The 56,034-nt window shown below is 44.2% G+C and carries 59 protein-coding genes (2 of these 59 only partly in view); 23 read left to right on the forward strand and 36 right to left on the reverse strand.

The window, feature by feature from the left end:
• Both AC23N5_RS08675 and AC23N5_RS08680 read left to right on the forward strand, forming a co-directional pair.
• Nucleotides 1-866: the 3' portion of a sensor histidine kinase gene (locus AC23N5_RS08675; protein ID WP_183973454.1), read on the forward strand. Its footprint begins 508 nt before the window's first position; only the last 866 of its 1,374 coding nucleotides appear in the window; its start codon lies beyond the left edge, outside the window; it ends in the stop codon at nucleotides 864-866.
• Nucleotides 867-959: 93 nt separating this feature from the next.
• Nucleotides 960-1,457: a universal stress protein gene (locus tag AC23N5_RS08680; RefSeq protein ID WP_487755247.1), complete on the forward strand. Its 498-nt coding sequence runs from the start codon at nucleotides 960-962 to the stop codon at nucleotides 1,455-1,457.
• 47 nt (nucleotides 1,458-1,504) lie between these two features.
• On the opposite strand, the gene AC23N5_RS08685 is transcribed toward AC23N5_RS08680, so the two are convergent.
• Nucleotides 1,505-2,521, reverse strand: coding sequence for a GNAT family N-acetyltransferase (locus AC23N5_RS08685; RefSeq protein WP_487755248.1), 1,017 nt, complete (start codon nucleotides 2,519-2,521; stop codon nucleotides 1,505-1,507).
• Nucleotides 2,522-2,570: 49 nt separating this feature from the next.
• Between AC23N5_RS08685 and AC23N5_RS08690 the strand changes: the two genes are divergently transcribed.
• Nucleotides 2,571-4,484: an ABC-F family ATP-binding cassette domain-containing protein gene (locus tag AC23N5_RS08690; RefSeq protein ID WP_487755249.1), complete on the forward strand. Its 1,914-nt coding sequence runs from the start codon at nucleotides 2,571-2,573 to the stop codon at nucleotides 4,482-4,484.
• Between the two features lie 162 nt (nucleotides 4,485-4,646).
• On the opposite strand, the gene AC23N5_RS08695 is transcribed toward AC23N5_RS08690, so the two are convergent.
• The 9 genes from AC23N5_RS08695 to ccoS form a co-directional block, all read right to left on the reverse strand.
• Nucleotides 4,647-5,705, reverse strand: a complete 1,059-nt coding sequence (locus AC23N5_RS08695; RefSeq protein WP_028525340.1) for a response regulator — start codon at nucleotides 5,703-5,705, stop codon at nucleotides 4,647-4,649.
• Between the two features lie 4 nt (nucleotides 5,706-5,709).
• A complete protein-coding gene (locus tag AC23N5_RS08700; protein ID WP_183973464.1) occupies nucleotides 5,710-6,951 on the reverse strand; it encodes a PAS domain-containing sensor histidine kinase in 1,242 nt (413 codons plus the stop codon).
• Between the two features lie 39 nt (nucleotides 6,952-6,990).
• On the reverse strand, nucleotides 6,991-8,352 hold the full coding sequence (hemN, locus tag AC23N5_RS08705) for an oxygen-independent coproporphyrinogen III oxidase (RefSeq protein ID WP_487755250.1): 1,362 nt from the start codon (nucleotides 8,350-8,352) through the stop codon (nucleotides 6,991-6,993).
• A 192-nt stretch (nucleotides 8,353-8,544) separates the two neighbouring features.
• On the reverse strand, nucleotides 8,545-9,243 hold the full coding sequence (locus AC23N5_RS08710; protein WP_487755251.1) for a sulfite exporter TauE/SafE family protein: 699 nt from the start codon (nucleotides 9,241-9,243) through the stop codon (nucleotides 8,545-8,547).
• A 95-nt stretch (nucleotides 9,244-9,338) separates the two neighbouring features.
• Nucleotides 9,339-9,773 carry a FixH family protein gene (locus AC23N5_RS08715; protein WP_487755252.1) on the reverse strand — a complete coding sequence of 145 codons (435 nt, stop codon included), beginning with the start codon at nucleotides 9,771-9,773 and terminating at the stop codon, nucleotides 9,339-9,341.
• Nucleotides 9,774-9,784: 11 nt separating this feature from the next.
• The gene (gene ccoG / locus AC23N5_RS08720) at nucleotides 9,785-11,197 is read right to left on the reverse strand and encodes a cytochrome c oxidase accessory protein CcoG (RefSeq protein WP_487755253.1); all 1,413 of its coding nucleotides are present in this window, start codon (nucleotides 11,195-11,197) and stop codon (nucleotides 9,785-9,787) included.
• Between the two features lie 87 nt (nucleotides 11,198-11,284).
• The gene (locus AC23N5_RS08725) at nucleotides 11,285-12,346 is read right to left on the reverse strand and encodes a cbb3-type cytochrome c oxidase N-terminal domain-containing protein (protein ID WP_487755254.1); all 1,062 of its coding nucleotides are present in this window, start codon (nucleotides 12,344-12,346) and stop codon (nucleotides 11,285-11,287) included.
• Between the two features lie 5 nt (nucleotides 12,347-12,351).
• Nucleotides 12,352-14,496: a cytochrome-c oxidase, cbb3-type subunit I gene (gene ccoN / locus AC23N5_RS08730; RefSeq protein WP_487755255.1), complete on the reverse strand. Its 2,145-nt coding sequence runs from the start codon at nucleotides 14,494-14,496 to the stop codon at nucleotides 12,352-12,354.
• Between the two features lie 36 nt (nucleotides 14,497-14,532).
• Entirely contained in the window at nucleotides 14,533-14,679 is a 147-nt protein-coding gene (gene ccoS / locus AC23N5_RS08735) for a cbb3-type cytochrome oxidase assembly protein CcoS (protein ID WP_084332276.1), read from the reverse strand.
• 171 nt (nucleotides 14,680-14,850) lie between these two features.
• Between ccoS and AC23N5_RS08740 the strand changes: the two genes are divergently transcribed.
• Entirely contained in the window at nucleotides 14,851-15,615 is a 765-nt protein-coding gene (locus AC23N5_RS08740) for a hypothetical protein (protein WP_487755256.1), read from the forward strand.
• Between the two features lie 20 nt (nucleotides 15,616-15,635).
• Here the strand turns inward: AC23N5_RS08740 and AC23N5_RS08745 are convergent, their stop codons facing one another.
• From AC23N5_RS08745 to AC23N5_RS08755, 3 genes are all read right to left on the reverse strand, one after another.
• A complete protein-coding gene (locus tag AC23N5_RS08745; RefSeq protein WP_487755257.1) occupies nucleotides 15,636-16,037 on the reverse strand; it encodes a PIN domain-containing protein in 402 nt (133 codons plus the stop codon).
• Complete coding sequence (locus AC23N5_RS08750) at nucleotides 16,034-16,273, reverse strand: hypothetical protein (protein WP_487755258.1); 240 nt, start codon at nucleotides 16,271-16,273, stop codon at nucleotides 16,034-16,036. The genes AC23N5_RS08745 and AC23N5_RS08750 overlap by 4 nt, the downstream gene beginning before the upstream one ends.
• Before the next feature lie 139 nt (nucleotides 16,274-16,412).
• On the reverse strand, nucleotides 16,413-18,986 hold the full coding sequence (locus AC23N5_RS08755; protein WP_487755259.1) for a heavy metal translocating P-type ATPase: 2,574 nt from the start codon (nucleotides 18,984-18,986) through the stop codon (nucleotides 16,413-16,415).
• 196 nt (nucleotides 18,987-19,182) lie between these two features.
• Between AC23N5_RS08755 and AC23N5_RS08760 the strand changes: the two genes are divergently transcribed.
• Genes AC23N5_RS08760 through AC23N5_RS08770 form a run of 3 tightly spaced genes read left to right on the forward strand, consistent with a single transcriptional unit; the run spans nucleotide 19,183 to nucleotide 21,799 of the window.
• Complete coding sequence (locus AC23N5_RS08760; protein ID WP_487755260.1) at nucleotides 19,183-20,334, forward strand: acyltransferase family protein; 1,152 nt, start codon at nucleotides 19,183-19,185, stop codon at nucleotides 20,332-20,334.
• 42 nt (nucleotides 20,335-20,376) lie between these two features.
• Nucleotides 20,377-21,105 carry a hypothetical protein gene (locus AC23N5_RS08765; protein WP_487755261.1) on the forward strand — a complete coding sequence of 243 codons (729 nt, stop codon included), beginning with the start codon at nucleotides 20,377-20,379 and terminating at the stop codon, nucleotides 21,103-21,105.
• Nucleotides 21,086-21,799, forward strand: a complete 714-nt coding sequence (locus AC23N5_RS08770; RefSeq protein WP_183973490.1) for a glucosamine-6-phosphate deaminase — start codon at nucleotides 21,086-21,088, stop codon at nucleotides 21,797-21,799. The genes AC23N5_RS08765 and AC23N5_RS08770 overlap by 20 nt, the downstream gene beginning before the upstream one ends.
• A 57-nt stretch (nucleotides 21,800-21,856) precedes the next feature.
• Here AC23N5_RS08770 and AC23N5_RS08775 read toward each other — a convergent pair whose 3' ends face one another.
• The 8 genes from AC23N5_RS08775 to AC23N5_RS08810 are packed head-to-tail and all read right to left on the reverse strand — an operon-like array spanning nucleotide 21,857 to nucleotide 27,454.
• Entirely contained in the window at nucleotides 21,857-22,135 is a 279-nt protein-coding gene (locus AC23N5_RS08775) for a GNAT family N-acetyltransferase (protein ID WP_183973492.1), read from the reverse strand.
• 14 nt (nucleotides 22,136-22,149) lie between these two features.
• Nucleotides 22,150-23,028, reverse strand: coding sequence for a pirin family protein (locus AC23N5_RS08780; protein ID WP_487755262.1), 879 nt, complete (start codon nucleotides 23,026-23,028; stop codon nucleotides 22,150-22,152).
• A gap of 36 nt (nucleotides 23,029-23,064) precedes the next feature.
• Nucleotides 23,065-24,222, reverse strand: a complete 1,158-nt coding sequence (locus AC23N5_RS08785; protein ID WP_487755263.1) for a lycopene cyclase family protein — start codon at nucleotides 24,220-24,222, stop codon at nucleotides 23,065-23,067.
• A 2-nt stretch (nucleotides 24,223-24,224) separates the two neighbouring features.
• Nucleotides 24,225-24,485, reverse strand: coding sequence for a Txe/YoeB family addiction module toxin (locus AC23N5_RS08790; RefSeq protein ID WP_487755264.1), 261 nt, complete (start codon nucleotides 24,483-24,485; stop codon nucleotides 24,225-24,227).
• On the reverse strand, nucleotides 24,472-24,744 hold the full coding sequence (locus tag AC23N5_RS08795; RefSeq protein WP_487755265.1) for a hypothetical protein: 273 nt from the start codon (nucleotides 24,742-24,744) through the stop codon (nucleotides 24,472-24,474). The genes AC23N5_RS08790 and AC23N5_RS08795 overlap by 14 nt, the downstream gene beginning before the upstream one ends.
• 30 nt (nucleotides 24,745-24,774) lie before the next feature.
• Nucleotides 24,775-25,653, reverse strand: coding sequence for a lipoyl synthase (gene lipA / locus AC23N5_RS08800; RefSeq protein ID WP_183973498.1), 879 nt, complete (start codon nucleotides 25,651-25,653; stop codon nucleotides 24,775-24,777).
• Nucleotides 25,650-26,696 (reverse strand): SGNH/GDSL hydrolase family protein, encoded by a 1,047-nt coding sequence (locus AC23N5_RS08805; protein WP_487755266.1) that lies wholly within the window; start codon nucleotides 26,694-26,696, stop codon nucleotides 25,650-25,652. Before AC23N5_RS08805 ends, lipA begins: the two co-directional genes overlap by 4 nt.
• Nucleotides 26,693-27,454 (reverse strand): hypothetical protein, encoded by a 762-nt coding sequence (locus AC23N5_RS08810; RefSeq protein ID WP_028525320.1) that lies wholly within the window; start codon nucleotides 27,452-27,454, stop codon nucleotides 26,693-26,695. Before AC23N5_RS08810 ends, AC23N5_RS08805 begins: the two co-directional genes overlap by 4 nt.
• A 187-nt stretch (nucleotides 27,455-27,641) precedes the next feature.
• On the opposite strand from AC23N5_RS08810, the gene AC23N5_RS08815 reads away from it, so the two are divergent.
• The 3 genes from AC23N5_RS08815 to AC23N5_RS08825 all read left to right on the forward strand — a co-directional run bounded on the left by AC23N5_RS08815 (nucleotide 27,642) and on the right by AC23N5_RS08825 (nucleotide 29,814).
• On the forward strand, nucleotides 27,642-28,061 hold the full coding sequence (locus AC23N5_RS08815) for an OsmC family protein (RefSeq protein ID WP_487755267.1): 420 nt from the start codon (nucleotides 27,642-27,644) through the stop codon (nucleotides 28,059-28,061).
• A gap of 218 nt (nucleotides 28,062-28,279) precedes the next feature.
• Nucleotides 28,280-29,074 carry an N-acetylmuramoyl-L-alanine amidase-like domain-containing protein gene (locus tag AC23N5_RS08820; protein ID WP_487755268.1) on the forward strand — a complete coding sequence of 265 codons (795 nt, stop codon included), beginning with the start codon at nucleotides 28,280-28,282 and terminating at the stop codon, nucleotides 29,072-29,074.
• Between the two features lie 11 nt (nucleotides 29,075-29,085).
• On the forward strand, nucleotides 29,086-29,814 hold the full coding sequence (locus tag AC23N5_RS08825) for a carbon-nitrogen hydrolase family protein (RefSeq protein ID WP_487755269.1): 729 nt from the start codon (nucleotides 29,086-29,088) through the stop codon (nucleotides 29,812-29,814).
• On the opposite strand, the gene AC23N5_RS08830 is transcribed toward AC23N5_RS08825, so the two are convergent.
• Nucleotides 29,804-30,877: a DNA/RNA non-specific endonuclease gene (locus AC23N5_RS08830; protein WP_487755270.1), complete on the reverse strand. Its 1,074-nt coding sequence runs from the start codon at nucleotides 30,875-30,877 to the stop codon at nucleotides 29,804-29,806. The genes AC23N5_RS08825 and AC23N5_RS08830 overlap by 11 nt on opposite strands.
• A 130-nt stretch (nucleotides 30,878-31,007) precedes the next feature.
• Here AC23N5_RS08830 and AC23N5_RS08835 point away from each other — a divergent pair, with 130 nt between their 5' ends.
• From AC23N5_RS08835 to AC23N5_RS08885, 11 genes are all read left to right on the forward strand, one after another.
• On the forward strand, nucleotides 31,008-32,234 hold the full coding sequence (locus AC23N5_RS08835; RefSeq protein WP_487755271.1) for a BaiN/RdsA family NAD(P)/FAD-dependent oxidoreductase: 1,227 nt from the start codon (nucleotides 31,008-31,010) through the stop codon (nucleotides 32,232-32,234).
• 68 nt (nucleotides 32,235-32,302) lie between these two features.
• On the forward strand, nucleotides 32,303-33,010 hold the full coding sequence (locus AC23N5_RS08840; RefSeq protein ID WP_487755272.1) for an FHA domain-containing protein: 708 nt from the start codon (nucleotides 32,303-32,305) through the stop codon (nucleotides 33,008-33,010).
• A 62-nt stretch (nucleotides 33,011-33,072) separates the two neighbouring features.
• A complete protein-coding gene (locus AC23N5_RS08845; RefSeq protein ID WP_487755273.1) occupies nucleotides 33,073-34,020 on the forward strand; it encodes a hypothetical protein in 948 nt (315 codons plus the stop codon).
• Nucleotides 34,020-34,619 (forward strand): FHA domain-containing protein, encoded by a 600-nt coding sequence (locus AC23N5_RS08850; protein WP_487755274.1) that lies wholly within the window; start codon nucleotides 34,020-34,022, stop codon nucleotides 34,617-34,619. Before AC23N5_RS08845 ends, AC23N5_RS08850 begins: the two co-directional genes overlap by 1 nt.
• Nucleotides 34,620-34,622: 3 nt before the next feature.
• Nucleotides 34,623-36,200 carry a caspase family protein gene (locus AC23N5_RS08855; RefSeq protein WP_487755275.1) on the forward strand — a complete coding sequence of 526 codons (1,578 nt, stop codon included), beginning with the start codon at nucleotides 34,623-34,625 and terminating at the stop codon, nucleotides 36,198-36,200.
• A gap of 234 nt (nucleotides 36,201-36,434) precedes the next feature.
• Nucleotides 36,435-38,300, forward strand: coding sequence for an SBBP repeat-containing protein (locus AC23N5_RS08860; protein ID WP_487755276.1), 1,866 nt, complete (start codon nucleotides 36,435-36,437; stop codon nucleotides 38,298-38,300).
• Nucleotides 38,301-38,341: 41 nt separating this feature from the next.
• Nucleotides 38,342-38,584, forward strand: coding sequence for a type II toxin-antitoxin system MqsA family antitoxin (locus tag AC23N5_RS08865; RefSeq protein WP_487755277.1), 243 nt, complete (start codon nucleotides 38,342-38,344; stop codon nucleotides 38,582-38,584).
• 21 nt (nucleotides 38,585-38,605) lie between these two features.
• Entirely contained in the window at nucleotides 38,606-40,276 is a 1,671-nt protein-coding gene (locus tag AC23N5_RS08870; RefSeq protein ID WP_487755278.1) for a serine/threonine-protein kinase, read from the forward strand.
• A 2-nt stretch (nucleotides 40,277-40,278) separates the two neighbouring features.
• Complete coding sequence (locus tag AC23N5_RS08875) at nucleotides 40,279-41,379, forward strand: tetratricopeptide repeat protein (RefSeq protein WP_487755279.1); 1,101 nt, start codon at nucleotides 40,279-40,281, stop codon at nucleotides 41,377-41,379.
• A complete protein-coding gene (locus AC23N5_RS08880; protein WP_487755280.1) occupies nucleotides 41,379-43,253 on the forward strand; it encodes a hypothetical protein in 1,875 nt (624 codons plus the stop codon). The genes AC23N5_RS08875 and AC23N5_RS08880 overlap by 1 nt, the downstream gene beginning before the upstream one ends.
• Before the next feature lie 27 nt (nucleotides 43,254-43,280).
• Nucleotides 43,281-45,149: a hypothetical protein gene (locus AC23N5_RS08885; protein WP_487755281.1), complete on the forward strand. Its 1,869-nt coding sequence runs from the start codon at nucleotides 43,281-43,283 to the stop codon at nucleotides 45,147-45,149.
• Nucleotides 45,150-45,153: 4 nt separating this feature from the next.
• Here AC23N5_RS08885 and AC23N5_RS08890 read toward each other — a convergent pair whose 3' ends face one another.
• The 12 genes from AC23N5_RS08890 to AC23N5_RS08945 form a co-directional block, all read right to left on the reverse strand.
• Nucleotides 45,154-45,738, reverse strand: a complete 585-nt coding sequence (locus AC23N5_RS08890; RefSeq protein WP_487755282.1) for a hypothetical protein — start codon at nucleotides 45,736-45,738, stop codon at nucleotides 45,154-45,156.
• Complete coding sequence (locus AC23N5_RS08895) at nucleotides 45,735-46,316, reverse strand: RNA polymerase sigma factor (RefSeq protein ID WP_487755283.1); 582 nt, start codon at nucleotides 46,314-46,316, stop codon at nucleotides 45,735-45,737. The genes AC23N5_RS08890 and AC23N5_RS08895 overlap by 4 nt, the downstream gene beginning before the upstream one ends.
• A gap of 47 nt (nucleotides 46,317-46,363) precedes the next feature.
• Entirely contained in the window at nucleotides 46,364-46,798 is a 435-nt protein-coding gene (locus AC23N5_RS08900; RefSeq protein ID WP_487755284.1) for a hypothetical protein, read from the reverse strand.
• A gap of 83 nt (nucleotides 46,799-46,881) precedes the next feature.
• The gene (locus tag AC23N5_RS08905; protein ID WP_183973522.1) at nucleotides 46,882-47,430 is read right to left on the reverse strand and encodes a C40 family peptidase; all 549 of its coding nucleotides are present in this window, start codon (nucleotides 47,428-47,430) and stop codon (nucleotides 46,882-46,884) included.
• A gap of 295 nt (nucleotides 47,431-47,725) precedes the next feature.
• Entirely contained in the window at nucleotides 47,726-48,103 is a 378-nt protein-coding gene (locus tag AC23N5_RS08910) for a nuclear transport factor 2 family protein (RefSeq protein ID WP_487755285.1), read from the reverse strand.
• Between the two features lie 28 nt (nucleotides 48,104-48,131).
• A complete protein-coding gene (locus tag AC23N5_RS08915) occupies nucleotides 48,132-48,695 on the reverse strand; it encodes a DUF1572 family protein (protein WP_183973526.1) in 564 nt (187 codons plus the stop codon).
• Nucleotides 48,696-48,738: 43 nt separating this feature from the next.
• On the reverse strand, nucleotides 48,739-49,674 hold the full coding sequence (locus tag AC23N5_RS08920; RefSeq protein ID WP_487755286.1) for an alpha/beta fold hydrolase: 936 nt from the start codon (nucleotides 49,672-49,674) through the stop codon (nucleotides 48,739-48,741).
• 65 nt (nucleotides 49,675-49,739) lie between these two features.
• Entirely contained in the window at nucleotides 49,740-51,326 is a 1,587-nt protein-coding gene (abc-f, locus tag AC23N5_RS08925; protein ID WP_487755287.1) for a ribosomal protection-like ABC-F family protein, read from the reverse strand.
• A 171-nt stretch (nucleotides 51,327-51,497) separates the two neighbouring features.
• The gene (locus tag AC23N5_RS08930; protein WP_487755288.1) at nucleotides 51,498-52,058 is read right to left on the reverse strand and encodes a hypothetical protein; all 561 of its coding nucleotides are present in this window, start codon (nucleotides 52,056-52,058) and stop codon (nucleotides 51,498-51,500) included.
• A 193-nt stretch (nucleotides 52,059-52,251) separates the two neighbouring features.
• Complete coding sequence (locus AC23N5_RS08935) at nucleotides 52,252-52,767, reverse strand: DUF4269 domain-containing protein (RefSeq protein WP_183973534.1); 516 nt, start codon at nucleotides 52,765-52,767, stop codon at nucleotides 52,252-52,254.
• Nucleotides 52,757-53,584: a pirin family protein gene (locus tag AC23N5_RS08940; RefSeq protein ID WP_487755289.1), complete on the reverse strand. Its 828-nt coding sequence runs from the start codon at nucleotides 53,582-53,584 to the stop codon at nucleotides 52,757-52,759. Before AC23N5_RS08940 ends, AC23N5_RS08935 begins: the two co-directional genes overlap by 11 nt.
• Nucleotides 53,585-53,605: 21 nt before the next feature.
• A complete protein-coding gene (locus AC23N5_RS08945) occupies nucleotides 53,606-53,989 on the reverse strand; it encodes a DoxX family protein (protein ID WP_487755290.1) in 384 nt (127 codons plus the stop codon).
• An 86-nt stretch (nucleotides 53,990-54,075) separates the two neighbouring features.
• Here AC23N5_RS08945 and AC23N5_RS08950 point away from each other — a divergent pair, with 86 nt between their 5' ends.
• Nucleotides 54,076-54,417: a winged helix-turn-helix transcriptional regulator gene (locus AC23N5_RS08950; RefSeq protein WP_183973540.1), complete on the forward strand. Its 342-nt coding sequence runs from the start codon at nucleotides 54,076-54,078 to the stop codon at nucleotides 54,415-54,417.
• Nucleotides 54,418-54,435: 18 nt separating this feature from the next.
• Here the strand turns inward: AC23N5_RS08950 and AC23N5_RS08955 are convergent, their stop codons facing one another.
• Together AC23N5_RS08955 and AC23N5_RS08960 are read right to left on the reverse strand one after the other, a co-directional pair.
• Nucleotides 54,436-54,639 carry a putative signal transducing protein gene (locus AC23N5_RS08955; RefSeq protein WP_122931786.1) on the reverse strand — a complete coding sequence of 68 codons (204 nt, stop codon included), beginning with the start codon at nucleotides 54,637-54,639 and terminating at the stop codon, nucleotides 54,436-54,438.
• Nucleotides 54,640-54,706: 67 nt separating this feature from the next.
• Nucleotides 54,707-55,126, reverse strand: coding sequence for a VOC family protein (locus AC23N5_RS08960; protein WP_487755291.1), 420 nt, complete (start codon nucleotides 55,124-55,126; stop codon nucleotides 54,707-54,709).
• A 56-nt stretch (nucleotides 55,127-55,182) separates the two neighbouring features.
• Between AC23N5_RS08960 and AC23N5_RS08965 the strand changes: the two genes are divergently transcribed.
• Nucleotides 55,183-56,034, forward strand: the 5' portion of a protein-coding gene (locus AC23N5_RS08965; protein WP_487755292.1) for an MFS transporter. Its footprint extends 330 nt past the window's final position; the window shows 852 of its 1,182 coding nt (coding positions 1-852); the start codon lies at nucleotides 55,183-55,185; its stop codon lies off the right edge, out of view.

Below are 56,034 nucleotides of genomic sequence, written 5' to 3' on the forward strand. Positions count from 1 at the left end.
ATTTGTCTTTTTTCTTCTCAAGGCGAATTTTCGATCCAATTAAGCACATCACCGATCGGGTGAAACAAATAAGCAAGGATAATATTCATTTGCGCATTGAAGAGAAAAAAAATGATGCCGAAATTAGCCAATTGATTTCTACGTTCAATGACCTACTGAATCGGCTTGAGACTTCGTTTGAAACCCAAAACAATTTTGTTAGCAATGCCTCGCACGAATTTGGTACGCCACTCACGTCTATCATGGGAGAAGCCGAAGTGATGCTCATGAAACAGCGTTCACCCGAGGAATACCAGCAGTCGCTGATGAGTATTTTGGGGCAAGCCGAGCGCCTGAACCAAATCACGCAAACGCTGTTGTATTTGGCCCAAACGGGTTATACCAACAAGCGGGTTAATTTTGAAATTTTACGAACCGACGACCTGATTTGGCAAGTCAAGGAGATGATTGATAAGCTCAATCCTAAGAATAATATCCAAGTTGACTTTAGCCTGTTGCCTGAGAATCCCAAAAAATTGAAAGTGATGGGCAACCGCCAGCTGCTTTCTCTGGCTTTTACCAATATATTAACAAACGCTTGTAAGTACTCCAACAATAAGCCCGTTGTGGTCACGATTGCCTCCAGCGATGACCAAGTTTTTTTGGCATTTACGGACCACGGGATTGGGATTCCCGAGTCAGAACTTCCGTTTATTTATGACCCGTTTTTTAGGGCTTCCAACACCCGAAACTTTGAAGGCTATGGGATCGGATTGCCTTTGACCCGTAATATTATTAAAATTCATAACGGCCAATTGCAGCTTTCTTCGGTCGTAAATGAAGGGACGACGGTTCAAATTAGGATTCCTTTGGCAAAAATTCCGTAAAAAAATCATTTCTTATCGAATTCTAATCTGCTTCTTAAATCATTCTTAGTCGGGGGTAGCACCTTTGCATTGGTTTTAAAAACGACTAAGCGCATGGAAAGAACAATATTAGTGCCGATAGATTTTAAAGTTGAGTCGCTAAATGCCCTCAGATTGGCATTGAATACCATCAATGCGGGAAAAGTAAACGTGGTGTTGATGTATGCCAAAATTCCTACAGATTCTATCTCGGATTTTTTGTTTTATTCGCCAGACGAAATGGTGGATAGCCTGATGACGACCGAATTTGAAGAAGCAATTGCCATTCTTAAAAATAGATACGAGTCTCTTTTGGGAAGTATTAGTGTCGAACTTTTTCATGGATACAGTGCCAATGCCTTGAGCAATTTCCTAGAGGCACGCAACATTGATAAAATCTATTTTTCCAAAAACTATAAATTAAAACCTGGCAAAAAAGGTTTTGACCCTACTCCATTATTGAAAAAATCAAGGGTGTCTTACCAAGAGGTAGGCGGGGAAAGCGTTGTGGCTGAACGAAAAACCTTGAGCACCCTTTTTAACTATTTCGGACTTGAAATAGCTAATCATTGATTCAGACTTACATATAGATTGACCCACGCGTGATTCGATCGGCATTTTTACACTTTGGTAGAAATGCCGATTTTTCTTTCAAATTGCCATTTTTCGCATTCTTGGGCGCCAAGGTTACGTTTGAAACGCGCCAAACTGGTTTTGGGTTGGCCAGCGGCGTCAACTGAGATGCCCAAATCTAAAATAGTTACACCTTCTTGCTGGGAAAATTCGTACAAACCTTTGGTTAATAACACCGAAGGGCTGTACTGTCGATAGGCCAGGTTGTCGGCGGGGCAGAAGTGATAGAGTACATTTTTTCCAACGCGGACGGTTAGCCCTAATGAGGCAATTTCTTCGCCATTTTTGACACAAAATACCCGAAAAATTTCAGGAAAAACGGTCAACCAAAGCCGCAATTGCTCTTCACGAAAAGAAAGCGAATAGCCGAGTCGTTGGCGGTTATGGGCAATAAATTGATACACTTGTTCGGCACTGGGAGATACCCATTCTTCAAACCGAAAATCTGCTTGCAGGCACTTGCGTAATCGCCGCCGTTCGGAGGCGTGAAGGGCTGTCTCAAACGGCTGCGAGGTTACCGAAATGTAGTGATTGATAGAGGACTGGCTTAGCTGAAAACCGTGCCGTACCAACCCGCGTTTGATAAATGAACTACGGGCAGGATGATAACAGCTGGGATAATGACGAATCGACAACGACTTGATGCCTTGCGATACGGCAAACGATTCAATGGAGTTTAACCAAACACTAAAATCGGCATGACTGACAACTTCGGCTACTTCAAACGACCCAAACGATGCCCGTAGTGGGCTGACTCCTTGCTGATTTTGAACAAAAAGATGAAAAAAACCGTAGAGTTCTTGCTGCGTTTCGGCATCGGTGAGCACAAAAGTATAAACTTGCTCGGCTTGCTGGTGAACCACGTGCAAGGGCGTATTGAAGAGCCAAGGCGACCAACGACCCCGAAAACGGGTAAGTGCAGCGGGGTCATTGTCGAACACCAACGAAGAAAAAGCCCGCTGAATAGCGGCCTGAACCTTATTTTTTGGAAGAAGGTGTGTCATTCGTTCGTGTGTTGTCGGGCAAAGATACAAAAACCGCTAACTTTGTAGCATGATTTCGATTACCAACCTCTCGTATTATCTCGGCGACCGTGCTTTGTACGAAAACGCCTCGCTTCATATCAAGCCCAAAGATAAAATTGGCCTTATTGGTCTGAACGGAACAGGGAAGTCCACCCTGCTGCATTTGATTGTGGGTAACTACCAGCCCGATGCAGGAAATATCTCAAAAGCAGGTGGTTGTACCATTGGGTTTTTGAACCAAGATTTGCTCTCTTACCAAAGTGATGAGCCTATTTTGACGGTAGCTTTGCAAGCGTTTGAGCGTCAATTGGTGCTTCAACGCCAAATTGATGAAGTACTTCATCAGATGGAAACCAACTACGAAGATAAGCTGGTGGACCGACTTGCGCGTTTGCAAGAAGAGTTTGAGGCATTGGACGGCTATACCATTCAGTCGAAAGCCGAAGAAATTTTGGAAGGACTTGGTTTTTCGACAAGTGACCTACAAAAACCGCTACGGCAGTTTTCGGGAGGTTGGCGAATGCGCGTGATGTTGGCCAAGTTGCTGTTACAAAAACCTTCTTTGCTCATGCTCGATGAGCCTACCAACCACTTGGACTTGCCTTCGATTCAGTGGGTGGAAAAGTACGTTCAGAGCTACGAAAATGCGGTGATTGTGGTCTCGCACGACCGTGAGTTTTTGGACAATGTCTGCGATACAATGGTGGAAGTAAGCAACCAAAAGTTAAACTATTACGGCGGGAACTATTCGTTTTATCTCGAAGAAAAAGCCCTTCGTAACGAGATTCAAAAAGGGGCTTACGAAAACCAACAGGCTAAAATCCGCCAAACGGAGCGCTTTATTGAGCGTTTTAAGGCCAAAGCAACCAAAGCAAAGCAAGCACAAAGCCGCGCTAAAATGCTGGATCGAATGGATCGGGTAGAGGCTGTAGTGGATGAAAATGCCAAAGTGCATTTCCGTTTTCAATTTACGACCCAGCCAGGCCGCCATGTGCTTCAGCTGGAGGATGTATCGAAGGCGTACGGTGAAAAGGAAATTCTGAAACATACCAATATTACGATGGAGCGCGGCGACAAAATTGCGCTTATCGGAGCCAATGGTAAGGGAAAATCCACGTTATTGAGGGTCATTGCAGGCACCGAGCCTGTCGAAGGCGAGCGACGATTGGGGCATAATGTGCTCTTTACCTTTTATGCCCAGCACCAGTTGGAGTCGCTTAACATAGAACATACGATTTTAGAAGAATTAAAATACGCGAACCCAACCAAAACTGAAACCGAATGTCGGACGATTTTGGGGTGCTTCTTGTTTACGGGCGACGATGTTTTTAAGAAAATTAAGGTGTTATCGGGAGGAGAAAAGTCGCGGGTTGCGTTGGCAAAAGTGTTGGTGTCTCAAGCCAATTTCTTGTTGCTCGATGAGCCTACCAACCACTTGGACATGCAGTCGGTGAATATCCTCATTCAGGCGCTTCGTCAGTACGAGGGGTCGTTTGTGGTGGTTTCTCACGACCGTTTCTTTGTAGAAGCCATTGCGGAGAAAATTTGGTACATCGAAGAAAAAGAAGTGAAAGAATACCCTGGTACGTACCAAGAGTACGAGTGGTGGCAAGAAGAACGCCAAGAGGAAGCGGTAGCAGCCCCTGCGGAGACGGTGGTAGCGCCGACACGCTCGGCGCCTGCTCCAGCGAAGAATACGTCTTCGGGTTCGTCGCACCAGCAAAAGACGCTTCAGAAAAAAATCACTCAACTCGAACAAGAAATCGACGAGTTGGAAAAACGCAAAAAAGAAGCGGAAGCGCAATTGGCTGACACTGCCATTTACAGTGATGCGACGAAATTGGCCGAAGCGAATAAAAAATACACCGAAGTCCAGCAAAAAATTGCGGCTACCACCGACGCCTGGGAAAATGCCATGATGGAAATGGAGGAATTGGGGTAGTTAAAACAAAGCCCCTCCAAGTTTCCAAAACTTGGAGGGGCTCATCTCAGCATATACTCGTCGTTTCGTCGGGTTTTGAGAAACCCTCATCACTTCGTGAGCAACCCTTTTCACTTTTTCGGGTTTTGAGAAACCCTCACCACAACCCTCAGCACGGCACGATTAATTCTTCATTCGAGATAGTTTCTCATAATCGAGTACCGTAATCAGACTTCCCTTCATTTCGAGGAGATGTTCGTCCTTAAAATCGGAGAGCGTACGGATGACCGTTTCGGTGGCGGTACCCACGATACTCGCTAAATCTTCGCGGGTGATGGCAATGGCAAAAGGCTTTGTTTTATCTTCTTGGTAGCGATTGGCCAGCATTATCAGCGCTTCGGCTACGCGTTTTCGTACGGAGTTGTAGGCAAGTTTCAGCAATCGTTCTTCTCGTTCGCGCACTTCATTGGAAAGCATTTTGATGAACTTCGTGGCTACGTCGCGGTTGTTGTAGAGAAGGCTATTAAACTCATCTTTGGGAATGATAACCACCTCGCTGTCTTGCAGCGACACGGCCGATTCTTGGTAGGGGGTGTTTTCCAATAAATCTAAATATCCAAAAAAATCGCCAGGCTTGTGAAGCTCTACAATGTATTCTTTCCCAAACTCATTGGTCTTTGAGTTTTTGATTTTTCCGCTTTTTAAGAAATAAACGGCATTGGGATAACTTCCTTCCGAATACACCGTTTCGCGCTTTTTATAGAGCTTCGTTTTTTTGTTTTCTGACAGTTTTTTGAGCGATTCAAACGATTTTACTTCGTTCAAAAATTGCGTTAGCCCTTCCTCCGTTCGTGAATACTCTGTTTTGAGCAAATCGTTTTTGCGTAAGCGCGTTTCGACCGCACTCAACAACTCTACGTCGTCGTAAGGTTTGGTCAAATAATCGTCTGCCCCAAGGGTCATTCCTTTGCGGTAATCGGCTTTTTCAGCTTTGGCCGTTAAGAAAATAAAAGGAATACTCGCCGTTTCAGCTTCTTTACTGAGCAAATGCAACACCCCGTAGCCGTCGAGTTCGGGCATCATGATGTCACAAATAATCAGGTCGGGCTGCTGTTCTTGAGCGATTTTGATGCCTTTCTTACCGTTTTCAGCCGTCAGTACATTGTAGTGTGCTAACTCCAAAATTTCGGTCGTGTTTTCCCGCATATCGGGATTGTCTTCTATCAGTAGAATGGTCTTCATGTGGCTAACAATTCGGAAGGTCGAGAGAGACCGTCGTGCCTTGATTCAGTTGACTCGTAAGTTGAATTTCGCCTTGCATCAACTGAATGTATTTTTTTACAATGTTTAACCCAAGGCCAGTTCCTTGTATCGTCCCAGAGTTGTGCGCGCGGAAAAAGCGGTCAAACACATACGCTTGGTCTTGTTCGGGAATCCCAATGCCTTGGTCTTGTACTTCAAAGCGAACGGTTTTTTCTTTTTTAGATGAACGTAAGAAAATCTGCTTGCCCGCGTCCGAATATTTGGAGGCGTTTGAAAGCAAATTGATGAGTACATTTTTGAGTAAATGACGGTCGATACACACCTCAGAATCACCTTCGTGGGTGTATATAATCTGCTGGTTTTCTTTACAAACCGATTTGAGTTCGTCCACCAATTCTTTGCAAAAATCAGTAACAGGAAACACAATCGGCACGTTGCGGATTTGTCCTTCTTCGAGTTTGCCGAGCGACAAAAAGTCGTTCAGAATTTCGGTGAGATTCGTAACGGTCGATTTGATTCGTTGAACGTGTTTTTGACGTTTTTCGTCTTCTTCGGCGTGCGTATAACGTCCAATCAACGACGCAGATGACAGGATGGTCGCCAACGGCGTACGGAATTCGTGCGAGGCAATCGTCACAAATTTCGTCTTCATGTCATTCAATTGACGCTCTTTCTCCAGCGCCCGCATCACTTCCTGTTTCGACTGCTCAATCTCCTCTAGCGCATGAGCCAGCTCACGGGTGCGTTGCTGCACGCGCTCTTCCAAGTCGGCGTTGAGGCTTTGGATTTGGCGGTGTGCTTCGAGCAGTGCCTCCTCTTGTTTTTTGCGCAGCGAAATGTCGATAATAAAGCTTACAATGTATTCGCCATCGCTGGTGGCAAACGGACTTAAACTGATTTCGACAGGAAACTCCGAATTATCTTTACGCTTGGCATTGAGATCTAAGTTTCTCCCCATGTTCCTTGCCTTGGGATGCTGAGAGTAATTCATGCGGTGATCTACGTGATTGCGGGCATATCGTTGAGGAATAAGGATTTCTATTTTCTTACCAATCAACTCGTCTTCGTCGTAGCCAAATAACTCTTCGGCTTTGGGGTTGACCAACTGTATAGCTCCCCACGAATCCACGACAATAATTCCCTCCGTTGCACTTTTAAAGAGTGCATCTAACATTTCGACGTGTCTTCTCATCGCTTGGGTTTGCTGAATGAATATTTCTAACATACCAAATACGGAGGTTACGGTGATTTTTCCAAAAGAATTTTAAAATGTTTGGCTAAAAATGGCTGTTTGTGGTATATCGCCCCACAAACGCGCATCAAACGCCATACTAATATTACGAATAAAAGAGCGGCCTTCGGGCGTCACTTTGAGGTGATAGGGCTCGATGCTGACAAGGCCATCTTTTTCGGGCTCTTCTAGCCGAGCGAGCGCTTCGTACAATGCTTGGCATTGGTCTTTGGCATCGAACCAAGTGGTTTCAAAATGACACATCAACTGCAAAATATGGCGTCGTAGAATCAAATCCTCCCGCGTCAGAACGTGGCCTCTGAAAATCGGTAACTCGTTTGCGTTGAGGCGTTCGTAGTATTTCTCGACCGTTTTTTCGTTTTGACCGTACCCCCACCAACAATCGCCGATGGCCGATACGCCCAAGCCAACCAGCAAACGCGTCTGGGTGGTGGTATAGCCCATAAAATTGCGGTGGAGTTTTTTATGCTCAAGGGCCTGATAAAGCGTATCGGTTTTGAGTGAAAAGTGATCCATCCCGATGTCGTGATACCCCACAGACTCTAAGGCATTACGACAGGCTTCATAAATCGCTAATTTTTTGGCGGCATCTGGCAAATCGGCCTCGGTAAATTTACGTTGACCTGGTTTTACCCAAGGCACGTGGGCGTAGCTGTAAAGCGCAATGCGGTCGGGGCGAAGCTGAATCACGTCTCCGATGGTTTGGGTCATTCCCTCCACCTGTTGTTGGGGCAATCCGTACACCAAATCATAGTTAACCGACGTGTATCCAATTTCGCGCGCCTTTTCTGTTACGTGTTTTACTTGTTGGTACGTTTGAGGGCGATTGATGAGGTCAAGAATAACGGGATTGAAATCTTGCACCCCAATGCTAATTCGACGAAAACCTAGTTCAAACAACGTTTGGAGGTGCGCATCGGTGGTACTAGCTGGGTGTGCTTCAAACCCAAATTCGTGCTCAGGATGGATGTCGGCTTTTTCAAACAAACCCGTAATCAACGTTCGGAGATTTTCAGGGCTAAAAAACGTGGGCGTTCCACCACCTAAGTGCAACTCACGGATTTGGGGGCGATTGGGTAGAAAATCGAGATAAAGTTGCCATTCTTTCAAGACGGCCGCAATGTACGGTTGTTCTACTTTGTGATTGACCGTAATGCGGGTATTGCAGCCACAGTAGGTGCATAAACTTTCGCAGTACGGCAAGTGAATATAGAGGCTAATGCCCTCGGACGTATTGCTGATTTCAAATATATCTTTTACCAAGTCTTTCCAACGAGTTTCGGTAAGTGGGGTTTTATCCCAATAAGGCACTGTTGGGTAACTGGTGTAGCGAGGCCCAGGCACGTTGTATTTCTGAAGTAGTTGCGTGTTCATGGTAAATAGGTGTTTTACCAAAAATGCACCCTATTGGAAAAGTAAAATATGACATTGGTCAGGCTGATTGGAAAAATGTCAATGATTGTTTTTATTAAAATATAAGAAAAAGCCTTCAATCGTTTCACCGAAACGATTGAAGATTAGCCTCGGAGAGGCATAACGTTTGTAGTAAAAGATATGAAAACAACCCTATCTCCCCCCATGACAAATAGGAATCTCCCGATTTTCTAAGCCCAAAATGGGCCAGCCTGTTACTTCTAAGCCACGGAGAATGAGCACGATGGCAACAACAGCCACAAAAGCGGGCATCCATTGGCGAGCACGGCTGCGGAGAGAAGTAGAAAAAAGGTTTTTTACAAATGCCACGGCACTCATAGCGGGAAGGGTGCCAAGTCCAAAGGTCGCCATAAAAAGTGCCCCGTTAGTAGGGCCTCCCGTGGCTACGGAGCTAATGAGTGCCATATAGACCAGCCCGCAGGGCAAAAGCCCATTGAGCGTACCGAGCATAAAAAGGGAGCTAAAACTGCGTTGGTGCAGGAGTGTTCCTAGTTGTTTTTTTATCCATTGTACCCCTTTTTGAAGAAAAGAAGGCGTCCCGAGCTGGTCGAGCCAATGGGAAGAGTACGCCACGGCAGCCAGCATAATTACTCCCGTACCAATCGACAAACTACGCTGGAGTCCTGCCAGATTGAGCGCATTACCAACAAAACCGAGCAAAAAACCGAGGAGGGCGTAAGTAGTAGCTCGACCCAGGTTATACAGTACTATTCCGCCCAATTTTCCCCATTTTGAGCGTTGATGTACGGGGAGTGCCAGTGCAATCGGCCCACACATCCCCACGCAGTGTAGGCTGCTCATTAGTCCGAGGGAAAAAGCTAAGTAAAACATGGTTTTGAATGTCGAGATTATGTGTGGAGGGTTTCTCAAAACCCGACGTTGACGAGCTGTTTCGTGCTGAGGGTTGTGAGCAACCCTTGCCACCTTTAAATATTGAGTGTTTCTTCGTTCCAGTATCCGATGCCGTTGGCTTGCCAGTCGATTTGGAGCTGGTAGCGACCCGTATGAATTGATTGACTCGGAATAAACTGCGTACCGTCGGTTCCAACTTGAATAGGCACCGACCTGTCTTTTCGATTGTCGGCGGGGCAATAGAGGTTGATTTTTCCGCTAATGCCCTTTAATTCAGTGGGGTAATGGATACGAATGCCCGCATCCGTTACTTCCCACGATAGGGGAGTAGCTAGTTGTTTGGCGCGGTTGATTTTATCAATCTTGCCTTGAAATTGTACTTCTTCCTCGTAATAATTGTCGGTGACGAGGTCAATTTTTTGGACGATGCTCATCCCGACCATCGCTAGTATCATTAAGACAAATAAGCCATAAAAAGCCCAGATGCCTGTTCCCCAAGATAGTTTCATAATTGTAATGTTTATTCTTCTGGTGCAATGAAGGTTGTTTTAAATTCTTCCAATTGTTTGCCGTTGGCGTAAATTCCCAAGGAAACATCGGTGCGGCGTTTGGAGATTTCCGATTTTGGAATCGTAATAAATACCGAACCTTCGACCATTCCAGCGGCTTCGAGGTTGAGATTAGGAATTCCCGCAAATTTTAAGGTGCCTTTGGGGAACAATAACTTCATCTCAGGCTGGATGGGGTGATTGGTTTTATTGAACAATTTGAAGGTATAAAGATTGCTAATGGTACCGTCGGGGTTTTCGATGAATCGAGAACCTGGAGCGCGCAAAAGCGTTGTTTCCGTGTCGTTTCGGGTAAAAATAGCGTAACCCAGACCCACCCAAAGCGCCGTCAATACAACCGCATAGGCAATGGTACGGGTAGTGATGAGTTTGCTTTTACCCGAAGAAATATTGTTTTCAGAATCGAAGCGAATCAAGCCTTTGGGGAGATTCACTTTTTCCATAATGTTGTCGCAAGCATCGATACAGGCCGTGCAGTTGACGCACTCCATTTGGGTACCATTGCGGATGTCGATACCCGTTGGGCATACGTTGACACACTGAAAACAGTTAATGCAATCGCCAGCGGTACGTTCGGCACCTTTACGGAGTTTTTCACGTGGCTCGCCACGTTTATAATCATAGGCAATCACGACCGAGTTTTTGTCAAGCAACACCCCTTGCAAGCGTCCGTAAGGACAGACAACGGTACAAGCTTGGTCGCGTAGCCAGGCAAAATTCCAGAAGAAAACCATGGTGAAAGCGCAGATGCCCAAAAACAGAGTCAAGTGGTCCGCGATTGGCTCCAAGATGATGCGTTCGAGGCGGTCAATCCCTACAAAGTAGCTTAATAGCAGATTGGCAATGGCAAATGACAATGCCATGAAAATAACCGCTTTGAGGGCTCTTTTGGTGATTTTTTCGCTGTTCCAAGGTGCTTTGGCGAGGGCACGCTGGGCTTTCCAGTCGCCTTCGATGAGGTATTCGATTTTACGGAAAACCATTTCCATAAAAACCGTTTGCGGACAAGCCCATCCGCACCAAACCCGCCCAAAAACGGTGGTAAAAAGAACAATAAAGACAAAGAAAGAAATCATCATTAGCCCAAAAAGCCAATAGTCTTGGGGGCCAATGAAAATTCCGAAAACGATAAACTTACGCTCGAGTATGTTGAACAAGAAGAGGGGTTGGCCATTTACTTTGATAAACGGCAAGGCAAACATCACAGTGAGCTGGAAGATGGTGAACCAAACGCGGCGGTTGTGCCATTTTCCAGTTGGTTTTTGAGGGTAAAACCAATTTCTTTTCCCAGTGGTGTCATCGACCGCCGCAAAACTATCGCGGAACGATTCGTCGAAGTCGGGGTGTGTATCGAGGGGTTGCATGATGAGAATGTAATTAGGAGTGTCGAGTGTAGAATGCAGAGTATCAAGTGAAAATTAATTCGATATTCTGCATTCTACACTCGACATTTACTTAACAGCTACAGTACTATCCGCCGCTGCGGTAGTTTCGGTATAAATTTCTCCTTGAGGAGCTTTCGGGTTCGCGGGCTTTGTGCCTTTGATGGAGATGATGTAACTAGCAACTTGTTGCATTTTGAGTGGGTTCAATTGTTTTTCCCACGAAATCATCCCTTTTTCGGGTACACCGTATTTGATGGTTTTGAAGACATTCTTGATACCGCCTCCGTGGAGCCAGTATTCGTCGGTAAGGTTGGGGCCTACAGTTCCACCACCATCGGCAGCGTGACAAGCGGCGCAGTTGGCCGTAAAAATGGCTTTACCTTCCTCAATTGCTTTGGCATCGGAGGCCAACGTAACGGTATTTTCGTTGATTTTGGCCGCTGCTTTTTCAAGGAACGCGGTTTTCTTCGCTTCTACCACTTGGCTTTCCTTTTCGAGTTCGGCCATCGGTAAATCTCCCCAACCTGCCATGTGATAGATAATGAGGTAAATCACGGCAAATACAATCGTACCTTGGAACAAGAACGCCAACCAAGGTGGCATACGGTTGTCGAGTTCGTGGATGCCGTCGTAGTCGTGACCTTTGATAAGGATGCGTTGTTCGTCGGCGAGTTTTACGCCAAAACCCGTCCAACGTTGCCACCAGCGATCACTGAAAATCGGCGCAGATTCACCGCGTAAATCTTCTTTTACTTCTGCATCTCCCTGAGGAGCGGAGATTTTACGGAGAAGCATCATCACTTGCACTAAGAGCACGAGCACGGCCAAAATGACCACAACCAGCAACATGATGATGAGGTAGTTGACCAGTTCTTTGTTGCCTGCTTTGGGGGCTTCGGCGGCTTGGGCAAACACCATTGACGAAACTAAAAGTAACGCAAGAGTTGCAAGTCCACGGCGAACGGTGCCGTCTTCGAGGGGCAATTGGCTTATTTTTTGGACGGTTTTCTTGTCAAGTTTTACAAGGTACCATACCAATCCTACAAAAACGGCCGCAAAAATCAGTAGTCCGATGAGCGGATAGATCGCCACTCCGTCAATCGCCTGGAGATAGTTTCTGAATTTCATGATTTTTATTGTTTTTTGATGTCAGTACCTAAGCGTTGCAAGTAGGCAATGAGCGCAATGATTTCTTTGTCAGCTTTGGCTTTGATACCGTCTTTTTTGAGACTTGCCACGATGCCATCGGCTTGTTTTTGAGCGTCGGCAATGGCTTGGTCTTCAAACCCGTCTTCGTAAGGCACACCGAGGGTACGCATGGCACTGATTTTGGCGGGAGTGGTGCTCAAATCAAGCGCATCCTCAAGCAACCAAGGGTACTTAGGCATGATAGAGCCAGGCGACATGCTCGTTGGGTCTTCCATGTGGTTGTAGTGCCATGAGTCTGGGTATTTTGCCCCCACTCGGTGCAAATCGGGTCCTGTACGTTTTGAACCCCACTGGAATGGGTGGTCATAGACAAACTCACCTGCTTTTGAGTATTCACCATAACGTTCGGTTTCGGAACGGAACGGACGAACCATCTGAGAGTGACACGTATAGCAACCTTCACGGACGTAAATATCGCGACCTTGGAGTTCGAGGGCAGTGTAAGGTTGCACGCTTTCGATGGTTGGTACGTTGGATTCTACCATGAAAGTAGGCACAAGTTCAATGACACCCCCGATGATAACAGCTACCAACGAAATAACGGTAAAGAACACAGGTTTACGTTCAAAAATACGGCTGTGCCAGAATTCGTTGGCGGGAGGATTCCAGATAGATTTGAGCGAAGCCGCACGTGCTGTCTCGTTGGCGATAAGTTTTCCACTAAGGGCCGTCATGGCTAAGTTGTACGTACCGACCAAGAAACCGACCAAGAACAAAGTACCACCCACACCACGTAAGATATAGAAAGGCACAAGCTGCGTAACGGTTTCGAGGAAGTTCGGGTATTTCAAGAAACCTTCTTCGGTAAATTCTTTCCACATCGACGATTGTGTCCAACCTGCCCAGTACATCGGTACGGCGTAGAAAATGATACCTAATGTGCCAATCCAGAAGTGAAAATTGGCCAATTTTTGAGAGAACAACGGACGTCCGTACAAACGTGGGAACAACCAGTACATGATGGCAAAGGTCATAAAACCGTTCCAGCCAAGCGCTCCTACGTGAACGTGTGCTACAATCCAGTCGGTATAGTGGGCAATGGCGTTTACGTTTTTCAACGAAAGCATAGGGCCTTCAAAGGTGGCCATCCCGTAGGCGGTTACCCCTACTACCATGAATTTCAAAACCACATCCTCACGAACTTTATCCCAAGCACCACGGAGTGTAAACAAACCATTAATCATACCACCCCACGAAGGAGCAATCAACATTACGGAGAACACCGTACCCAACGATTGTGCCCAGTCAGGCAAAGACGTATAAAGTAAGTGGTGAGGGCCTGCCCAGATGTATAAGAAAATCAGCGACCAAAAGTGAACAATTGACAATCGGTACGAATAGATAGGGCGGTTAGCCGCTTTTGGCAAAAAGTAGTACATCAAGCCCAAATAAGGAGTTGTTAGGAAGAATGCCACCGCATTGTGACCGTACCACCATTGTACCAAAGCATCTTGCACCCCAGCGTACCAAGAATAACTTTTAGTAAGAGAAATCGGAAGTTCAACGCTGTTGACCACGTGCAACATCGCCACTGTGACAAACGAAGCCAAGTAAAACCAAACCGCAGCATAAATGTGCTGTACACGGCGGTTGACCATGGTCATGACGAGGTTGAGAAGCGCGGCTACCCATACCACCGCAATGGCAATGTCAATCGGCCATTCGAGTTCGGCGTATTCTTTTCCTGTGGTAAGTCCTAAAGGCAGTGTAATGGCGGCGGCTACGATGATGAGTTGCCAGCCCCAGAAGTTGATGTTGGACAACAACTTACTGTACATTGGCGTGCGGAGTACCCGTGGTGCCGAATAATAAAGCCCCATAAAGAAACCGTTACCGACAAAAGCAAAAATGACGGCGTTGGTGTGAAGGGGACGTAACCTACCAAACGTAGTGTAGGGAATATCGAGGTTGAGGGCAGGAAATGCTAACTGAAACGCGATAAGTACGCCCACCAGCATTCCGACGATCCCAAACACGATAGAAGCAATGGCGAAATTCCGTACGATGGTGTTATCATACTGAAACTCTTCCATGTCAACGGTTGAGGTTGTTTTGGAAATTGGTTCCATGTTGAATTTGAGGAGTTTATGATTAAAAAGGATGAACTATTTTTCGTTGTCGTCGAATAAAATCCGAATCGAAGGAGTGTAATCGTCGTCGTATTGTCCTTGGCGTACCGACCATACAAAGGCGATTAAGAAGCCGCCTGCGACAAACAGACTGATGCAGAGCAGGATGATGAGAGCACTCATAGACGTGTGTATGTTTGAGAATGTTGAAATTGGACCAGCTTGTTAGGACTGACGACTCCCAAAAGTAGGTTTGGAGGGGCGGGATTAAGATGAGGGAAGTCAGTCCTCAAAACTGACTTTGGTCAGTTTTAGTAGATCTGTGTACCTTTGCCGAACTATCTTCGTGGATTAATGAATATCTTATTTTTTAAACTGACCATTATTCCGTTGGTCATTGGACTGATTACGCTGATTAGCCGTAAGTGGGGGAATCGGGTAGGAGGGGTGGTTGGGAGTATGCCTTGGGTAGCGGGGCCTATCTTGGTGTTTTTTATTTTGGAGCAAGGCAAAGACTTTGGCATACGCTCTATTCCAGGCATTTTGATGGGAATCATTGCGCTGGTGAGTTTTTGTTACTGCTATGCGTTGTTTTCCAAACGGATGAAGTGGTTACCAACGTTGCTACTTTCGTACGTGGCTTTTGCCCTCACTGCTCTCGTGTTGGATGCAATTCCGCTGATAATTTGGGGGATTTACGGCTTGGCTTTGGTCGTGATTACGATTGCCTTGTATTATTTTCCTCGTCCTTTAGTAGGACAAGCGGCTCCTTCCCGAGCGAAGCCACCGAAGTATGATTTATTGTTTCGGATGTTGGTCGCGACCCTTTTTGTGTTGACCATCACGGGGCTGGCGGCTATTTTGGGGCCTAGCTGGAGTGGTGTCCTGACGCCTTTTCCTATCCTGACCTCTATTTTGGCCATTTTTAACCATTATTTACAAGGCAGTACGGCGGCAATAACGGTCTTGCGAGGCATTATGATTGGCCTCGTTGGCTTTACGACGTTCTTGTTTTTGCAGGCGTTTTTGCTCCACGAGTTTTCGGTCGTGGTAGCGTTTCTGATAGCGCTGGTGGTCAATGCCGTGATTAACCTAGTTTCGAGCCGTATGTGGGGGTAGTTAGGGAAAGAGAGATTTTGCTACGTTGGTTTTACTAATTTTAGACCAAACTCCACTAAATGGTCAAAATCGCCATCGGTTGTATGTAGTTCCATATCCAGATAGATAGCGATGGCTGCTATCCATAAGTCATTTTTGCCCATATTGCGAGCTGACAGCCCTTTTGGCAAGCGCTGATTTTGTAATTTATCCTGACTATAGGCATCTACTTCTGCATAAATACGAGTAATTTCTCGATTGAGGTCAGCAATAGGGTAATTATCAAGAAGGTGTTCGAGGAATTTAACTTTTTGATAGCCCCAATCCGCTTTGAGGGCAAAGGCTTCTAATTCGCCTACAACAACAATTGGGATAACCGCACGAGTAGGTAGGGGTTTGTTGAGGCGTATATGCTTGATAATCAAATTGGTATCAAAAATCATTGGTCGTTATCAAGCATTTTTTCCATGTCTTTCCATTCGGCTTCAGAGAACCCTAAATTGGGCATAGGTAGAGGCTGCTTAGAGGCTACTAAATCAAAAAAAAGTTCCGTGCCAACGGCTTTAATGATGGCGGGATCATAGACATTGCTTTGCCCTTTCTTCATCTTAGGCACTCTAACCCCATTCACTATAAAAGCGTCGGGCGTCTCAGTTATTTTGTGAGTTTGAATTGCCATACTGTTCTTATTTGTTAACAAAAATAGAATATATCTGTGAAATCTATTAGTCATTCACATACAAAAACCGCACAGGCTTCTTCAATAGTTCAGGATATGGAGTACAAATTTGTGAAATGTGTCGATGAACATTTCCCCCTCACAACCGACGCGCAGCAGCAATGCGACTAGAAATTGTGGTAAACAAGACAATTGAAATCGAACTGGCTGGCATCAAAATCGCGGCAACGACGGGCGAAAGATTTCCCGTAAGGGCAAAACTTAACCCAATGATGTTATACACAACCGAAATGATAAAGCTCTGAATCACGATGTTGCGGCCCGCTTGGGCTAGACGAACAAACTGAGGTAGCTTTGAAAGTTGGTTTCCTTCCAAAATCCCATCGCAGGCGGGCGAAAAGTTGTTGATGTTGTCGGAGACGGCAATGCCTACGTCGCTTTTGATAAGTGCCCCCGCATCGTTCAAGCCATCGCCCACCATCAAGACTTTGTGGCCTTGCTTTTGTAAGTTTTCAATAAATCGAAGTTTATCGTCGGGCTTTTGATTGAAATTAAGCTGCTTGAGCGAGCCAAATAATTCACTCAATAGTTCGACGTCGGTAGGCTTATCGCCTGACAACAAATAGGTGTTGTAATGCTTCTGTTTTAAACTTTTGAGGGTATCAACGAGGTTGTCGCGGTATTGGCTTTGAATGTCGAAATAACCCAATATTTTGCCATCAAACGAAAAATAAACGTGGCTGCTGTTGCTGTCTTGAAGGGGTGTAACTTCTTGGTTTTCAGTAGAAACATAAGTTGCGGAGCCTAGCCGTACCGTAACATACTCGCCTAGTTTACCCTCAACGCCTTTTCCTTCCACTTCCTGAAAATCGCTCACCATTTTTTCGTGCGGAACGTGCTGCAACGACTTGGCAATCAAGCGACTCAACGGGTGCGACGATTGCTCGCAAAGGGTACGGACGATTCGTTGTTGAATGTGGGTAAGTGGTTTGCCAATAAACTGAACATGCGCCGCGTCAGGCAACGTAAGTGTTCCTGTTTTATCAAAAACAACGGTGTCGATTTTAGACAGATTTTCAATGATTTGGGCGTTTTTGAGGTATAGCTTATTTGACCCAAACATGCCCAACATATTACCGTTGGTAAACGTATCGGAAAGTAACAGCGCACAGGGGCAGGCCACAATCAAAATCGTCGTGATGGCGTTGATGCCTCGTGGTAAGTCCCCCAAAACGGCCCAGTACGCCAAAGCCCCAAACCCCAAGAACAACAACGCCCACGAAAAGTAATAATTGATTTTACCCACCATTGTCTGTTGGGCATTTTTTTGTTGTTGAGAAGCGGAGTCGTTGTTCCAAAGCTGCGTCAGATAACTTTGCGATACTCGCTTGGTCACTTCGACCTCAATCGCTCCCCCGATTTGGCGGCCACCTGCATAAATGAGTTCATTACGCGTTTTTTCAATGGGCGTAGATTCCCCCGAAACAAAACTGTAATCAATCATCGCGCGCTCGCTCACAAGGCGTACATCGGCAGGAATCAATTCTTTGTTACGAATCAAAATCTGGTCGCCAGGCTGTAAGTCGGTTACTAGTAATTGGTGATTGGTGACTGGGGATTGGGGGTTGGGGTTAGATACCTCCTTCGTCGGTATGACAGAAGGAAAGTCTTCGTCCCTTGCCCCTTGCTCTCTGTCCCTTGCCTCTTGCCCCTTGCCCTTTGCCTCTTGCCCCTTGCCCATCGCCCCTTGCCCTCTGCTCAACAACGTCACTGCTACGGGAAAGTAGGACTTATAATCGCGGTCGAACGAAATAGCGGAGTATGTTTTGTCTTGAAAATACCTTCCCAATAACATAAAGAACACAATACCCGTCATGGAGTCGAGGTAACCAACGCCCGTTTGGGTGCCGATTTCGTACAAACTCCGCACGAACGTGACCAAAATGGCCAATGCGATGGGCGCATCAATGTTGAGGAAGCGTTCGCGGATGGATTTCCAAGCAGAAACGAAGAAATCGGAAGCGCTGTAAAAAAATACGGGCAAGGCCAATACCACACTGAAAACGCTAAACATCGTCTGCAAATGATGGTCGATGCGGGTATCTCCCAACCCAAAATAATCGGGGAAACTCATCATCATGACGTTGCCAAAAGCAAAACCCGCAATCCCGATTTTGTACAAACGTGTACGGTTGGTTTTGGGAGCTTTCTGCGCTTCGATGTCTTGCAAACTAATGTAAGGTTCGTAGCCGATGTAGGTGAGCAATTCGGCAAGTTTGCTAAGGCTAATTTTTTGTTCGTCGATGACGACACGGGCTTTCTTTTCGGGGAAATTGACCAACGACGAAATCACGCCTTCGTGCAAGCGGTGGAGATTCTCCAACAAATACACGCACGAACTGCAGTGCATTTGAGGAAAAAACCAGTTGACGTGCGTTTGACGACCGTCGGTAAATTCAAGGATTTTATCGTGAACTTCGGGTAGGTCTAAGTACGCGTATTTGCCTGCGTAGTAATTTTTATCGGGAGATACGCCTGGGTTTTGGGTCAGGTCGTAGTAGTTGCAGAGTTGATTTTCTTGGAGAAGTTCATAAACGGTTTTGCAACCTTCGCAGCAAAACGGCTTATCGTCATGCACGATGACGTGGTCTTCGCAGTCGGCACCGCAGTGGTAACATTGAACTTCTACGGTAGGTGAAATGGATTGCGACATAGAATGGGTATTTTGTAGTGAGTCAAAAATGCAACACAACCGAGCGGAAGGATATGACCAAAGTCAGTTTTGGGGGCTAATATTGGTCAGGATTTGTGGGTTTTAGTGCTTCCCGATAAGAACGAACTTCGATTTTAACGGCAAATAGGGGGGATATGGGCGGAATGAGGTTGTTTTGTCCCAAAAACAAACATCCATGAAAACACCTTCATCTGCTTCGCTCCGCCGCTACGACCTCGATTGGCTGCGGGTTATTTGTATCATTATTTTGCTCTATTACCACGTTGGAATGATTTACGTGCCTTGGGACTGGCACATCAAAAGCACCGAAAAAAGCGAAGTCATGCGCTGGGTGATGATTTGGTTGCATTATTGGCGAATGCCTCTGTTGTTTTTCATTTCGGGCGCGGGTACCTACTTTGCCCTTCGCACCCGTACGCTGGGGGGATATGCGTCTGAGCGCGTAAAGCGCTTGTTTGTGCCGCTCGTTTTTGGGATGTTCGTCATTGTACCACCTCAAATTTATTACGAACGGATTTTTAACGGAATTCACTTTGCTTCTTACGCCGATTTTTACCGAACCGTGTTTGACTTTGCTCCCTATCCCAAAGGGAGTTTTAGCTGGCATCACTTATGGTTTGTTGCCTATTTGTTTCTGTACTCACTTATTAGTATCCCACTATTTGGTTGGTTAAAAACTCCCCAAGGTGAACGTTTTGGTCAAATAATCGAAAAATGGGGTTCTTATAAAGGAGGAGTATTGGCTTATGCATTGGTGTTGATTGTGAGTCAAGTGGCGCTCAAACCGTATTTTCCCGAGGAGACTCACGCGCTGTTGGACGATTGGGCGTATTTTACCTTCAATTTGTTGCTGTTTTGGGGTGGGTATTTATTGGTAAGTCGGCGGGTACTCTGGGAGGAAATGGCACGTCAACGTCGTATTTATGGCCGTGCTACGCTATTTTCGACGATTGTTTTATATACTTTGTACAGCTTACGACGGTTTGTGTATCCCGCCTGGGATGATGCAACTTGGTACGACGTCGTTTGGGACATCAACGCTTTTTGTTTGACGTGGTTTTCGGTCGTCGCGACTGTGGCCTACGGCTATCAATACCTCAATCGCCCGCATCCTGTGCTCAGTCAACTCAATGAAGCGGTCTATCCGTTTTACATCTTGCACCAAACCGTCATTGTCGTGATTGGTTTTTATATCCTAAAGTATAACATCGGTGTTTGGCCTGGTTTTCTTTTGGTAAGTACTTTGTCTTTACTTATTAGTATAGGACTTTATTGGTTGATTATCAAGCGAATAAAAATTTTACGAGTCTTCTTTGGATTGAAGTAATAGTTTCGCAGTTTGCGTCAGAGACGCTAAATATTCAGTCACATGCAATACCCGTTGCCCGAAACTTTTGCCGATGGTACCACGGTCGAAATTCGATTAGAAAAAGAAAGTGTGCTTTATGAGCGAAAAATTACGTGGACGACGGGGTTGATTGAGCAACAAGTGGCGGCGTTGGCTTATTCGGGCGAAAACCTTTTGAGGGATGCAGAGGTAGAAAAGGCAAAGTTGCCGCCTTTTGCGTTAGCGTTTTATAAGTTTTTGTTTTTCAAAGGGCAACTTCCTACCGAGCAAGAACTTTGGACGCAGTACTTAATCGCGCATTTTGGGGTGCTGGATGAAACTCGGATTCACTATTTTCGGAAAGGGACGTGGCGTGTTTACAATGCCGATGCGGTGAAAGCAAGGTTGTTGCGCAGCTTTCCGTCGTTGATTCGAGACTTTCATTTTTTTGTACTTTGCCAAGAATCGGGGCGGTTTCAAGAAGTAAAATATTCCTTGCGCGACGACTATTTCAACGGCGTGGACCTGACTTTAACCTACCTCAATAAAACGTTTCGAGTAGCAGTCATGCTCAATTCCGAACGGGCAAGGCAGTTTAAAGAACAAAAATACAGTCGCCATGCCGCAACGTCCGAACAAGAAGTGGTTATGCTTTTTGATTTGCCCCGAAGCGAACAAAACAAAGGGAAAATAAAGCTATTTTCGTCCCAACACATCCAACAACTCATCACTGAATTAGAAAAAAGAACGCATGAATTACCACGTATTTGACGATTACGAAGCCCTTTCAGAACACGCCTCTGAGTTTATTTTGAACTACGTTCGCCAGAAACCAACGGCGACGATTTGTGTAGCCTCGGGTGAAACACCATTGTTGACCTTCCAAAAAATTGTAGCCAAAGCCCAGCCTGGCGATTTTGACCAAGCGACCTTTGTGGGCTTGGACGAATGGGTCGGCATCTCGCCCGACAACCCTGGAAGTTGCCGCTCGTACATCGACGGGCCGTTGATTAAACCTCTTGGCATACCTGCCGAGCGCGTTTCGTTTTTTGACAGCCTCACCGATGATTTGGCCGCCGAGTGCGACCGTGTCAACGAATTTATCGCAAGCCGTGGCGGCTTGGATGTGATTATGGTGGGAATTGGAATGAACGGGCATTTGGGCTTAAACGAACCTGGAACGTCGTTTGAAACCTATGCGCACGTGTCTGATTTAGAGGAGGTAACGGCTTCGGTAGGGCAAAAGTATTTTGAGTCAAACACCCCATTAACGCAAGGAATTACGGTGGGACTGCGCCATGTGTTAGAGGCAAAAGTTGCTATTGTCATCGCCAACGGAGCGAAGAAAAAAGCGATAATTGAGCGCGTCCTCAACGAACCCGTAGGCGAAAACCTACCCGCTTCGGCCTTGAAACTGCACGCCAATAGCTACTTATGGGTGGATGCAGCGGCTAATCCCGCTTAGATTTTATGTCTTATTTTTCTGCAACTGTCAAAATGAAAATGCTCATTTTGACAGTTGCTAAAGAACATCCCTTATCTCTTCTTTCTTGTCAAAAACACTTTTGGCAAACGGGCACAGAGGGATTATTTTTAAGTTTTTTTCTCGTGCAAAATCTACGGCAGCCATCACCAGTTGTAGCCCTACATTTTTGCCTTTGAAATCGGGATTTACCTCTGTGTGGTCAATAATAAATTTGTCACTCCCCGCCCAAGAATAAGTCATTCTACCAGCTTCTTTACCATCTTCCGAGGCTTTAAAAAAACCTTTAGATTCTCTGTTAAATTGTTCAATAGTCATGGTTGAGTTGTTTTTTAAATTTTAAATGTTGGATAAGGAACAAAGTCAGTTTCGCCCGAAATCTTAGGGAAAGTTTGATTTTTCCAATCTTGCTTTGCTTGGGCCAATCGCTCTTTTCTTGATGACACAAAGTTCCAATCAATAAATCTTTCCTCAGGAAATGCTTCTCCACCAAAAATATAGACCGTAGAATTTGCGGCCATATTGAATTGGCAAAGTTTTGTGTCTTTGGCAATCAATAGTTGTTTTGGTTCATACACATTGCCCTCACTCGAAATGGTGCCATCAAGGATATACAAGGCACTTTCTCCGTAAAGCATACCGCCAATGCTCACTTGGGCGGCTTCTTTACTTTTTATCTCGATAAAATAAAGTGGACTATGCACTGGCACAGGGGAAGTTTTCCCAAATATTTCGCCAGCAATTAACTTAAATGACAAACTTCCATCTTCCCAATGCGGTATATCTTCGGCAGGGATGTGGGTAAAAGAAGGCGCCATTTCTTCTAATTCTTTTGGTAAGGCCACCCAAATCTGTAATCCGTGGAGCGTTTTTGAGGAATCTCGTAGCCGTTCGGGTGTTCTCTCAGAATGCACCACCCCACTGCCTGCGGTCATCAAATTAACTGCACCAGGTTGTATCTCTAGCTCACTCCCAATACTATCGCGATGGAGGATTGCTCCTTCAAATAAGAAAGTAAGGGTAGAAAGACCAATGTGCGGGTGAGGTAACACATCCATATTTTCCCGTTCACTCATTTTTACGGGGCCCATGTGGTCAATAAACACAAAGGGACCCACCGACCTTTTTTGGCGAAAGGGAAGTAGCCGCCCCACCATAAAGTTGCCGATGTTGGCTGCCCGTTCTTCTATAATTAAATTGATGTTTGACATAATTGACCAGATGATAGGTTTATTGGGATTCCCATCCTAGATTTTTTTGCGAAGGGCATCAAACAGCCCCGCCGTAAAGGCACCAAGCGGAACGGTTGACATGATTTTTAAATCGTCCATGAGCGTGGTGTCTTCATCCAGAAAGGCAAATAAGCGTGGCGTTGGGTTTTTCTGGTAAAGCGCGGTAAATACCTCTTTTCCCGAAGCACGACTTTTGAGAAGAACGTTTAGCAAGGTGCTGTCAAGTAGGTCTTTAAAGCGTTTTTTGAGGGAGCGTTTTGGGGGAAGAGGCTTCCCAATGGTGACCAAATTTTTGACCAATTCACGCGTAAAACGCTGCGTACGCTGAAACGCATAACCCGTCGAGGCTTTGACGTAACCCCCTCCCGTACCAATGCGAAAAACATGCTCTCCGTCCAGCGAAGGCGTAGGTTCGTCGGTCATTGGAATAACGCCAAACTCTTCGTGTTCAATCCGAAAGTCGCTGATTTTTAGGAACTCCTTGATGTAAGCATGAAGTTCGGCGTCGTATTCGGTTGTGGGCAGAAGTTTGTCCGAAAAAATGGTGTATTCGACCATCGCCCGCGTTGGACTTTCGGGCAACACATACATAAACCGTACGCCAAGGCCGCGTTGTTCAACCCGATAATCCATCATAACGGGACAATTGGGGTCAAAAATAGGTACGTCGGTTTCGATTTCCCACCCTTTAAAATGTTGCAGCAGGTTATGGCAATCGGGTAAATTTAGCTTCAACGAGTAGGTACTATCAAAGACGTAACCGCCCAGGTATTGGTTGTGTTCGGTGATGATAAAGCCACCGTTGGGTGTGTCTTTGACCCGCTCGATGCGCTCTTGAACGAAGGTAATGTTGGGATTTTTGGCTAAATCGGTTTTGACAAAGGTGTAAAAATCAATCCCTCGCAGCCATTTGTAGGAATAAGGCCCTAGCTCAAGCGCCGACGAAAAGTTTGTTCCATGAAAATACACCTGATTCCATTGGCGATGCACAATCGAATCAAACGGACTTTGGCGGTCTTTTTCCCAAAAACACCAAGTCCGATCATTCTGGGACTTGGTGTCTTGGTCAATAATGAGGATGGATTTATCGCGCAGTACTGTTTGGTTCATGTAATAAGCCAAACTAAGTCCTGCTAATCCGCCTCCTGCGATGATGAAGTCGTAGTTTTGCAAAATTATTGATAGTGTCCACGTAACGATAAGACGATGATATCCTCTTCTGTTACTTTGTAAATCAGTCGATCTTCGTCATTTATTCTCCTTGACCAGCATCCTCGAAAATCACCTTTGAGAGGTTCGGGTTTGCCTATGCCTTCAAAAGGTGTTCGCCTAGCTTCCTCTAGCATTCTAAAAATACGCTGCAATGTTTTAGGACTTTCGAAAAGCCATACTTGAACCTCGTCAAAGGCTTTTTCTTTGAACTTAACGTTGCGCATTTTTTTTGTATTTTTCAAAGCCTTCTAGCCCTTCAGCCAAAAGATTTTCGCTGAACTCAGCCAATTCATTCTCTTTAAAGACATAAGCGTCGGGAGAGTTTAAAGCCTCGTTTAATTTTTTTATCATGACAGGATTTGAAACAACCCCTTGTTCTTCTTCCACTGTCAACTTAAGCCGACGGCCTTTAAACAAACTTCGGAGCGACTCCAGAAAGTTTTCGTTTAGTTCATCTGCGTCTATTTCGTAAGTAACGGTCATGGATGTATAACAATTAAAGTGAAAACTTGCTTAAATCGGTACGTTGACGTGGCGTTCAGAGTGGTAACTCGAACGGACCAACGGCCCCGATTCCACGTATTTTAAGCCACGTTTGAGCCCTTCCTCGCGGTACATCGCAAAGGTATCAGGGTGAATCCACTCAATCACCTCGTGGTGCATTTTGGTCGGTTGCAAATACTGACCCAATGTAAGAACGTCCAAACCGTGCGCTACTAAGTCGTCCATGGCTTTAAACATTTCTTCTTGGGTTTCGCCCAAGCCAAGCATGATGCCCGATTTGGTGCGTTTTCCGTAGGCTTTGGTACGTTTGATTTGTTCCAAACTACGTTCGTATTTGGCCTGTGGACGTACGGCACGGTACAACCGAGCCACGGTTTCGACATTGTGCGACACCACTTCTTGTCCTGCCGAAATCATCCGTTCCAGCGCTTCCCAGTTGCTTTTGGTATCTGGAATAAGTGTTTCGATGGTAGTAGCGGGGCTAAGTTCTTTGGTCAAAACCACGGTTTGGTGCCAAATTTCGGCGCCACGGTCTTTCAATTCGTCGCGGTTGACCGACGTAATAACGGCGTGTTTTACCCCCATTGTTTTGATGGCTTCGGCCACGCGGCGTGGTTCGTCGGCATCGTATTCGTTGGGGCGGCCTGTGGCTACGGCACAAAACGAGCAGCTGCGGGTACAGACATTCCCCAAAATCATAAACGTGGCGGTACCTTCGCCCCAGCATTCACCCATGTTAGGGCAGTTTCCACTTTCACAAATGGTGTGGAGTTTATTGGTATCCACAATCGTCCGAACTTTACGGTATTCTGGCCCAGTCGGAAGTTTAACTCTTAGCCAATCGGGGCGTTTTTTACGCTCAGATGCGATAACAGGAAGTTCTATCATTGCTTTATTGCGTGATTTATCACGAATTGTAAACGGTTCATTAAGGTTTGGGCACATACTCGGTGCCCGAGGTGGTTCCAATGCGCCTCATCCTTGGCTCGACAACAAATCCCAGCGCGTTCTAGTTTCGCAATCGCTTCTGGTACGTTGCCAAGTATCTCAATTCCATTTTGTTGCATCAATACTTCGTACGGTGTTTTTGATTGGGTGGGACGAAGTAGCGGTGCATCAACGGGGAAGCTAACGAGTGTGGCATTGTTTTTTTTACAAATTAACTTAATTTTTTGAATGCCTAAGTCAGTTATTTTTTCTGCTTGATGATAATCTGCGGGCTTAAATTCCTCATCTTGAGCCTGATTAGCGGCTTTTTGAGAGGATGAGCCTTGGAGTAAAATCTTTATTTTGGGAAGTAAAAACGAAAGCAATTTGGAGTGATTGACCAAAAAACGGGCAAGGGAATTTTGGACGGGATTGGCATAATATATCCTCCCTTGCAGGTTGAGATAAGGCCGCCGTTGTTGGTTGTTATGGTAAATACTCGCTTTTTCCAAGTCAAAACTGTTGTTGATAAAGTCGTTTTCGCAAAACTGAAGAACCACCACGTCGGGTTTGATTTTGCCAATGACTTGTTCGAGTTGCATGGCTTCTTGGAGCGTGCCGTGTCCGCCCGTGCCGTTGGCAAATACTTCAAAAGAGAGTTGTTTTCCTAAAAGAGAAAAATAGGTGCTATCGTCGGAAACATCAATGGCTTGGGTGAAAGAGTCGCCGATAAAAAGGACTTTGGGACGGGTAGAGGTCGTATAACCAAACCGACGAAAACCGTCTTGATTGGTGGTATATAAAAGCGAATAGGGCTGCCCGCAACCATCCACTTTGGCAAGCTCATAGCGGACGTTTCGTTGGGTAATCCAGCCCAAATACGAATCTGATTGGAGGTAACTGAGGCCCTTTTTGGCAAAGAACCTCATGCCCATTTCAACAATCCCTAAAGTGACGATGCAAGAGAATAAAAAGAGTAAAGCGTTCTGAAACAGGGACTTCATTTTTTATTTCCAAAAAACAACGTCACGTAGCCCGACGTAAATAAGCTACGGTTTTCGGCAAAAGGAATAATGACGGGAGCCTTGCCAAAAAGCTCGGTCAAAAAGCCAATTTCCACGCCTGTGAGGTTGCTACGAAAGGCACTTAACTCAAAACTAAAGCCAAGTTTGGCGTTGATACCAGGAATAATTTTAGAATTACCTAAGCCTTGGAGAATATTGCCAGAACCAAGGATATTGCCCAAATCGGTATGTTTGAGGGGGTCATAAGCTTCGGTACGAACTACGCCAGGACGGACTTGGTACTGAATATAATAGGGTTTCAAAATGCCGAGCGATACCCCCGCAGCAAGAATACCGTTGATGGAAATTCCTTCGTCGTTGTTGCGATTCGATAAGATGATTTCACGACCGTATTGGGGGCGTAAGACAAAAAGATAGTTTTGTTTGCCAGGCGTAAAACGTGCGCCCGTATTGCTTGACTGCGACAATTCTTTCGGGTGACGAACATTAACAAGCTCAAGACCTAAATAGCGGTATTGATGGCGACCAAAAAGCTCTTTGTCGATTTGAGAAGAATGACGAAACACAAAACCACCCAGTAAGCCTGAGTTGGTGTTGGTGGTTACTCCATAGGTAGTAATGGAACTGTATTCTTCTTCGCCGTCGTCTTCGGCGTTGGTTTTAGTACGGCGTTGTTGGCTCCATGCAGCTTGTACAAGCAAGAGCAAAGCAAGGGTTATGGTCGAAACAGCTTTCATCTGACTTTGCAAAAATTTTACTTAAACCTACCAAAAATACCTGTTATAGTCAAGTTAATTTACGTGAAAAGGTATAAAAAAGTTGCGTTTATAAGTGTGGAAGATAAACTATTTTCGGGTACGAGTGGTTCAGAATTTTTTCATAAACCGTAAATTGCACATCAATACACCTTATAACTAGATAACAATGCCAACCGTACAAACCACCTACCTCGGAGAATTGCGCACCGAAGCTGTTCATTTACAGTCGGGTACTACGATTATAACTGATGCTCCCACCGACAATAATGGAAAAGGAGAAGCGTTTTCTCCAACCGACCTTGTAGCGGCTGCTTTGGGAAGCTGCATGATGACCATCATGGGAATTGTAGCCCGCCGTGATGAAATCGACTTGAAAGGTTCACAAATGGAAATAACCAAAGGGATGTCGGCGGAGCCTCCGCGTAAAATTGCGAAAGTAGAAGTGAAGCTGTCGATGCTGACAGGCACGGAGCTAAGCGAGGCTGAAAAAGCCAAATTGGAGAGAGCGGCGCACACTTGCCCCGTAGCGCTAAGCTTGCATCCTGATATTGAGCAAGCCATCACTTTTGAATGGAAGGTGGGATAGAGGGTTGCGCACGTTTGTGGAGAGGGTTGTTCACTTCTGTGTGTGGAGGGTTGCTCACGTCTGTGGAGAGGGTTGCTCACAACCCGACGATTGTAAGGTAGCCGGGTTGTGAGCAACCCTTAGCACGGTGGTCGGGTTGTGAGCAACCCTTGGCACGATGTGTGAGCAACCCTCCACACGAACAGTAAACCCAACACAGCATAAACAGAAAACAAAAAATGAAGACACTACTAAGTTTATTTTTGGGAATATGGGTCGTTATTGACTTGAATCAGACCATTTTTGCGGAAAAAATTCAAGTTGAGAAAGGAGCTACAAAAACCGTTACGGCCGTGGCAGTGGCCAAAAGTTTTGTGGGAACGCCCTACGTAGCGCATACCCTAGAACGTTCGCCCGAAAACTTGGTGTGTAATCTTCGAGAGTTTGACTGTTATACTTTTGTGGAGTCGGTGTTGGCAATAACTCATGCCCGTCACCACCAAAAAACCTACATGCAGTTCCAAAACCAATTGGTGCAAATGCGGTACCGAAACGGCGTCGTTGATGGGTACGGTTCGCGCTTGCATTATTTTTTGGAATGGAAATTTCAGGGGGAAGCCAAAGGGCTTTTTGACGATGTGACCGAAGAATTAGGAGGGACAAAAATCCAACCTTCTATCAATTTTATGACATCGCACCGCGCGGCTTATGCGGGTTTGGCCGAAGAAAAAGACTTCCAGACGACCCAAGAAGTGGAGGCGAAACTGTCGAGTAAATCGTGGCATTATCTTCCCAAAAAAGAGGTAGAAGGCATTGAGTCAAAATTGCAAGATGGAGACATCATTGGCATTACGTCGGGCATTGAGGGGTTGGATTTTAACCACGAAGGTTTTGTGGTAAAACGCAACGGCCGAGCGTATTTGTTGCACGCTTCGTTGGAAGCTAAAAAGGTAATTGTGGCGACTGAAACCTTGTCGGATTACCTTCAACGGGTCAAAAAGCACAGCGGAATTGTGGTTTTACGCATTAAATAAGCTTAGTTTTTATGAAATTAGCCATTGCCCAATTACAATCGGTCAGGGGGGATGTTGCCCAAAACAAAGAAAAACACCTGCGTTTTGTGGCGCTTGCGGCGGAGAAACAAGCAGATTTTTTGGTGTTTCCTGAATTGTCGTTGACCAATTACGAGCCGCTTTTGGCCGAAAGTCTGGCGGTGGAGAGCGACGATGCTTTGTTGGATGAATTTCAGGAACTGAGTAACCTACATCGCATGACGATTGGCGTGGGGATGCCTACCCGAAGTGCGGCTGGCGTACACATCAGTTTGGTGTTGTTTCGACCGTATCAAACACGCTTGGTTTATTCCAAAAAATACCTTCATGCCGACGAAGAACCGTTTTTTATCAGTGGTGAAAATTTTACCACGATTAAGATAAACGAAGAAGCCGTGGCGTTGGCAATCTGTTATGAGTTGTCGGTGGCAGAACATACCGAATGTGCTATCAATAGTGGGGCGAAAATTTACGTAGCCAGCGTCGCCAAAACCGCAGCGGGCATGGAAAAATCGGTGGAAATTCTTTCCAAATTGGCCCAAGAACATTCAATGACGGTACTGATTGCCAATTGTGTGGGGCCGTGTGAGGATTTTGTGGGGATTGGAAAAAGTGCAGCTTGGTCGCCCGAAGGATTACTAAAGCAGCTTGACGATGAAACGGAAGGGGTTTTGGTGGTCGATACCAAAACCCACGAAGTCGATGTCAGAATTAATTCCTAGCCGAAAACCAGCCTTGAGTCGTCGTTGAGCTTTCCAGTTTTTTCTCCAGCGCGTCAGGAAGTTTAGGGAAAAAATCAATGCCTGTGAGGCGCTCAATTTCATCCACACTGACCACAAATGTTTTAAGGTTTTCGCTCGAAAACTCATTCTTCATCAGAAACCCAATCATGCGCGGTTGGCGGTCGGTGAGGCAAAGTGCAATTTTATAATACATTTCGGGAACGGCAATTTCATTGTTTTTACCAATGGTAGGTAAACCAGGTTTTAAAACGGGCCCCGTAACAATGTACAATTCTTCGTCGCGCTGTGCCCATTGACGAAATTTTTGCTCCAAATCGTTCCAAATCCCACGGTTAAAATCGCCCACTTGCGGACTGATGTTGCTCATGTAAAACGTTTCTTGCTTATCGTCGGGCGAAATATTAAAATCGCCCGCAGGCGCTAAGTGTCCACGGTCGTAGCCCGAGCGGGTATAGTCAGCGTGCGTAGCCGAGCCTGTTTTGACGAGCGGGTCGGGAACAAATTTATTCCCATCGCGAGAAAGGTACGCACGGGCTTCGTCACCCAACAATTTATAGGCGACCCAGTCGGCTTGCTCATACTGTTCGCGGTACCGAAGCGTGATGCGGTGGTGGCGGATAATTTGGTCGTTGGAGCCAATGGCGGGTAAACCAAAATCCTTTGTTTTTGAATAGTCCCCTGCATTGGACGAAGTAGATTCAGGCTCATCGTCGTCGGAAGAGGTAGTGCTTTCGGAGCGGGTAGAAATGCCTTCTTTGTCCAACAGGCTTCGGTCGTCTTTATTGGAAGACGTACGGTCGTCGGAGGCTACATCGTTGTAGGATGTTCGGTCGTCGGAGGCCGTGCTGGTAGGTTCAGGGTTTTTGTAGGGGTTATTTCTGTCCGAGGAACGTTCTTGGTAGATAAACACACTTTTAACGTCGTTCCAAAACGAAACTAGCGGTTTGGTACGGCCACGGTAATGAAGCACCAGACCGATGGCGATAAAAGTAAATAACAACATTAGGGTGTTTCCCCAACGCAAGCCTTTTCGATAATACATGCTGAAATGTTTGTTCTCTGTTTTTTGGTATAAAACGCAAAGAACGGTAGAGAAGGTCGAACAACGCAACGTTTTTTTTGAACTTCCCAAAAGTTTCCGCACTTTCGAGTTGATATTAGACCAACAAAACGTGCAATCACTACACATCGCAGTTATTGGCGGCGGGGCCGCTGGATTTATGGGCGCCATCACCGCCGCCGAGACTTTTCCCACCGCCAAGGTGACTATTTTTGAAAAAAGCCGCAACGTCCTGAGTAAAGTAAAGGTGTCGGGCGGGGGCCGTTGCAACGTCACTAATGCCGCGCCATCGCTCCCTGAACTGGTGAAAGGCTACCCGCGCGGTGCAAAATTTTTACGACCGCTGTTTGAAATTTTCAACAATCAACACACCATTCAGTGGTTTGAAAGCCGAGGTGTAGCCCTCAAAACCGAACCCGACGGGCGGATGTTTCCCACGACCGATAGTTCCGAAACGATTATAGATTGTTTGCAACAAGCGGCGCAGCGGGCGGGCGTGGAGGTGCGCACGAGCGCAGGTGTCAACGCCATTGTAGCTGAGGGAGAGCAGTTTTTGCTAAGGCTTCAGTCGGGAGAAGAACTGATGGTAAGTAGAGTTTTGGTGACTTCGGGAGGCCACCCGCAGTTGTCGGGCTACGATTGGTTGGCTACGTTGGGGCTCGAAATCGAAACGCCCGTACCTTCTTTGTTTACCTTCAATGCGCCCAAATTGCCCTTGAAAGACCTGATGGGAGTATCGGTAGGAAAAGTAGGCGTAAAATTGGCAGGAAGTAAATTGACCGAAGCAGGGCCGATGTTGTTTACGCATTGGGGCGTAAGTGGGCCTGCGGTACTGCGTTTATCGGCCTGGGGCGCGCGGGAGTTGGCTTCTAAAAATTACCAATTTATGTCCTTGATAAATTTTACCAACCAAAAACCAAACGAAGTGCAAGAGCAGCTGACTTCCATGCAGCGTGACGTACAGTGGAAAGGGAAGTTTGTGCCGACCCAAGCGCCCTTTGGAATACCTCAGCGCCTTTGGAAACAATTGGTCGAGCTCGCCAATATCCCCGACACCATGCGTTGGGCCGACTTACCCGCCAAAAACCTCCACCGCTTGGTAGAGCAACTGACCAATTTTCAGTTGGAGGTACAGGGGAAAACCACGTTCAAAGACGAATTTGTGACCTGCGGGGGCATTAATTTAGCGAACCTCCATCCCAAAACCCTCGAAAGCCGTCACGTTCCTGGGTTATTTTTTGCGGGCGAAGTGCTGGACATTGATGGTATCACAGGAGGCTACAATTTCCAAGCCGCTTGGACTACGGGAGTGATTGCGGGGCGGAGTATTGGGGGTTAATTTTAAAATTAGTTTAAAAAGGATAAATTCGCCAAATGTTTTAGTATAATTTAGCCTATAAATATCGTGTGGATACAAAAAATATAATTCCAGAAATTGTGGCTTTATCAATAGGACGTGATAAAGGCAATGACATCGTGGTAGATAGCCCGACGGTTAGTCGTCAACATGCCCATTTAACTATTTGTTCTCCGAGTAGTTTTATTCTAGAAGATTGTGGAAGTAAGAGAGGAACCTTCGTAGAAAATGAAGGGCACCGCGTGAGAATAACCAGAAAACTGATAGATATAAAAGATAAAATATGGATAGCTGATGTCGAGTTTGACGTTGCTAGTGTAGTTCCCAAAGAGCAAAAGGTTGCTGAAAAACAAATAAAGCCAGAAAAAGCGTTTCTTGATTTTACCGCTGAGTTTGCAGACCTAAAGAAAGTTTATGAGGATTATCCTGTATTGCGAAAAGCGTGCAGAGAACGCGACAAACTGATTCGTTTATGGAGTGTAGTTGGCGGGTCGGTGATTGGCATAGGGTCAGTAGTTACTGCGGGAGCATTTGGGGTACTATCCGTACTTTCCAGTGCTGGTCTTAGTATTTTGGTGCCAACGTTAGCTTCTCATCTGCTTTCTACAGAAGAAAAACTTGAGTTGATAGATAAAGAATTTAGACAACGTTATCGCTGTCCCAATCCCGAATGCCATGATCCTTTTGGAAATCGAGAATACACATTGTTGGCAAAGCAGAAGAAGTGTCCAAAGTGCAAAGCTGTTTGGGTAAAATAATTTCAGATATTTTGACTTACCTTTCATGGCCTAAATTGATAAATAGAAAAACGTAAATTAGTATGCAAAATATAACTACCTCCGACCAGCAAATGACCGATGTTTTAAATGATGCAAGTGGTCAGATTTCTACTAAATCTTCTTCCAAGTTGACAGCTCGCCAAAAAGCAGCTATTTCTACCGCCACTATATTATTGGGAGGTGGAGCTGCGTTTGCTGCGGTCAAGTTAGGGGCAATTGATAATCCTTTTGATGTAAATGAGCCACAAAAAGATAGCCTTTCTAATCGAAATTCATCCCAAATAACAACTAATAGCCTACCAGAAGAACCTACCGCGCCTGTAAAGCACAATCAGGTCTCTGTTGTTCAAAATGGAACAATAAAGCCAAATCAAAACATTGATATTGCTGGTGGCATAAACGAAAATATGACGTTTGAGGAAGCCTATGCCGCAGCACGTGCGGAGGTAGGGCCAGGTGGTGTGTTCTCTTGGCATGGGAATGTTTATAATACTTTTACAGTGGAAGAATGGCAAAGTTTGTCAATCGCACAACGACAGGAGTTTTTGAGTGATATAGGTTTTCAGTCAGTTGCGTCTCATGCTAGTTCGACAGAAGGAATAGTTGCTCCCCTAGAACCTAATTATGTTGAAACTATCATCAATGGCCGTCCTGCGTTGGCAATTGATGACAATCGTGATGGTATTGCTGACGCAATTTTGATGATGGATATCGAGACTAATAGCATGATAGCGATTGTGAATAATAGTGGAGATGATGGACTAGATACAGTACTTCAAATTGATGCGACTACACAGGAAATAGTTCGAGTAGAAGCGTTGGAGGAACCTGTGATTACTGAAATGAGCAAATTAGAAAGACTTGGTGACACTCCCCAAGATACTACACAAGCAGAGGAAGAGAGCACTGTTGCAATGGCTAGTGATGATGAGGACGTTACTGACGATGATGGTTATATTAATGATGCAGAAATGCCTGAGATGGATTAATGACAACATTTAAAAACGCTATCATCAATTGCCAAAAATGTGGCAAACTCATCATCGTTAAAAGTCGAGATTTTGAGAAGGGAACAATCCAATGTGCCCACCAAAATTGTGGTCATGTCAATAAACTTACCCTCGAATTTTATGATGACCGTATTTTGCAAGGGTTGCCTTCGTTTGGACAACTTGTCTATGTTGAAAACCCAAGTTTGTCTTATCCACTTCAGATGGGAGTAAATACGATAGGGCATTCCTCCTCATGCACAGTCCATACCGAACGTTTTACGCATGATGGTAAGTGCTATCTAAGCAGAAGGCATTGCACGATTGATGTTTTTTTCGACCAATGGACAGGCTTGCTACGCTACATACTACAAGATGGGGCATTAGAGACAGAAAGTGGCCAATTCAAGTATAGCCTAAATGGAACATCTATTGGTAGCTATTTTCTTAAAAATGGGGAAAAACTGGATGTGCCAAATAAAGGTTTAATCAATTTGGGGGGTAGGGATATTTTCAGATTGGAGGTTTATGAAATTCCAACAGCTATGTTACAGTCCTACAAAGTATCAAAACTTTTTGACCCCGATGAAACTCAGTAACCAATGAAGATTATTCTTAATCAGCCATTTGCTTTTTCGTTTACGGGGCAGCGAGAAAATAATGAAGATGTCGTTTTTCCTGAGTTTCCTACTCCCAATACACGTCTTTTTGTGGTTTGTGATGGGATAGGTGGATGGGATAAAGGAGAAATTGCTAGTAGCCTTGTGGCAGGGGCAATCATTCAATATTTTGAACAACGTCCTCCTGTGGCTGTTACCCAAAATTATTTAATGGATGTAGTAAACCACGCTCACTTGGTTTTGGCTGAATATCTTCAACAAAACCCGCTTTTGAGTCGCATGGGAAGTACAATGGCACTCTTATATTTGGATGAAGGAGGGGCTACGATTGCTCATATTGGCGATAGTAGGGTGTATCACATACGTGATGGCTTTGTATTACACCAAACACAAGACCATCGTTATGTTTTAGAGCTCGTTGCGGAAGGAATTATCACCCAAGAGCAGGCAAAAACACACCCACGCCGAAATAGTCTAAGCCGTTCGATTGGAGTAAAAGCAAATGAAGCAAACATAAAAATAGATGAGCCTACCATTTATTCTATCACTGATATACAAGCGGGAGATTATTTCTTTTTGTGTACTGATGGGGTTTTGGAGCAATTAACAGAAGAAAAGTTGATGGGAGTTTTTAGAGAGGATGACAATGATGCATCAAAAATGGCAAAGGTGTTATGTATCTGTCAAGACCAAACTCGTGATAATTATTCAGGCTGTTTAGTGCCTATAAGTGAAGTGGTTATAAACAATGGAATAAGTTCAACATTACCCCCCAAAAAAAGAAGTTTGTGGCAATGGCTGGGATTGATGTTATTTTTATTGTCACATTTTTGTTCTGCTCAGAAGGAGGCTACTTACGCAGTTTTAGTAGGTATTTCTGATTATAAATCGTTGGATTATCGCACTGGGGACTTGAGATTTGCAGATAAAGATGCCCAGCGAATGAAAACATTTCTAATGAGTAAAGCTGGCGGTAACGTCCCTGAAAGAAACATTCGATTACTTACAAATAGTAATGCCTCTCAAAGAAATATTCTTAAAGCACTTCAATTGTTCCAGAAGGCTACGGCCAATGACCGAGTAGTTTTTTACTTTTCTGGACATGGGATGAAAGGAGGATTGGTCCCTTATGACGTTAGCAGAAATCAACCAAGTTCAATCTTGAGCCATCAAGCACTTAAAACATATTTTAAAAGTTCAGCGGCTTTGACTAAACTTTGTATAGTTGATGCTTGTCTGTCAGGGACTATGACGGCTAAAACTGCATGGGGTATATCGGACGTTGAAACAGCACCCCAAAAAGCTGATGTAGTGCTAATGTTATCATCACGAGCAACACAAACTTCTATAGAAAGTGGTATTACTAGGGGAGGACTTTTTACTTTTTTCTTACTAAACGGGCTTAGAGGTAAGGCGGATTTAGATGGAAATCGGCTAATTACGGTAAAAGAGCTTTACCAATACGTATCACCACTGGTGAAGAAAAATGCCATAAATAAACAAGCTCCGACATTTTACGGTAATTTTTCTGATAATTTAACTATGAGTTATGTCAAATAGTACTTGCGTAGCGTAAAATTTGTAGTTTTGCTTTTCTAAAACCCCATACATTCTTAGCCTTATCGAATGAGTTATTTTTCTATTCAACCTTTTCTTTTTAGGTCTAATAAAAATCTTTTCAAAATTTCGGTTCTTCACTGTTTAGGCATTGCTCTAATTATAATTTCAGAGGGATGCCAATGGAAAGACCCTGTTTTGAAAATTTTAAAAACATGTACATCTCCCACTGAAATAGTGGCAACCAAGAGCAGTAGTAGTGCCTATTCCTACGTATATCGATTAAATACGGAGACTAATGAGGTCACCAGTTTAAACTGGAAGGTATTAAGTGGTACAACGGTACTTACGCAAGGTAGAGGGGATGGAGGTGTGTTTGGATATACATTTGTGTCGGCGGGTACTTACACGATTGTTGCAGAAATTCAAACCCTATGTGGGGATAAAATAACACTTTCTACGAACACAGTAATTACGGTAAAAACATGCGTTTTGCCTACTGCTATAACCAATTCAACGACGAATTCTAATACATATACTTACTCACTTGTCAATGGAGTAGCAGCTGATGTTAAGGCTGTACTGTGGAAGGTATTTAATGGAAGTAATGTCGTATTTCAAGAGCAACGAACAGAGGCGGGTACATTTAGCTACACCTTTACATCTTCGGGGAGTTATACGATAAGCGCAGAAATAGAGACTGTTTGTGGCGAAAAAATAACCCGAACGTTGGGGGTAACTGTTTCGGTCGGGGGAGTTTCGGCTACTGCCAATTTCAAAGCTTGGCGAAATGGAAGTAGTGCAAATGACGTAGGTAACAGTGTGGCTGTTGACGGACTTGGTAATGTATATGTTATTGGTAATTATGGGGCTTCGATTTCTTTTGGGGCAACAACTTTGAGTGTCGCAGGTGCTAATGACGTATTCATCGCTAAATACAATAGTAATGGAGATATGGCATGGGTACAACGGATAACTGGTGATGGTACGGACGAAGGAAAGGGAATTGCCGTGGATGCTAACGGTGATATTTATGTGGTAGGGCAAGTAAGTACAAATGCAGGATTTTTTAATACTACCGCCAACGTTATTTCTAATTCACCAGTAAGGAGACAAACGAATGGACCAACCGATGTATTTGTAGCAAAATACAACCGTGATGGACAAATGCTCTGGAACAAACTCTATGGTGGAGGCAGCCCTGACCAAGGAGTTGGTATAGCAGTGCATACGTCAGGTATTTATATTACAGGCTTCTTTAGTGCACCTTCTGCAACATTTGGGAGTACGACCATTCAAGCATCAGGGGGAGCAGGTAAATATGATGCCTTCTTAGCTAAATTAAACGGGAATGGAGATGCTATTTGGGCTGTTTCTTGCGGTGGCTTTGAGAATGACTATGCAAGCAGCGTGGCTGTAGATACAGAAGGCAATGCTTATATGACAGGAAATTTCTCTTCACCAGCTACTTTCCGTTCGGCCTCTGGTGCATCAACGGTTTATTCTTCCAACGCAACCCCCGACATATTTCTTGCAAAATATAGCTCAAGTGGAAATTTGGTAGCTTTTCACAATTCAAATTCTGGAACCCCCGCCTTTGGTAGCAGTGTGGCTGTGAGTGGTTCCGCTGTATATGTTACGGGGACTATACAAGGTGCTAATTACGGTAATACCCAAGTGAACTACCGTGGAGGCGGAGATATATTTTTGGCAAAATACAACCTAACAAATTTAAGTGTAGAATGGGTGAAAACAGCGGGTGGCGCGGGTGCAGATGCTGGGAATGGAGTCGTTGTAGATAAATCGGGCAATGTTTACATTACAGGTTTAATAAGCAGCACGAGTACATTTGACAATACATCAGTTAGTTCTTCTGGAAATACAGATGTATTTTTAGCCCAATATGATAGTAACAGTACTTTTAAGTTTGTAAAGACGGCAGGCGGAGGGGGAGCTGATGGAGGAACGTCTTTGGCGGTCAACACCGCTGGAAATTTACTGCTATTGAGTGGGTTTTACAGTAGTTCGTTTGTATTTGGGACAGCGCCTGCATTGTCTTATTCTGGAGGGCTGGATATTTTTGTCGCAAAGTATCCTGATTAATAGACAAATAATGGTTTGCCAATGAAAAACCAAATAAAAGTATGCAATGCGTATTTTGTAAAACTGGTCAAATAGAAAAGGGAAAAACGCTGATTACGCTGCAACGTGGCGTTGCGATTGTAATCATTAAAGACGTGCCTGCTGATGTTTGCGATAATTGTGGGGAAGCGTATTTGTCAGATACAGTCAACCAAAAAGTATTAGAATTAGCTGAAAGTGCTGTGGAAAAAGGAGCCGAGCTTGAAATGATTCGTTATCCTGATGCCTACAAGGAATTGGTTTAAAACAATTGAGTGATTTACTAAATGAACCCTGATTTTACCACCTTTCAAGAATTTCGTAAACGATACCCAATTCAATTTGCAGATAAGGGGGCGTGGTTGGGAAGTGGTACGTACGGTAAGGTTTTTAAAGTTGAAGATCAAGTAGAGACTGAGTGGGTAGCAGTAAAAATCAGTGAATACCGACGAAACGAGGCTAAATCACTCAGAGCGGAAGTAGAACTTGCCCAGAAAGTACCACGACATGCCAATATTGCGCGTTATGATGCTTGTTACCGCCTTGAAACAGATACGGGGGTAAGTGATTTCGCAATAATGAAATATTATGCCGACGGAAATTTGGCAGATTTGCTTAAACACCAGAAACTGTCGGACAAAGAGCTGCGAGATATTGTCAAAGGAATATTAGAAGGGTTAAAACATTTACACCAACAGCGGATTGTTCATCGAGATTTTAAACCTGCCAATATTCTTATTTCACGTGGGTTCGACGGACGCTATGTTCCCAAAATTGCAGATTTTGGACTTAGTAAACTGGTAAGCCAAGATGAAATAGAGAGTTCTGATTTTGACTTGAGCGATGGTAGAGGTACGCCTTCCTATAAAGCCCCAGAACAAATTGAGGGGGGGCGAGTGAGTTTTAACCTAGATTTATGGGCATTTGGGGTTATTTTATACGAAATGCTAACGGGGGAAAAGCCTTTCAGCGTAGGCTCCCACTCAAGTGAGCCTACATTGCGCCGTGAGATAGAACGCAAAATTATTACGGCTCAACTCCCCGAGCGTCTCTTTGCTTTACCAGAACCCTATCAAAGTATAGTACGTCGATGTCTCGTTAAAGACATTCGGGCGCGCGTACGCAAAGCGGAGGAGTTGTTGGTGATGCTTGATGAACCAATAAAAAAATCTCCGCTGGTCAAACCGATTCAACCTGTAACACAGTCTGTGCCTACAGATACAACAGACGTTTACGAAAAACCAAAGGAAAACAAACTGGAAGTACCTACGGATGTGTATCAGCCAAATGTGGTTGTACCAACTACAAAAAAACAACCCAAAACAAGTAATTGGGCGCTTTGGGGAGGAGCTGGAACTGTTGTAGTTGTTTTGATGAGTCTATTTTTTTGGAAAAAAGAGGATGCGAAGCAAGGTAGTGAGAGCCAAATAAATGGAAAACCAACTCAATTGACCGAAAGAAAGAATGCTAAGATACCTGCCAAGGTAGAGGTTATCCCCGCTAAAAATAAGCCTGAAAAGCGTAACCCAGAACCATTAAATGAGAATAAGACAAATGAGGTGGTTCTTGCTCCGACGAACAACGATGAGGTTGAACGTCGTATGAAGCAACAAAAACTAGAGGAGGAAAACAGGCTAAAAGAACAAGCTGCATTGAAGAGGCAGCAAATCCAGAAAGAGTACGACGAGTTGATTGAAAGGGGCATGATAACAATTACAGCAAGCAATAATAAAGGAGCAGCTATTCAAAACTTTAAGCAAGCCAATGATTTAGCGAACAGTAATGATGTTGCTACTGCCAAAGGAATGAATGCCTACGCTACTTATGTCGCGAAAGGTGACCGTATTTTTGCAAATGAAGAATACGAAGGGGCAAAAGCTTGGTACAGGGTGGCACAAGCTATCCGAAATACAGAAGAAATTCGTCGAAAAATTAAAGAATGTGATACAAATTTATAATGATGCAAAAGATACTTTTACTTCTACTAATAACCAATTGTTGGGTTACTACAGCCAATGCCAAAAATGTGCGAACCGCTCCGACAGCGATAAAAAATGTTGCACTGGGAATTGATGAAGAGTACGACCGTTACAAGAAAAGAGGGGATGATTTTTTTGCACAAGGAGATTATATCAATGCCCTTAAGCAATACCGAAATTGTTTGGAAGTTCCTAATTTTGAGAATGATACGTATGCAAAGGGACGTATTGCGTTAGTAACAAAATTATCAACTTTGCGAGATAATGCTTCAAAACTCATCAGTTCGGGGAAAGGAGAAGAGGCGCTTGGAGCATTGAAACAAATCTTGGTAGAAAACCCAAATGAGCCAATTGCTAAGGGAATGCTAGCGGATTTTTGGACTGACAAAGCGACTAAATTGTATGCACAAAAGAATTATACAGAGGCGAAAAAGAATTACCAAGAAGCACTCCAATACGTAAATAAGCCTGACTTAATCCAAGTACAGATTCAGAACTGTGATGAGTTTATCAAAGTTCAACAACGAAATGAAGTTGCCGCTCAAAATGTAGCAGAAAAGCCAAAAGATAAAGGTTTAGAGCCTGTACAAAATCCTGTAAACATTTCTAAACCTCAAGAAACGAAAGAGAAAACACCTTTAGAAGCGAAAAAAGAAGGGGTCAAAAAAGAAACTACTCCCGCAGTAACATTGAAACCAATTGCATCACCCAAACGCCGTATTGTTCCAAAGGTACTTACTGCTTTGGTAGGATTGGGTGCGGGAGGCTATGCGTATCTTCTCAATAATCAATACCAAACAAAGCTTAGTAACCTCAATAGTATCTCACAAACAACTGATCCAGATGGGGATAATGTAATTTTGAACCAAACGGCTTTTAACCAGTGGGAAACGGCTTATAAAGACGTTAAAAATTTCCAAAGCAATAAAACAACCATGTATGCTTGTTTGGGGATAGCAGGGGCTGCTGCTATTGCTGAGATTATCCTATTGACGACTAAGCCAAAAACTAAAAAACAAACTGGTTTTAAACTCAATTCTAATAATCAAAATATTGGTTTGGCGCTTCAATACCGTTTTTGATGATGAAAAAAGCATGTTCTTACATTACATTGGTGTTTTTGACTGCCTGTCAATGGGTAGAGCCTTCGATGAAAACATTGAAAGTTTGTCAAAAGCCTACTGCAATAAATGCGACGGTCAATGCGAATAATTCACGTCAATATACCATATCGTTGGTTGGTTCAACAACTGATATAATTTTCCCAATTAACTGGAAAGATGGCCCATATACGATTGGTACGAGTTCCTCATCATCGATTAATTATACTTTTGCGGGAGATGGTAGTTTCGTGATTACAGCTGAGGCATTGACCAAATGTGGGGATAAAATAACACTTACATCTACTGTTGCTGTAAAAACATGCGTTCTACCTACTGAAATCACAGTAACAACGGATCCATTGGATGTCAGAAAGTTTAGTTTTGGTATTAAAACGAGTGTACCGTCAGACGTAGCGTCAGTAGCGTGGAAAACTGTAAGTCAGTATAAAGACCAGGCTCATGGTTCACTTAAAGTAACGGATAAAATTACGTACACGGTTAATTCTTCCGAGGTGGTGAGTGTTATGGCAATTGTGCAAACAATCTGTGGGCAAACTATAACACTAATCCAAAATGTCAGTGCAGAATTTAAGATTTGGGATAAGACATTTGGAGGGAGCGATACTGATGAAATAATCTCAATGATTACTACTTCTGATGGTGGTTATTTGTTAGGAGGCTCTTCAAATTCAAATAGCTCAGTCGATAAATCAGAAAATAGTAGAGGTAATTATGACTTTTGGGTTGTTAAAGTTAATGCGAATGGTCAAAAACAATGGGATAGAACGTTTGGAGGTCTTGGTGAGGAGAAATTAGCTGGTGTGATTGCTACGCCTGATGGAGGTTTTTTACTCTCTGGCCACTCAGGATCTTCAGCAGGAGGAGACAAAACTGAAAATAGCCGCGGTGGCTTCGATTTCTGGATTGTGAAAATTAATGCTAACGGTCAAAAGCAGTGGGACAAAACGTTTGGAGGAAATAATACGGATTACTTTGGGACAATTATAAGTACATTGGATGGGGGTTTTGTCATAGGAGGGAATTCAACCTCAAATATTTCGGGGGAGAAATCTGAGAATAGCCAGGGTGCTTGGGATTTCTGGATTGTTAAAATCAATGCGAATGGTCAAAAACAGTGGGATAAAACCTTTGGAGGACGCAACGACGATTTTCTTGGAGGGCTTTGTACCACCCTTGATGGGGGCTTTTTAATAGCTGGGCAATCTAACTCTAATAATTCAGGAGATAAGTCTGAAAGTAGTCGAGGTGGTATTGACAATTGGCTGGTGAAAATTGATAAAAATGGTCAAAAGCAATGGGATAAAACCTATGGAGGTGCGGAAGATGATAACTTCCGAGGGATTGTAGCCACTTCAGATGGAGGGTGTCTTTTAGCATGTGCTTCAATTTCTAATAGCTCAGGCGAAAAGTCAGAAAACCGCCGAGGAAGCTATGATTGTTGGGTATTAAAAATTAATTCGACTGGCCAAAAGCAGTGGGATAAGACTTATGGCGGCCCATGGGATGATGCAGTTGCCGAAGGTGGGATTACTTTAGGAGCCGACAATAGTTTTTTAATTACAGCATACTCAAGTTCACCTGCTGGAAATGAGAAATCAGAACCTGCAAGAGGACAACAGGACTATTGGTTATTTAAAATAAGTGAAAGTGGGGAAAAGTTGTGGGATAAAGTTTTTGGCGGAAGTGGTCAGGAAGGTTGGCCTGGGACTAGGTCAATCGTCCACTCAAATGGAAGTATATTGTTGGGTGGGTATTCCGATTCTAACATTTCAGGTGAAAAATCTGAAAACAGCCGCGGAGGAAGGGATTTCTGGATTGTAAAAATTAGGTAAGGGTGTTACTTGGAGCATATTTTTTATATGAAAAAGGCGTTTCTTTATATTTTATTAATGTTTTTAATAGGCTGTAGATGGGCAGATCCTGTTTTGAAAACATTGAAAGTATGCCAAAAACCTACAGCAATAAATGCCGCTGTTAGTGCAAATAGCGCGCGAAAATATATGTTTTTATTGGCTGGGGTAACTGCGGATATAACATTTCCAATTACATGGAAACAAGGTTCTACTATCCTAGGAACGAGTTCTACAGGAGCATTTGAATACACATTTGGCGCTGATGGGAGTTATGTTATTACGGCAGAAGTGTTGAACGTATGTGGAGACAAAATGTCTTTCACCACTACTGTGTCTATAAAAACGTGCGTAATGCCTACTGAAATAATCATTGATAGTAAAAATGAACAGACGGTTACGTATTCACTTAAACCAAATACTTTGCCGAGTATTAAGCTTGTGATTTGGAGAGTTGTAAGTGCTGGAAATACTATTTTTCAAGAACAACGGTTAGGGGAAAACTCCTTCAGCTATACATTTACTGCGAGTGGAAATTATACTATTGTTGCTGAGGTTGAAACTTTATGTAATGAAAAAGCAACAGTAAGTACTAATACTTTGATTGAATTGCAGGTTAGTTCAAAAATATGGGATAAAACCTTGGGAAGCAGTAGTCGAGATGAGCCCTATGCAGGAATAGTTTTGACAAATGACGGGGGCTATCTTATTGGGGGATTCTCTGATGGAGGATTTTCGGGAGATAAAACTAACCAAGGTCGTGGTGGTGATGATTTTTGGCTGGTAAAAATAAATGCTGATGGTGTCAAACAATGGGATAAAACCTACGGTGGTAGTAACAGTGATATTATGACAAATATTATTGTAACGCCAGATGGTGGTTTTTTGCTCGGAGGATATTCAGATTCAAAAGCGTCAAATGAGAAATCTGAAAATGGGTTTGGGAAATTTGATTATTGGGTGCTTAAAATTGATGCCAATGGTACAAAACAGTGGGATAAGACCTTTGGAGGAGCAGATGATGATATATTAACAAGTGTTGTTTCGACCTCAGATGGCGGGTTTATTTTAGGAGGGACTTCAAGCTCTGCTAGTTCTGGGACAAAAACGGAAAATAAAAGAGGAATTACTGACTACTGGATTGTTAAAATTAGTGGTAATGGTGCTAAACAATGGGATCGAACATTCGGGGGGGCTAACACACAGTCTATGACAGCTCTTATTTCAGCTTCAGATGGAGGGGCTTTGCTTGGAGGATGGTCCACCTCAGATGCTTCAGGTGATAAATCTGAAAATTGCCTTGGAGGTTGGGACTTTTGGGTTATTAAAATAGGAGCTAACGGTCAAAAACAGTGGGATAAAACACTTGGAGGGGGAGCTGATGATGTTTTGGAAACCTTACTATTTATGCCTGATCGTGGATTTTTATTAGGAGGCTCATCCCGTTCGGGAAGTTCGGGAGATAAACAAGAGCAAAATAGAGGGGAGACAGATTTTTGGTTGGTAAAGATAACCGAAACCGGTCAAAGACAATGGGATAAAACCTATGGAGGAAACGGGTTTGATGGTATGACTAATGCTATTTTTATGCCTAATAATAGCATCTTGCTAGTCGGAAGCTCTACATCAAATATATCGGACGACAAATCAGAAAATAGTAGAGGTAATAGGGATTTTTGGATTGTAAATATCAATGAAAGTGGTCAAAAACAATGGGATAAAACGTATGGTGGAAATGGTGATGACAATGCAGGAAAAGCACTGCAAACGTCTGATGGAAGAGTTGTCCTAGTTGGTTATTCAGATTCTAATAGTTCGGGTGAGAAATCCGAAAATAGTCGTGGTGGGCGAGATTTTTGGGTAGTTAAAATCCGATAGGCACTTACATGCTTTGTAATAATTTTTTCGCACGTAAATGATAGTGATGTTTTGGGTTGTGTGCGATTCGCGCTAAAATTTTGTTTGCCTCTTTTGTTTTACCTTTCTTTAGATAAACCAATGCGACATACCACTCTGCTTTTTCGCGGGTAAGTCGAGATGGGGCAGTTTTGGAAATGTTTTGTAAAGACTCAAAAGGCAAAGATTTATATTGTACGTCTGTCATTTCTCTATCGACCAGTGCCACTATCTCTGTTTCTCTGGAACTACCAAAAGATTTAGCCATCCACCAACTTATTCCTATTATTAGTACAATAGAAGCTGCGGCTGACCATACAGGCCACTGTTTAAAGACAGAAAATGGCTGTTTTGGTTTTATTCTTTGTTGAATTTGGGTTCGTTTTTTTGAAGCATTGAGCCTTTTTTCGATAGCCAATGCTTGAAACCCTATGTATAGTTTTTGCTGAGTTTCTACCTCCAGCCGAAAGGCGCTATTATATTGTAATTCACTTTCAAAGTCGCGCCGTTCGGCCTCCGAAAGCTGGTTTTGAAGGTATGCTTCAATTCGTTCAAACTGGCCTGAATTCATTTTGTTTGCTGGGTCAATTTTAGGTAAATATTTTTAAGTTTCTCAGTGCAATCATACCGTTTTTGTTTGGTCGAAGACTCTTTCATTGAGAGAAGCAGGGCTATTTCTCGTATTGATAAGTTATCAATGTAAAACCATTCGATGAGTTGTCGGCAATCACCTTTGAGCTGGTGGAGGGCGCTGCGTACTTGAAAAATAAGTTCATTCTGCTCAAGGTCTCGTTGTAAATCAATGTCATTGGCAGGGTTATACGAATCTGGCATGGGCGCTTGCGTCTTAAATCTACTTGAAGCTAACTCGTTCAGCCATACCTTTTTGCAGTAGTCGAAGATAACAGTTGTTATTTTGACGTTATCTTGGTATTGATATTTTCCTGTCTCAATGTTTAGTAAAAAGTTTAAAAGACCTTTGTGGAAAGCATCTTCCGCATCCATTTGAGTACCACTGTTTTTTTCAACCCAATAAGAAAATGGATGCTGAAGTTCTTTATATAAAAAGTCGTAGGCCCACTCCCTCCGTTGTTTAAGTGCTTGGTATAAGTCAAACTGAGAAAATGAAGTAGTATGTTTGGAGGGCATAGTGTTGGAATATAATCATACCAAACATACACTAAAGTTTAAATTTCTCAAAATGGAAAAGTAGTTGATTGTTTGGGAACATATACTTTGTTGCCGTTATCGTTATAGTAATACTGACCACCACGAGGACCTGTGTGAATAGTGCGGCCTTGCCCATAATTGTTTGCATTAGGAGAGTTATCACGAGCACGAGAGCCAGACTCTGATGTAAAAGGATTAGAATTTCCTTGAGTAGAAAAGTTGTCTAAATTTGTGCTGTTAGACTCGGTTTTGTAGTGTCCTTGAACATAAGTTCCATTGCTTTTTTGATAGCCGTTTTGGTATCTAACAGATGGACTGGTTGTTGTTGGCTCTTCAAATAAACTACTTCTTGAAGAAGTTGACCGTTTGGAAGGTTGTGTTGAGTATGGATTGTAAAATGACTGGTTAAATGACAGAACCGAAACAGTTAAAAACAAAAGAATAAACAGTGGAGTGCGCATAGCGTAAGTTGATTAAGATGATAAATGAATTTCTTCTTAATCAAATCAACCTCAGAAAGGTAAGTGAAAACCGACCAAAAAAATCAAAACGGCCGCATGGCCTTCACAAAACGATTTTTGAAGTACTTAGAAAAGAGGTTGTCTTCGCGGACACCTTTGGACGACGAAGCGTGAATGAATAGAATGTCGTTTTTGCCGCGCACTTCGGTTACAATGCCCACGTGCGAAACGTAGCCCGCTTTGCCCGCGTCGGGTACGTAGAAAATCCAGTCGCCTGGACGGATGTCGTGTACTTCCTCGACTTCGGTGCCGAATTCAGCTTGCTGCCACGAAATGCGCGGAACTTTGAGGCCCACTTCGGTATAAACCGAGCAAATCAATCCTGAGCAATCGATGCCGCCTCGGTCGTTACCGCCACTGCGGTAGGGCGTGCCCGTATAAGCACGAGCACTGCGTACAATGTCGCGCACGTAATTTTGGTAAGCACCTTTGGGTTTGGTCAGTAGGGGACGTTTGGTAGCGGGCGTTTTAGTGGTAGTTCTAGCAGGAGGAGGCGATGACTTGAACACGGCACAAGCGCTCACCAACAAACCAAAAAAAACGATTGAAAGTATGCCTACAAAACGCGTCATTCCGTACTGGGTTAGGATTTACAAAAATAACGTAAGAATAAATGAAATAGCGTGAAGATGGGGGAATTAATCAAATTGGCAAAGAGTAAATAACAAATTGGCAATGGGCAAATTGGCAAAAGGCAAGGGGTACTTTGTCACCTCGACGACAGGAGAGGGCTAAAGCTACTTCTAAAACGTGAATAGGCAAATGTAAACACATAGTTCACTAGCGCACAAAAGACTGTCTATGTTTACTATGTGTTTATTCTACTGTTTTCTATGTGTTTCAAAAAAAAGTATTTATTCGTACACCCTAGCTAATATCCGTCAGGGCGATGATTTTGTCGTTTTTAAATTGGAAAATAGAGCGGCCTTCCAGCTGAATTCGGTCGTCTTTTTTGAGTCCCATTGGCAAATCCATGGCCAAAACGGCTTCGTAATCTACCTCGATTTCACAAAGGTCGTTTTCGTGTTTGAACGACGTGATGGTTTGGCAACGTTCTGAAAAATAGCCTTTTGACTGCTCCGCTTGGTGGCGAATGGCCTCTTTGCCTTCTAAATGAAGGTTGACTTCGCCATTGGCAATGTTCTCAAACTGTACATTTTCGTCGAGGTGAGCCAACATGCCTTCTACGTCAAATTGGTTGTAGGCTTCGACGTACGCTTGTATGATTTGTTCGCGTTCTTGCATAGAAATTAGGGATAATGTGAGTGCAATTTTACGTTTTTTTCAAAATTTCGTCCGTAAAATGGGCACGTAGTTTTGGTTGGGAGAATTTTTCTTGGTTAAAATCACTCGATTTTCCGCGCGGTACCGAAAGGGAAGTCCACTGCGTAGCAAGCATTTTCCCGATAAATACCAGTTGACCCACGTGGTAAGGATAATGCGCCAATTGCCGATGAATGGCTTCCGTTACGGTATGGCCTTGGTTACGGATGTAAATAATTCTAGTGAGGTCGTCAGAACTCAGAGCATCAAGGGCTTGGAAAAGACAGGTCCAGCCTTCTTCCCATTGCTCAAGTACTTCTTGACGGGTGGTGGCATCGTTGATAAATTCAGCATCGCGGTTACGGCTTTCCTTTTCCCCATCAGTGGTCAAAAAATCGGTCCAACGCGAAAGCATGTTGCCCCAGAGGTGTTTTACAATGGTGGCTATGCTGTTACTTTCTTCGTTGTAGCTCCAAAACAGCTGTTCATCGCTGAGTTGTTGCATGGTTTTATCGCCCAGTAGTTTATAGTATTCAAATTGCTTGCGAGTACTTTCAATAAAATCGTTTTGCATGGTAGAAAGAGGGTTTATCAAACGTGATTCGATAAAAATAATGCTATTTCTGTTTTTTAATACCTTGTTTTTCAAACCATTTGGTGCATTCTAGGAAGAAAGACTGAGGTTGTTCTACAAACGGGAAATGTCCTGCGTCTTTAATGATTACTTCGGTCGATTGAGGAATCTGTTTGGCAATACGATCCGATTGTGAAATTTTGTCGCAAATAAAATCATCGTCTCCTACAACGACGAAAGTGGGGGCGTTGATAGAGGAAAGTTTCGGGAAAAGATACTCCGTTCCAAAATTGGCGGTTTGGGTATATTTGTCCACTTGGTCGTTAAAACTGCCCGCTTTTTTGATAAAAGCCTCTATGTTTTTTTCGTCGTGAAAATAAAACGGAATAATAAACTTCATAGCTTGGGTAAGCGTCATAGTGGGGTCGTAGTTCATAAGCACCTTGACTCCTGCTTCAAAATAGGGTTTTTCCTTACGTTTTAATATGGCTTTTTGAATTTCAGCTTCGTACAAGCTGTCCCGACCCGCCAAAGCGCCAATGGCAACAATGCCATTAACATTGTTGGGGTGGCTAATGCCGTACGAAAGCACCTGAAACCCACCCATTGAATGGCCTGAAAGCCACACTTTGGGCTGATTGAGGTAGTGCCTTAGGGCATCCATGTCCTCCATAAAAAACGAGGTAGTGTATTGCTTGGGGTCTTCGGGGCCTTTGGATTGTCCACTATGGCGGGTGTCGTAATAAACCATGGTAAAGTACTGCTCAAACGGATGAAAATAGTTTTTGAGGTACTCCATCGAAGCACCCCAGCCTGGGGTTGGGAAGAGCATAACGGGGCCTTTCCCTGCCACATAGTAGTGCAGGGTAGTTCCATTCACAGTAGCAAAGTGGCTTCCTGGCGATAAGCGATTTTGAGCGTAGCTTAGGTTAGCTATGAATAAACAAAAAACGAGTTTGGTGTAACGTGTAAGTGACATGAGTGGTTAAAGAATGTGTTGACCCAAAAATAACCAATTTTTGATAACATTCTTCGACGTAGTTTCTAAAGCAAAATAAATCGCTCAACCCGTATTTGTTCCAAAAAATGCGCGTCGTGCGAAACCACGAGGAGCGTCCCTTGGTATTCATTGATGGCAGCAGTTAAGATGTCAATGTTTTGAATATCAAGGTTATTGGTGGGCTCGTCTAGCACAATCAGGTCAGGAGCTTGGCTTCCAATTGTGAGGCAACACAGCATCAAGCGCATTCGCTCGCCGCCGCTCAACGCACCGCAAGGCTTGTCCCAGGTTTCTTTGTCAAACAAAAACCGATGCAAGCGTATCTTGATTTCGTGTTCTTGCAGTGCTGCGCTGTTGGCCTGTTGGGCTTGCTGCAAAACGCTTAAACGCGGGTCAATCAACGAATAATCTTGGTCGATATATACCGCTTGCCCCGCCGCTCGATGCAAGGTGCCCGCCGACGGTTGGAGCGATCCCAACAGGAGTTTAATCAAGGTGGTTTTCCCCGAGCCATTCAATCCTTTCAGCGCAATGCGCTCACCGCTAGTGATTTGAAAGTTTAAACTTTCCAGCCAAAGCGACTTGTGACCATAGTTGAAATTGAGTTGGTCGGCCGCAAACAAGATTTTTCCTTTGTGCAAAAAAGAGTTGTTAAACCCAAACTTCATCTTGTCGATGTCGGGAAGGGACGAGCGGAGGTCGCGTAATTCTTGGGTCAGGCCGTCAATTTTTTCACCATGAACACTTTTTAGCTTTGAGGTACTGTTTTCGGCATTGTTTCTCAGGGTATTCATCATAATACGCGCCACGCCCGCTTTTTCTTGCTTTTGTTTTCCGCGCGCGTCCAGTTTTTGTTGGCGTTCCAGCGTTTCACGTTCCTTTTCTTTGGCTTTCCGAAGCGCTTTTTCGCGGCTTTGAACGTCGTGTTGGAGGGCATTCGACTGGATTTCTTTTTGTTCGGCGTAAAAATCATAATTGCCGCCATAGACGGTAATCCCTCGCTTTCCAAGTTCGCAGACGGTATCAAGCAAATTGAGTAAGGTGCGGTCGTGGCTTACTACGATGAGCGTTTTGGAGGTTGATTCAATAAAGCCGTAGAGCAACTGCCGCGCCGCCGTATCTAGGTGATTACTAGGCTCATCGAGCAAGATAAAGTCTGGGTTATGAATGTCGATTCCTGCTAAAAATACCTTTGTTTTTTGCCCACCACTCAAAGTTGCTAACGGTTCTGTAAGGTCAATTTCGGTGAGCTGCCAATAGGCAAATGCTTCTTGAATCCGTTCTTCTAGCGTCCAATCGTCATCGAGTACAAGAAGGTTTTCTTCCGTGACGTTGCCTGCCAATATTTCTTGCAAAGCAGTTAGTTTTTGGGCTACTCCAAGTGCCTCCGCGACCGTCAGGTGGTTGAATTGACCTACTACTTGTGGGATATAATAGGGTGTTGCTTGCACCATCCGTTGACCAGTAGAAGGGAGTAATTCACCCGCAATGATTTTCAACAACGTCGATTTCCCTGAGCCATTGTTGCCAATTAATGCGATTTTTTCGTGGGTATTTACGGTCAAATGAAGCTCATCAAACAACCGTGATTTGTTGGGATGTGTATAGGAAATATTCTGGAGAATCAGCATGATTTCTTTCTTTAGGAGTGAATAAAAAAGCACGTGCCGCCGCATCGCGACGGGGCTATTTATTGAATCGGAAAGAAAGTGAATCTCACATGGAAGTAATAAATTGGACGCAGAGGGGCTGGTGTATCTGACGCCGAAATGATGCGACAAAGGTAAGGGGAATTTTACTATTTAGGAAGATATCTCAATTTTTTGCCGCCAAACCGCCATCACATAACACCGCGAGTGTGGTTCATTGGGGTTTAATTCAATAAATTCTTTTTGGGTCAAAATCGCGCGATTGTAATCACGGAGAAGTCCGCGTTCATTAAAATCGTCTGGCATGAGCGTGCTTGCCATTCCCGTACAATTGGTTAAAGTACTGATTGAATAGGCGTCATCTAGCAGGTCATAACCTATAAATTCAAAGCCATCGAGCGGTACTTGATGGCAAGCTTCGGTAGGTTCTTTTACGACTGCAATTAGTTGATAGTGAATAGATTTAGTTCGTCGAAGTACGTAGTCGATGGAGCTATAAAAGCCAGTCAACCAGACGCCATCGCAAACAATATATGTCCAGTCCTCACTGCTTTTGTAGTCTGGTTCGACGACAGAGGGGTTGAGCAACGCGTCCAAAGAAACCATTTCTTTCAAATGATGTAACCCGTACCAAGCCGCATAGTCATCCCATGAATGTCCATGAGCGTGGTACTGAGGCGTAAAGGGTGCGATGGCGTTGTACCAAAAAGTCATAAGAATGTTTGTTTACAAACGATAGTCGAAAAACAATCTTACAAGGATAACAAGAAGGCCAAAGACTTTCCAAGTTTTTGGATTTGCGAAGTACAGACTTGGAAAGTCTCAAAGACTTTCTAAGTTTTTGGATTTGCGAAGTACAAACTTGGAAAGTCTCAAAGACTTTCTAAGTCTGTACTTTTTGGTAAGCCTAAACCTCCAACGTAAGGAGCGCTAAGTAGGGGTCGCCTTCCAGACCCAAGGCCAGGGCAAAGGCAGGCTCGGTCTTGTATCCTTGTCGCTTCAACGAAACAATCTGCTGCCGAAAAGCTTCGCCGTGCTGAGCGAGGAGTTTGTCTTCAACCAGCATATGGCGGTAGGCGTTTTGAGTTTTTGGGGGAATGTTTTGGCCAAATACCTCAATTTCAACCCCATCGACTATAAAATGTGCAACGACGGCTTGATGAGCGGGATTTTCCCAAAAAGTAAAATTGGGGTAATGGCCAAACAATGAATGGAGCGTTGCTGCAAAATCGCTTTTGTCTGACCACTGACAAATGATGTCAAGGTCGCTGCTTTCGATGTCAATATTGATAGGAATCGTACCAACCAACACAGGCGAAAATGGCGCGAGTTGCGTCAAAATTCGGTGGTTGGTCAGTACGTCGTAGGCGCGTTGTTGTCGCTCGTTTCCCGTTTTTAAATAGTCTATGGTGTCAAATTTCATTCAAATGAGGCATTTTACCTTGACGGTATTCGCGGTACAGTCGTATAATGTCTTCCTGCGTATCGCCAATAAACGGCCCGTGGCTGACGATGGGAGCTTGGTGAGGCTGCCCTGCGTATAGGACAAAACGAGCGCTTTGTTCGGTACTTTGAACATGGAGTTCGCTCTCCGTTTCGTTCAATGAATCCAGCCATCCGACTTGGCCTTTTTCTAACTGGCGACCGCCAACTATTACACTTCCCTCAAGAACGTAAACAAATCCGTTGTAGTGTGCAGGAATCGGTTGGGTTACTTCCGAGGTGGCATTGAGCTGGAAATCGACCAAAGTAAAAGGTGTGTGGTTGCGCAAGGGTGAGGTGAGGCCATGGCTACTGCCACTATATACCCGAATCGTACCTTGTTTGTTTTGGAGCGTAGGTACATTTTCGAGCGTTAATTTTTGCCAAGAAGGTTCTATCCAGCGCTTTTCGGGCGGCAAGACCAACCACAATTGCAAAATCCGCAGCGTGGTTTGTGCCGTAATCTCTTCGGTGTGAACAATCCCTCTCCCTGCCGTCATGAGTTCGAGGCTTCCTTTTTGCCATTCTTTATCATTTCCATCAACAACAAAAGTGACGGTTTCAAAACCCGCGTGTGGATGCGCCCCTCCTACGGGTGGGCCACCAGGTAAGTTGAGCTGATCGTCCATGAGTAAAAAAAACGGGTCGGTTTGGGGGAAATGCTGCCCGTCAATGAGTGCCGCAGCGGCGTGCCCTTTTCCTAAAAAACCTTGGTGGAATTTGGGAGTAAAAGCAAATTTAATGGTACGTTGGTTCATAGCTGTAGTTGATTGAAATACTTAATGCGTTGTTAAATTAGGCGAAAATACGCGTTGGAGCAAATCGGGGAAACGCACGGCAATGGTAATCCAGAGAATAACCTGCACACCAACGGCCATTCCGACAGGTTGCTGGTGTTGGAGGTGCGTTGCGATGGCGCCGCCCATGTAGGCGATGAGAAAGAAGGCGCCGATGATGGCCGTTCGTGGAACAAGAAACAATACCAATGACGTAATTTCCACCAATCCGATGAGACGGTACGTATGGGCATCAATGCCAATGGCGCTCGCTTGGGCGATGGCGGCTTCGTTTTGGCTAATTTTTAAGAATGCACTAAACGCAAATAATAGCCCTAAAACAGCGGTTAACGCCCAGCCCGTAATTTTAATTGATTTGGATGACATGGTTTTTAAATTTTTTATTTCGGGACAAAGTTCTTTTAAAATGCTATACATTTGTAACCTGTTACAAAAAGGATACCGATTACAAAATGGATACCATACACACAAAAGAAGCCTGTCAAAAGTCGATTTTGGCCATTCGAGATACGTTGGATGTGGTAGGGGGAAAGTGGAAACTTATTTTGCTGACCATTCTAATGACGGGGCCGCGGAGGTTTAGAGAACTGTCGCGGGAGGCGGGGATTTCGCCGAGAATATTGTCGAAGGAGTTGCAAGAACTAGAGATGAACGAGTTGGTCAACCGTACTGTCCAAAACACAAAACCGATTACGGTGGAGTATTCGCTTACGCCTTACAGCGAAAGCCTGAATGACGTATTGAGTTCGATGCAGCATTGGGGCGTCGAACATCGGAGGAAGATGATTCGCTAAAAAGCTGGGGGTAGCTTTTTACAATTTAGTGACAATGTTGGTAGCCGATTCGTAGTCCGAATCGAGTACCAACAGTTTAATATTGCCTCTCGGGCGACAAAAAGTAGAACTTGAGCCCATGTTTGGGTCTTTTAGAATGGCTTTGATTTTTACGCTTTCCAAAAGTTTTTTGGCCATTTGGCATTGTATCCAAGTTCCGCTGTAGATTTCGATAAATTCCATTGCCTTTCGATAGATAAACCTTACAAAGGTACTAAAGAGGTATATGTCGAATAACTACTTTTTATCCCTATTCAGTAATTTCAATAAGATTGTTTTCTGGATCTAAAATCACACTTTCATAATAACCATCTCCAGTCATTCTTGGTTCTCCAACTACCTGAAATTCATTTTCTTGTAGCTTTTTAGTTAGCTTGTCTACTTGCTCTTTACTTCCGACCGAAATAGCCAAATGTATAATTCCTAATCGTTGATTTTCAACTGTTTGGGATATGTTGTTTACTTCAGGCTTGTGCATCAATTCGAGGCGTGCTCCTTGCTCGAAAGACAAAAAATACGATTGAAAATTTTTGGTTGGATTGTGGTATTTGGCGCTAGAAATGGCCCCAAAATAAGTTTCGTAAAAAGCCCTCATTTGTTCGAGGTTTTGTACCCAAATGGCAATGTGTTCGATTTTCATAGAGTTTGTTTTTTTTGCAATATTTTGCAAATTTGCTTATAATTGCAAAATAATTGAAGTTTTCTACCAAAAAATCTCGTACAAACATGAATTTCCGCGACGATGCCATCGAATTAGATCTGAAAAAAGCACGATTTGCCCTCAAAGCCATTTTTCTGGTGTGCGGTATTGGGATTTCGAGTTGGGCGCCGATGGTTCCTTATACCAAAGACCGACTTGGCCTCGACGACGGTAGGATGGGGGTTTTGCTCTTGTTTTTAGGGGCAGGGGCAATTATCCTGATGCCGATTTCGGGTTGGCTGATTTCCAAAATAGGCTCCCTAAAAACGATGATTGGCTCTGCCATCGTGATGTCGGTGGCGTTGCCGCTGCTGTTGCTTATGGATTCTTCGGTGGCCATGGCGGCCATGCTTTTCGTGTTTGGGGCAGGTCTTGGTAGCATCGATGTCGCCATGAATGCACACGGGGTTCAGATTCAAAATTTGTCGGAAAAACCCATCATGTCGTCTATCCACGGCTTTTTTAGCGTAGGGGGACTGGTAGGGCCGCTGGCCATTGGGCTGTTGATAAAGTTGGGTATAACGCCGTTGATGGCGGCCATTTCTGTATCAGGATTAATGATGTTGATTGTACTTACCCAGTTTCGTTTTTTGATGGATGCCGCTACCGAAGTGAAAGTCAATCGCCGATTTGCGCCTGAAAAAAGCGAAGAAAGCTCAGGAGGTGCTTCTTGGCTGAATGCCCAAGTGCTTTTTTTGGGAGCGATGTGTTTTGCGGTGTTTTTGGCCGAAGGAGCCATGCTCGACTGGAGCGCCATTTTTCTCCGCGACAATCGAGGCGTAGAGGAGGCATTGTCGGGAGTAGGCTACGCGGCGTTTTCAGTTGCCATGGCGGTCATGCGTTTGGTGGGTGACAAAGTAGTTTCAAAATTAGATACC

This window comes from Runella sp. R5_40, from assembly GCF_057652295.1.

Bases quoted from the DNA above. Each gene is read 5' to 3' on its own strand.
- AC23N5_RS08765 (WP_487755261.1), top strand. From the start codon at position 20,377: ATGCAATACCCGTTGCCCGAAACTTTTGCCGATGGTACCACGGTCGAA.
- abc-f (WP_487755287.1), bottom strand. From the start codon at position 51,326: ATGCTGATTCTCCAGAATATTTCCTATACACATCCCAACAAATCACGG.
- AC23N5_RS08770 (WP_183973490.1), top strand. From the start codon at position 21,086: ATGAATTACCACGTATTTGACGATTACGAAGCCCTTTCAGAACACGCC.
- ccoG (WP_487755253.1), bottom strand. From the start codon at position 11,197: ATGCAACCCCTCGATACACACCCCGACTTCGACGAATCGTTCCGCGAT.
- AC23N5_RS08905 (WP_183973522.1), bottom strand. From the start codon at position 47,430: ATGACGCGTTTTGTAGGCATACTTTCAATCGTTTTTTTTGGTTTGTTG.
- AC23N5_RS08945 (WP_487755290.1), bottom strand. From the start codon at position 53,989: ATGTCATCCAAATCAATTAAAATTACGGGCTGGGCGTTAACCGCTGTT.
- AC23N5_RS08930 (WP_487755288.1), bottom strand. From the start codon at position 52,058: ATGACTTTTTGGTACAACGCCATCGCACCCTTTACGCCTCAGTACCAC.
- AC23N5_RS08700 (WP_183973464.1), bottom strand. From the start codon at position 6,951: ATGTTAGAAATATTCATTCAGCAAACCCAAGCGATGAGAAGACACGTC.
- AC23N5_RS08870 (WP_487755278.1), top strand. From the start codon at position 38,606: ATGAACCCTGATTTTACCACCTTTCAAGAATTTCGTAAACGATACCCA.
- AC23N5_RS08850 (WP_487755274.1), top strand. From the start codon at position 34,020: ATGACAACATTTAAAAACGCTATCATCAATTGCCAAAAATGTGGCAAA.
- AC23N5_RS08680 (WP_487755247.1), top strand. From the start codon at position 960: ATGGAAAGAACAATATTAGTGCCGATAGATTTTAAAGTTGAGTCGCTA.
- AC23N5_RS08745 (WP_487755257.1), bottom strand. From the start codon at position 16,037: ATGATTTTTGATACCAATTTGATTATCAAGCATATACGCCTCAACAAA.
- AC23N5_RS08725 (WP_487755254.1), bottom strand. From the start codon at position 12,346: ATGAAATTCAGAAACTATCTCCAGGCGATTGACGGAGTGGCGATCTAT.
- AC23N5_RS08750 (WP_487755258.1), bottom strand. From the start codon at position 16,273: ATGGCAATTCAAACTCACAAAATAACTGAGACGCCCGACGCTTTTATA.
- AC23N5_RS08825 (WP_487755269.1), top strand. From the start codon at position 29,086: ATGAAATTAGCCATTGCCCAATTACAATCGGTCAGGGGGGATGTTGCC.
- AC23N5_RS08845 (WP_487755273.1), top strand. From the start codon at position 33,073: ATGCAAAATATAACTACCTCCGACCAGCAAATGACCGATGTTTTAAAT.
- hemN (WP_487755250.1), bottom strand. From the start codon at position 8,352: ATGAACACGCAACTACTTCAGAAATACAACGTGCCTGGGCCTCGCTAC.
- AC23N5_RS08775 (WP_183973492.1), bottom strand. From the start codon at position 22,135: ATGACTATTGAACAATTTAACAGAGAATCTAAAGGTTTTTTTAAAGCC.
- AC23N5_RS08830 (WP_487755270.1), bottom strand. From the start codon at position 30,877: ATGTATTATCGAAAAGGCTTGCGTTGGGGAAACACCCTAATGTTGTTA.
- AC23N5_RS08890 (WP_487755282.1), bottom strand. From the start codon at position 45,738: ATGAATTCAGGCCAGTTTGAACGAATTGAAGCATACCTTCAAAACCAG.
- AC23N5_RS08910 (WP_487755285.1), bottom strand. From the start codon at position 48,103: ATGCAAGAACGCGAACAAATCATACAAGCGTACGTCGAAGCCTACAAC.
- AC23N5_RS08820 (WP_487755268.1), top strand. From the start codon at position 28,280: ATGAAGACACTACTAAGTTTATTTTTGGGAATATGGGTCGTTATTGAC.
- AC23N5_RS08920 (WP_487755286.1), bottom strand. From the start codon at position 49,674: ATGTCACTTACACGTTACACCAAACTCGTTTTTTGTTTATTCATAGCT.
- AC23N5_RS08755 (WP_487755259.1), bottom strand. From the start codon at position 18,986: ATGTCGCAATCCATTTCACCTACCGTAGAAGTTCAATGTTACCACTGC.
- AC23N5_RS08915 (WP_183973526.1), bottom strand. From the start codon at position 48,695: ATGCAAAACGATTTTATTGAAAGTACTCGCAAGCAATTTGAATACTAT.
- AC23N5_RS08715 (WP_487755252.1), bottom strand. From the start codon at position 9,773: ATGAAACTATCTTGGGGAACAGGCATCTGGGCTTTTTATGGCTTATTT.
- AC23N5_RS08940 (WP_487755289.1), bottom strand. From the start codon at position 53,584: ATGAACCAACGTACCATTAAATTTGCTTTTACTCCCAAATTCCACCAA.
- AC23N5_RS08760 (WP_487755260.1), top strand. From the start codon at position 19,183: ATGAAAACACCTTCATCTGCTTCGCTCCGCCGCTACGACCTCGATTGG.
- AC23N5_RS08790 (WP_487755264.1), bottom strand. From the start codon at position 24,485: ATGCGCAACGTTAAGTTCAAAGAAAAAGCCTTTGACGAGGTTCAAGTA.
- AC23N5_RS08685 (WP_487755248.1), bottom strand. From the start codon at position 2,521: ATGACACACCTTCTTCCAAAAAATAAGGTTCAGGCCGCTATTCAGCGG.
- ccoS (WP_084332276.1), bottom strand. From the start codon at position 14,679: ATGAGTGCTCTCATCATCCTGCTCTGCATCAGTCTGTTTGTCGCAGGC.
- AC23N5_RS08810 (WP_028525320.1), bottom strand. From the start codon at position 27,454: ATGAAAGCTGTTTCGACCATAACCCTTGCTTTGCTCTTGCTTGTACAA.
- AC23N5_RS08865 (WP_487755277.1), top strand. From the start codon at position 38,342: ATGCAATGCGTATTTTGTAAAACTGGTCAAATAGAAAAGGGAAAAACG.
- AC23N5_RS08885 (WP_487755281.1), top strand. From the start codon at position 43,281: ATGAAAAAGGCGTTTCTTTATATTTTATTAATGTTTTTAATAGGCTGT.
- AC23N5_RS08710 (WP_487755251.1), bottom strand. From the start codon at position 9,243: ATGTTTTACTTAGCTTTTTCCCTCGGACTAATGAGCAGCCTACACTGC.
- AC23N5_RS08780 (WP_487755262.1), bottom strand. From the start codon at position 23,028: ATGTCAAACATCAATTTAATTATAGAAGAACGGGCAGCCAACATCGGC.
- AC23N5_RS08895 (WP_487755283.1), bottom strand. From the start codon at position 46,316: ATGCCCTCCAAACATACTACTTCATTTTCTCAGTTTGACTTATACCAA.
- AC23N5_RS08795 (WP_487755265.1), bottom strand. From the start codon at position 24,744: ATGACCGTTACTTACGAAATAGACGCAGATGAACTAAACGAAAACTTT.
- ccoN (WP_487755255.1), bottom strand. From the start codon at position 14,496: ATGGAACCAATTTCCAAAACAACCTCAACCGTTGACATGGAAGAGTTT.
- AC23N5_RS08690 (WP_487755249.1), top strand. From the start codon at position 2,571: ATGATTTCGATTACCAACCTCTCGTATTATCTCGGCGACCGTGCTTTG.
- AC23N5_RS08950 (WP_183973540.1), top strand. From the start codon at position 54,076: ATGGATACCATACACACAAAAGAAGCCTGTCAAAAGTCGATTTTGGCC.
- AC23N5_RS08900 (WP_487755284.1), bottom strand. From the start codon at position 46,798: ATGCGCACTCCACTGTTTATTCTTTTGTTTTTAACTGTTTCGGTTCTG.
- lipA (WP_183973498.1), bottom strand. From the start codon at position 25,653: ATGATAGAACTTCCTGTTATCGCATCTGAGCGTAAAAAACGCCCCGAT.
- AC23N5_RS08935 (WP_183973534.1), bottom strand. From the start codon at position 52,767: ATGAAATTTGACACCATAGACTATTTAAAAACGGGAAACGAGCGACAA.
- AC23N5_RS08695 (WP_028525340.1), bottom strand. From the start codon at position 5,705: ATGAAGACCATTCTACTGATAGAAGACAATCCCGATATGCGGGAAAAC.
- AC23N5_RS08880 (WP_487755280.1), top strand. From the start codon at position 41,379: ATGATGAAAAAAGCATGTTCTTACATTACATTGGTGTTTTTGACTGCC.
- AC23N5_RS08815 (WP_487755267.1), top strand. From the start codon at position 27,642: ATGCCAACCGTACAAACCACCTACCTCGGAGAATTGCGCACCGAAGCT.
- AC23N5_RS08855 (WP_487755275.1), top strand. From the start codon at position 34,623: ATGAAGATTATTCTTAATCAGCCATTTGCTTTTTCGTTTACGGGGCAG.
- AC23N5_RS08955 (WP_122931786.1), bottom strand. From the start codon at position 54,639: ATGGAATTTATCGAAATCTACAGCGGAACTTGGATACAATGCCAAATG.
- AC23N5_RS08740 (WP_487755256.1), top strand. From the start codon at position 14,851: ATGAATATCTTATTTTTTAAACTGACCATTATTCCGTTGGTCATTGGA.
- AC23N5_RS08805 (WP_487755266.1), bottom strand. From the start codon at position 26,696: ATGAAGTCCCTGTTTCAGAACGCTTTACTCTTTTTATTCTCTTGCATC.
- AC23N5_RS08875 (WP_487755279.1), top strand. From the start codon at position 40,279: ATGCAAAAGATACTTTTACTTCTACTAATAACCAATTGTTGGGTTACT.